At 72.0% G+C, this 54,529-nt stretch carries 64 protein-coding genes and 4 tRNA genes (1 of these 68 cut by a window edge); 36 read left to right on the top strand and 32 right to left on the bottom strand.

Features of this window, described 5'->3' with window-relative positions; translation table 11 throughout:
* The 8 genes from KU893_RS19335 to KU893_RS19300 form a co-directional block, all read left to right on the top strand.
* A protein-coding gene (locus KU893_RS19335; protein ID WP_246592905.1) for a DUF1697 domain-containing protein crosses the window boundary here: on the top strand, positions 1 to 293 show its 3' portion. It extends 250 nt beyond the left edge of the window; only the last 293 of its 543 coding nucleotides appear in the window; its start codon lies beyond the left edge, outside the window; it ends in the stop codon at positions 291 to 293.
* A 31-nt stretch (positions 294 to 324) separates the two neighbouring features.
* On the top strand, positions 325 to 633 hold the full coding sequence (gene clpS / locus KU893_RS19330; RefSeq protein WP_372449729.1) for an ATP-dependent Clp protease adapter ClpS: 309 nt from the start codon (positions 325 to 327) through the stop codon (positions 631 to 633).
* Positions 634 to 639: 6 nt separating this feature from the next.
* On the top strand, positions 640 to 1,224 hold the full coding sequence (locus KU893_RS19325) for a DUF2017 domain-containing protein (RefSeq protein WP_218236019.1): 585 nt from the start codon (positions 640 to 642) through the stop codon (positions 1,222 to 1,224).
* 59 nt (positions 1,225 to 1,283) lie between these two features.
* The gene (locus tag KU893_RS19320; RefSeq protein WP_257441432.1) at positions 1,284 to 2,237 is read left to right on the top strand and encodes an acyl-CoA desaturase; all 954 of its coding nucleotides are present in this window, start codon (positions 1,284 to 1,286) and stop codon (positions 2,235 to 2,237) included.
* Between the two features lie 82 nt (positions 2,238 to 2,319).
* Entirely contained in the window at positions 2,320 to 2,763 is a 444-nt protein-coding gene (locus KU893_RS19315; RefSeq protein WP_218236018.1) for a M67 family metallopeptidase, read from the top strand.
* A 1-nt stretch (position 2,764) separates the two neighbouring features.
* Positions 2,765 to 3,043, top strand: coding sequence for a MoaD family protein (locus KU893_RS19310; RefSeq protein ID WP_218236017.1), 279 nt, complete (start codon positions 2,765 to 2,767; stop codon positions 3,041 to 3,043).
* Positions 3,044 to 3,059: 16 nt separating this feature from the next.
* Positions 3,060 to 4,034, top strand: a complete 975-nt coding sequence (locus tag KU893_RS19305; RefSeq protein WP_425575340.1) for a PLP-dependent cysteine synthase family protein — start codon at positions 3,060 to 3,062, stop codon at positions 4,032 to 4,034.
* A 30-nt stretch (positions 4,035 to 4,064) separates the two neighbouring features.
* The gene (locus KU893_RS19300) at positions 4,065 to 4,661 is read left to right on the top strand and encodes a DUF3152 domain-containing protein (RefSeq protein WP_218236015.1); all 597 of its coding nucleotides are present in this window, start codon (positions 4,065 to 4,067) and stop codon (positions 4,659 to 4,661) included.
* A 21-nt stretch (positions 4,662 to 4,682) separates the two neighbouring features.
* Here KU893_RS19300 and KU893_RS19295 read toward each other — a convergent pair whose 3' ends face one another.
* Positions 4,683 to 5,708, bottom strand: a complete 1,026-nt coding sequence (locus KU893_RS19295; RefSeq protein ID WP_218236014.1) for an alkaline phosphatase family protein — start codon at positions 5,706 to 5,708, stop codon at positions 4,683 to 4,685.
* A gap of 89 nt (positions 5,709 to 5,797) precedes the next feature.
* Between KU893_RS19295 and murI the strand changes: the two genes are divergently transcribed.
* Both murI and KU893_RS19285 read left to right on the top strand, forming a co-directional pair.
* Entirely contained in the window at positions 5,798 to 6,637 is an 840-nt protein-coding gene (gene murI, locus KU893_RS19290) for a glutamate racemase (RefSeq protein WP_257441431.1), read from the top strand.
* The gene (locus tag KU893_RS19285; protein ID WP_218236013.1) at positions 6,637 to 7,464 is read left to right on the top strand and encodes an MBL fold metallo-hydrolase; all 828 of its coding nucleotides are present in this window, start codon (positions 6,637 to 6,639) and stop codon (positions 7,462 to 7,464) included. The genes murI and KU893_RS19285 overlap by 1 nt, the downstream gene beginning before the upstream one ends.
* 209 nt (positions 7,465 to 7,673) lie before the next feature.
* Here KU893_RS19285 and KU893_RS19280 read toward each other — a convergent pair whose 3' ends face one another.
* The 3 genes from KU893_RS19280 to KU893_RS19270 form a co-directional block, all read right to left on the bottom strand.
* Entirely contained in the window at positions 7,674 to 8,744 is a 1,071-nt protein-coding gene (locus KU893_RS19280) for an IS110 family RNA-guided transposase (protein ID WP_218236012.1), read from the bottom strand.
* 361 nt (positions 8,745 to 9,105) lie between these two features.
* Positions 9,106 to 9,465, bottom strand: coding sequence for a DUF5130 family protein (locus KU893_RS19275; RefSeq protein WP_218236011.1), 360 nt, complete (start codon positions 9,463 to 9,465; stop codon positions 9,106 to 9,108).
* A 9-nt stretch (positions 9,466 to 9,474) separates the two neighbouring features.
* Complete coding sequence (locus tag KU893_RS19270) at positions 9,475 to 9,855, bottom strand: hypothetical protein (protein WP_218236010.1); 381 nt, start codon at positions 9,853 to 9,855, stop codon at positions 9,475 to 9,477.
* An 83-nt stretch (positions 9,856 to 9,938) separates the two neighbouring features.
* Here KU893_RS19270 and KU893_RS19265 point away from each other — a divergent pair, with 83 nt between their 5' ends.
* The 5 genes from KU893_RS19265 to KU893_RS19245 all read left to right on the top strand — a co-directional run bounded on the left by KU893_RS19265 (position 9,939) and on the right by KU893_RS19245 (position 13,535).
* Complete coding sequence (locus KU893_RS19265; protein WP_218236009.1) at positions 9,939 to 10,940, top strand: mechanosensitive ion channel family protein; 1,002 nt, start codon at positions 9,939 to 9,941, stop codon at positions 10,938 to 10,940.
* A gap of 7 nt (positions 10,941 to 10,947) precedes the next feature.
* Complete coding sequence (locus KU893_RS19260; RefSeq protein WP_218236008.1) at positions 10,948 to 11,340, top strand: globin; 393 nt, start codon at positions 10,948 to 10,950, stop codon at positions 11,338 to 11,340.
* 92 nt (positions 11,341 to 11,432) lie between these two features.
* Complete coding sequence (locus tag KU893_RS19255) at positions 11,433 to 12,098, top strand: hypothetical protein (RefSeq protein ID WP_218236007.1); 666 nt, start codon at positions 11,433 to 11,435, stop codon at positions 12,096 to 12,098.
* Between the two features lie 90 nt (positions 12,099 to 12,188).
* Positions 12,189 to 12,737, top strand: a complete 549-nt coding sequence (locus KU893_RS19250) for an RNA polymerase sigma factor (protein ID WP_218236006.1) — start codon at positions 12,189 to 12,191, stop codon at positions 12,735 to 12,737.
* A gap of 21 nt (positions 12,738 to 12,758) precedes the next feature.
* Positions 12,759 to 13,535, top strand: a complete 777-nt coding sequence (locus tag KU893_RS19245; RefSeq protein ID WP_218236005.1) for an enoyl-CoA hydratase/isomerase family protein — start codon at positions 12,759 to 12,761, stop codon at positions 13,533 to 13,535.
* Here the strand turns inward: KU893_RS19245 and KU893_RS19240 are convergent.
* Positions 13,519 to 14,469: an acyl-CoA thioesterase gene (locus KU893_RS19240; RefSeq protein WP_257441549.1), complete on the bottom strand. Its 951-nt coding sequence runs from the start codon at positions 14,467 to 14,469 to the stop codon at positions 13,519 to 13,521. The genes KU893_RS19245 and KU893_RS19240 overlap by 17 nt on opposite strands.
* 101 nt (positions 14,470 to 14,570) lie before the next feature.
* Here KU893_RS19240 and KU893_RS19235 point away from each other — a divergent pair, with 101 nt between their 5' ends.
* The 3 genes from KU893_RS19235 to KU893_RS19225 are packed head-to-tail and all read left to right on the top strand — an operon-like array spanning position 14,571 to position 16,925.
* Positions 14,571 to 15,785, top strand: a complete 1,215-nt coding sequence (locus KU893_RS19235; RefSeq protein ID WP_218236004.1) for an acetyl-CoA C-acetyltransferase — start codon at positions 14,571 to 14,573, stop codon at positions 15,783 to 15,785.
* A 41-nt stretch (positions 15,786 to 15,826) separates the two neighbouring features.
* Entirely contained in the window at positions 15,827 to 16,396 is a 570-nt protein-coding gene (locus KU893_RS19230) for a GNAT family N-acetyltransferase (RefSeq protein WP_218236003.1), read from the top strand.
* Between the two features lie 4 nt (positions 16,397 to 16,400).
* A complete protein-coding gene (locus KU893_RS19225) occupies positions 16,401 to 16,925 on the top strand; it encodes a MarR family winged helix-turn-helix transcriptional regulator (RefSeq protein ID WP_257441548.1) in 525 nt (174 codons plus the stop codon).
* Positions 16,926 to 17,269: 344 nt separating this feature from the next.
* Here the strand turns inward: KU893_RS19225 and ettA are convergent, their stop codons facing one another.
* The 5 genes from ettA to KU893_RS19200 form a co-directional block, all read right to left on the bottom strand.
* Positions 17,270 to 18,952, bottom strand: coding sequence for an energy-dependent translational throttle protein EttA (gene ettA / locus KU893_RS19220; RefSeq protein WP_218236002.1), 1,683 nt, complete (start codon positions 18,950 to 18,952; stop codon positions 17,270 to 17,272).
* Positions 18,953 to 18,961: 9 nt separating this feature from the next.
* Positions 18,962 to 19,369, bottom strand: a complete 408-nt coding sequence (locus KU893_RS19215; RefSeq protein WP_218236001.1) for a single-stranded DNA-binding protein — start codon at positions 19,367 to 19,369, stop codon at positions 18,962 to 18,964.
* Between the two features lie 263 nt (positions 19,370 to 19,632).
* Positions 19,633 to 21,228 carry a GTPase gene (locus KU893_RS19210; RefSeq protein WP_257441547.1) on the bottom strand — a complete coding sequence of 532 codons (1,596 nt, stop codon included), beginning with the start codon at positions 21,226 to 21,228 and terminating at the stop codon, positions 19,633 to 19,635.
* The gene (locus tag KU893_RS19205; RefSeq protein ID WP_218236000.1) at positions 21,225 to 22,964 is read right to left on the bottom strand and encodes a dynamin family protein; all 1,740 of its coding nucleotides are present in this window, start codon (positions 22,962 to 22,964) and stop codon (positions 21,225 to 21,227) included. Before KU893_RS19205 ends, KU893_RS19210 begins: the two co-directional genes overlap by 4 nt.
* Positions 22,961 to 24,082, bottom strand: coding sequence for a PrsW family intramembrane metalloprotease (locus KU893_RS19200; RefSeq protein WP_218235999.1), 1,122 nt, complete (start codon positions 24,080 to 24,082; stop codon positions 22,961 to 22,963). Before KU893_RS19200 ends, KU893_RS19205 begins: the two co-directional genes overlap by 4 nt.
* Positions 24,083 to 24,154: 72 nt before the next feature.
* Between KU893_RS19200 and KU893_RS19195 the strand changes: the two genes are divergently transcribed.
* From KU893_RS19195 to KU893_RS19185, 3 genes are all read left to right on the top strand, one after another.
* On the top strand, positions 24,155 to 25,585 hold the full coding sequence (locus KU893_RS19195; RefSeq protein WP_257441546.1) for an aminopeptidase P family protein: 1,431 nt from the start codon (positions 24,155 to 24,157) through the stop codon (positions 25,583 to 25,585).
* A 54-nt stretch (positions 25,586 to 25,639) separates the two neighbouring features.
* Positions 25,640 to 26,080 carry a universal stress protein gene (locus KU893_RS19190; RefSeq protein ID WP_218235998.1) on the top strand — a complete coding sequence of 147 codons (441 nt, stop codon included), beginning with the start codon at positions 25,640 to 25,642 and terminating at the stop codon, positions 26,078 to 26,080.
* Between the two features lie 109 nt (positions 26,081 to 26,189).
* Positions 26,190 to 27,530 (top strand): NAD-dependent malic enzyme, encoded by a 1,341-nt coding sequence (locus KU893_RS19185; RefSeq protein ID WP_218236035.1) that lies wholly within the window; start codon positions 26,190 to 26,192, stop codon positions 27,528 to 27,530.
* A gap of 14 nt (positions 27,531 to 27,544) precedes the next feature.
* On the opposite strand, the gene KU893_RS19180 is transcribed toward KU893_RS19185, so the two are convergent.
* Both KU893_RS19180 and KU893_RS19175 read right to left on the bottom strand, forming a co-directional pair.
* A complete protein-coding gene (locus KU893_RS19180) occupies positions 27,545 to 27,685 on the bottom strand; it encodes a hypothetical protein (RefSeq protein ID WP_218235997.1) in 141 nt (46 codons plus the stop codon).
* Positions 27,682 to 28,155: a DUF4396 domain-containing protein gene (locus KU893_RS19175; protein WP_218235996.1), complete on the bottom strand. Its 474-nt coding sequence runs from the start codon at positions 28,153 to 28,155 to the stop codon at positions 27,682 to 27,684. The genes KU893_RS19180 and KU893_RS19175 overlap by 4 nt, the downstream gene beginning before the upstream one ends.
* Positions 28,156 to 28,260: 105 nt before the next feature.
* Between KU893_RS19175 and KU893_RS19170 the strand changes: the two genes are divergently transcribed.
* Positions 28,261 to 28,337, top strand: a tRNA-Arg gene (locus KU893_RS19170).
* A gap of 140 nt (positions 28,338 to 28,477) precedes the next feature.
* Positions 28,478 to 29,137 (top strand): hypothetical protein, encoded by a 660-nt coding sequence (locus KU893_RS19165; RefSeq protein ID WP_218235995.1) that lies wholly within the window; start codon positions 28,478 to 28,480, stop codon positions 29,135 to 29,137.
* A 61-nt stretch (positions 29,138 to 29,198) separates the two neighbouring features.
* Here the strand turns inward: KU893_RS19165 and KU893_RS19160 are convergent, their stop codons facing one another.
* The 3 genes from KU893_RS19160 to KU893_RS19150 are packed head-to-tail and all read right to left on the bottom strand — an operon-like array spanning position 29,199 to position 31,499.
* A complete protein-coding gene (locus tag KU893_RS19160) occupies positions 29,199 to 30,224 on the bottom strand; it encodes an adenosine deaminase (protein ID WP_257441545.1) in 1,026 nt (341 codons plus the stop codon).
* A 31-nt stretch (positions 30,225 to 30,255) separates the two neighbouring features.
* A complete protein-coding gene (locus KU893_RS19155) occupies positions 30,256 to 30,987 on the bottom strand; it encodes a DsbA family protein (protein WP_218235994.1) in 732 nt (243 codons plus the stop codon).
* Entirely contained in the window at positions 30,987 to 31,499 is a 513-nt protein-coding gene (locus tag KU893_RS19150; protein ID WP_218235993.1) for a MauE/DoxX family redox-associated membrane protein, read from the bottom strand. Before KU893_RS19150 ends, KU893_RS19155 begins: the two co-directional genes overlap by 1 nt.
* 79 nt (positions 31,500 to 31,578) lie before the next feature.
* On the opposite strand from KU893_RS19150, the gene orn reads away from it, so the two are divergent.
* The 3 genes from orn (at position 31,579) to KU893_RS19135 (ending at position 33,404) form a co-directional block, all read left to right on the top strand.
* Positions 31,579 to 32,214 carry an oligoribonuclease gene (orn, locus tag KU893_RS19145; RefSeq protein ID WP_218235992.1) on the top strand — a complete coding sequence of 212 codons (636 nt, stop codon included), beginning with the start codon at positions 31,579 to 31,581 and terminating at the stop codon, positions 32,212 to 32,214.
* 49 nt (positions 32,215 to 32,263) lie between these two features.
* Positions 32,264 to 32,339: transfer RNA gene (locus KU893_RS19140), tRNA-His, on the top strand.
* 204 nt (positions 32,340 to 32,543) lie between these two features.
* Entirely contained in the window at positions 32,544 to 33,404 is an 861-nt protein-coding gene (locus tag KU893_RS19135) for a bifunctional helix-turn-helix transcriptional regulator/GNAT family N-acetyltransferase (protein ID WP_218235991.1), read from the top strand.
* A 9-nt stretch (positions 33,405 to 33,413) separates the two neighbouring features.
* On the opposite strand, the gene KU893_RS19130 is transcribed toward KU893_RS19135, so the two are convergent.
* Positions 33,414 to 34,367 (bottom strand): pirin family protein, encoded by a 954-nt coding sequence (locus KU893_RS19130; protein ID WP_218235990.1) that lies wholly within the window; start codon positions 34,365 to 34,367, stop codon positions 33,414 to 33,416.
* Positions 34,368 to 34,456: 89 nt separating this feature from the next.
* Here KU893_RS19130 and KU893_RS19125 point away from each other — a divergent pair, with 89 nt between their 5' ends.
* The 3 genes from KU893_RS19125 to KU893_RS19115 all read left to right on the top strand — a co-directional run bounded on the left by KU893_RS19125 (position 34,457) and on the right by KU893_RS19115 (position 37,831).
* Entirely contained in the window at positions 34,457 to 36,037 is a 1,581-nt protein-coding gene (locus tag KU893_RS19125; protein WP_218235989.1) for a phytoene desaturase family protein, read from the top strand.
* Positions 36,038 to 36,269: 232 nt separating this feature from the next.
* A tRNA-Lys gene (locus KU893_RS19120) sits at positions 36,270 to 36,342 on the top strand.
* A gap of 73 nt (positions 36,343 to 36,415) precedes the next feature.
* Positions 36,416 to 37,831 carry a serine/threonine-protein kinase gene (locus tag KU893_RS19115; RefSeq protein WP_218235988.1) on the top strand — a complete coding sequence of 472 codons (1,416 nt, stop codon included), beginning with the start codon at positions 36,416 to 36,418 and terminating at the stop codon, positions 37,829 to 37,831.
* A gap of 18 nt (positions 37,832 to 37,849) precedes the next feature.
* On the opposite strand, the gene KU893_RS19110 is transcribed toward KU893_RS19115, so the two are convergent.
* Positions 37,850 to 38,695, bottom strand: a complete 846-nt coding sequence (locus tag KU893_RS19110) for a glycerophosphodiester phosphodiesterase (RefSeq protein ID WP_218235987.1) — start codon at positions 38,693 to 38,695, stop codon at positions 37,850 to 37,852.
* A 174-nt stretch (positions 38,696 to 38,869) separates the two neighbouring features.
* Between KU893_RS19110 and KU893_RS19105 the strand changes: the two genes are divergently transcribed.
* A complete protein-coding gene (locus KU893_RS19105; protein WP_218235986.1) occupies positions 38,870 to 39,577 on the top strand; it encodes a GAF and ANTAR domain-containing protein in 708 nt (235 codons plus the stop codon).
* Between the two features lie 28 nt (positions 39,578 to 39,605).
* Here KU893_RS19105 and KU893_RS19100 read toward each other — a convergent pair whose 3' ends face one another.
* Positions 39,606 to 39,767 (bottom strand): hypothetical protein, encoded by a 162-nt coding sequence (locus tag KU893_RS19100; protein ID WP_218235985.1) that lies wholly within the window; start codon positions 39,765 to 39,767, stop codon positions 39,606 to 39,608.
* 178 nt (positions 39,768 to 39,945) lie between these two features.
* Between KU893_RS19100 and KU893_RS19095 the strand changes: the two genes are divergently transcribed.
* Positions 39,946 to 40,371: an SRPBCC domain-containing protein gene (locus KU893_RS19095; protein ID WP_218235984.1), complete on the top strand. Its 426-nt coding sequence runs from the start codon at positions 39,946 to 39,948 to the stop codon at positions 40,369 to 40,371.
* On the opposite strand, the gene KU893_RS19090 is transcribed toward KU893_RS19095, so the two are convergent.
* The 9 genes from KU893_RS19090 to KU893_RS19050 form a co-directional block, all read right to left on the bottom strand.
* Positions 40,346 to 41,398 carry a helix-turn-helix transcriptional regulator gene (locus tag KU893_RS19090; RefSeq protein ID WP_218235983.1) on the bottom strand — a complete coding sequence of 351 codons (1,053 nt, stop codon included), beginning with the start codon at positions 41,396 to 41,398 and terminating at the stop codon, positions 40,346 to 40,348. The genes KU893_RS19095 and KU893_RS19090 overlap by 26 nt on opposite strands.
* Positions 41,395 to 42,321, bottom strand: coding sequence for a WYL domain-containing protein (locus KU893_RS19085; RefSeq protein WP_218235982.1), 927 nt, complete (start codon positions 42,319 to 42,321; stop codon positions 41,395 to 41,397). Before KU893_RS19085 ends, KU893_RS19090 begins: the two co-directional genes overlap by 4 nt.
* A gap of 37 nt (positions 42,322 to 42,358) precedes the next feature.
* On the bottom strand, positions 42,359 to 43,138 hold the full coding sequence (locus tag KU893_RS19080) for a crotonase/enoyl-CoA hydratase family protein (protein ID WP_218235981.1): 780 nt from the start codon (positions 43,136 to 43,138) through the stop codon (positions 42,359 to 42,361).
* A 97-nt stretch (positions 43,139 to 43,235) separates the two neighbouring features.
* Complete coding sequence (locus KU893_RS19075; protein ID WP_425575266.1) at positions 43,236 to 43,559, bottom strand: GroES family chaperonin; 324 nt, start codon at positions 43,557 to 43,559, stop codon at positions 43,236 to 43,238.
* 25 nt (positions 43,560 to 43,584) lie between these two features.
* The gene (locus tag KU893_RS19070; RefSeq protein ID WP_218235980.1) at positions 43,585 to 43,833 is read right to left on the bottom strand and encodes a DUF3618 domain-containing protein; all 249 of its coding nucleotides are present in this window, start codon (positions 43,831 to 43,833) and stop codon (positions 43,585 to 43,587) included.
* Entirely contained in the window at positions 43,830 to 44,600 is a 771-nt protein-coding gene (locus KU893_RS19065) for an energy-coupling factor ABC transporter ATP-binding protein (RefSeq protein ID WP_218235979.1), read from the bottom strand. The genes KU893_RS19070 and KU893_RS19065 overlap by 4 nt, the downstream gene beginning before the upstream one ends.
* Complete coding sequence (gene cbiQ, locus KU893_RS19060; RefSeq protein ID WP_218235978.1) at positions 44,597 to 45,286, bottom strand: cobalt ECF transporter T component CbiQ; 690 nt, start codon at positions 45,284 to 45,286, stop codon at positions 44,597 to 44,599. The genes KU893_RS19065 and cbiQ overlap by 4 nt, the downstream gene beginning before the upstream one ends.
* Positions 45,287 to 45,289: 3 nt before the next feature.
* Complete coding sequence (locus KU893_RS19055) at positions 45,290 to 45,598, bottom strand: PDGLE domain-containing protein (RefSeq protein ID WP_218235977.1); 309 nt, start codon at positions 45,596 to 45,598, stop codon at positions 45,290 to 45,292.
* Entirely contained in the window at positions 45,595 to 46,281 is a 687-nt protein-coding gene (locus KU893_RS19050) for an energy-coupling factor ABC transporter permease (protein ID WP_218235976.1), read from the bottom strand. Before KU893_RS19050 ends, KU893_RS19055 begins: the two co-directional genes overlap by 4 nt.
* 121 nt (positions 46,282 to 46,402) lie before the next feature.
* Here KU893_RS19050 and bcp point away from each other — a divergent pair, with 121 nt between their 5' ends.
* From bcp to KU893_RS19035, 3 genes are all read left to right on the top strand, one after another.
* The gene (gene bcp, locus KU893_RS19045; protein ID WP_218235975.1) at positions 46,403 to 46,885 is read left to right on the top strand and encodes a thioredoxin-dependent thiol peroxidase; all 483 of its coding nucleotides are present in this window, start codon (positions 46,403 to 46,405) and stop codon (positions 46,883 to 46,885) included.
* Positions 46,886 to 46,956: 71 nt separating this feature from the next.
* Positions 46,957 to 48,171, top strand: a complete 1,215-nt coding sequence (locus KU893_RS19040) for a hypothetical protein (RefSeq protein ID WP_218235974.1) — start codon at positions 46,957 to 46,959, stop codon at positions 48,169 to 48,171.
* A gap of 50 nt (positions 48,172 to 48,221) precedes the next feature.
* Positions 48,222 to 48,303, top strand: a tRNA-Leu gene (locus KU893_RS19035).
* A 4-nt stretch (positions 48,304 to 48,307) separates the two neighbouring features.
* Here KU893_RS19035 and rdgB read toward each other — a convergent pair.
* From rdgB to KU893_RS19010, 5 genes are all read right to left on the bottom strand, one after another.
* A complete protein-coding gene (gene rdgB / locus KU893_RS19030) occupies positions 48,308 to 48,913 on the bottom strand; it encodes an RdgB/HAM1 family non-canonical purine NTP pyrophosphatase (RefSeq protein ID WP_257441543.1) in 606 nt (201 codons plus the stop codon).
* A 31-nt stretch (positions 48,914 to 48,944) separates the two neighbouring features.
* The gene (gene rph / locus KU893_RS19025; RefSeq protein WP_218235973.1) at positions 48,945 to 49,658 is read right to left on the bottom strand and encodes a ribonuclease PH; all 714 of its coding nucleotides are present in this window, start codon (positions 49,656 to 49,658) and stop codon (positions 48,945 to 48,947) included.
* A 20-nt stretch (positions 49,659 to 49,678) separates the two neighbouring features.
* Positions 49,679 to 50,437, bottom strand: a complete 759-nt coding sequence (locus tag KU893_RS19020) for an SGNH/GDSL hydrolase family protein (protein WP_218235972.1) — start codon at positions 50,435 to 50,437, stop codon at positions 49,679 to 49,681.
* 95 nt (positions 50,438 to 50,532) lie between these two features.
* Positions 50,533 to 51,330 carry an ABC-2 transporter permease gene (locus KU893_RS19015; RefSeq protein ID WP_218235971.1) on the bottom strand — a complete coding sequence of 266 codons (798 nt, stop codon included), beginning with the start codon at positions 51,328 to 51,330 and terminating at the stop codon, positions 50,533 to 50,535.
* Complete coding sequence (locus tag KU893_RS19010; RefSeq protein WP_218235970.1) at positions 51,327 to 52,265, bottom strand: ABC transporter ATP-binding protein; 939 nt, start codon at positions 52,263 to 52,265, stop codon at positions 51,327 to 51,329. Before KU893_RS19010 ends, KU893_RS19015 begins: the two co-directional genes overlap by 4 nt.
* Before the next feature lie 129 nt (positions 52,266 to 52,394).
* On the opposite strand from KU893_RS19010, the gene KU893_RS19005 reads away from it, so the two are divergent.
* Together KU893_RS19005 and KU893_RS19000 are read left to right on the top strand one after the other, a co-directional pair.
* Positions 52,395 to 53,600 (top strand): histidine kinase, encoded by a 1,206-nt coding sequence (locus KU893_RS19005; protein WP_218235969.1) that lies wholly within the window; start codon positions 52,395 to 52,397, stop codon positions 53,598 to 53,600.
* The gene (locus tag KU893_RS19000) at positions 53,597 to 54,253 is read left to right on the top strand and encodes a response regulator (RefSeq protein WP_257441541.1); all 657 of its coding nucleotides are present in this window, start codon (positions 53,597 to 53,599) and stop codon (positions 54,251 to 54,253) included. The genes KU893_RS19005 and KU893_RS19000 overlap by 4 nt, the downstream gene beginning before the upstream one ends.
* The last annotated feature ends 276 nt before the right edge of the window (positions 54,254 to 54,529 follow it).

Genomic DNA, 54,529 nt, shown 5'->3' with positions numbered 1-54,529 from the left:
GTGCCATCGCCGCCGACGCCCGCGAGCTGACCGCGTCCCCCCCGGACCGGGAGCGGCACTACGTCTACCTGCTCAAGGACGAGCCCGACCCGGCCCGGGTCGTCGAGCTCGAGGCGCGCAGCGACGAGGCCAACGCGGCCGTCGTACGACGCCGGGCGGTCCACGTGCTCCTCGGACCCGGCTACCAGGCCGGTGGGGTGGACCCGTTCACGTGCGAGAAGGCGCTGCAGGTCGTCGCCACCAACCGCAACTTCAACGTGGTCACGACGCTGGCCGACAAGTGGTGCTCGTGAGCGCGCCGATGCGCTGTGACACCATGGAGCCGTGACGACCGCGAGCCCGGAGAAGGTCGATCCGGGAGTCCAGCAGGACCTCACCCCGGACGCGATCATGCTCACCGACACCCCCTGGGTGACGGTGGTGTGGAACGACCCCGTGAACCTGATGTCCTACGTCACCTTCGTCTTCCAGAAGCACTTCGGCTACGGCAAGAAGAAGGCCGAGAAGCTGATGATGGAGGTCCACGAGGACGGGCGGTCGGTCGTCAGCAGCGGGACGCGCGAGGAGATGGAGCGCGACGTCCAGGCGATGCACGAGTACGGCCTGTGGGCGACGCTGTCGAAGGCCGAATGAGCTGACGTGACCTCTGGATTCGTCCGGCACCGCCGGAGCAAGCGCGCCATCGCGACCTTCTCGGTCTTCGAGGCCGACCTGCTGCGCTCGCTGGCCGCCCAGCTCGTGGAGCTGCTGCACAACGAGTCGGCCGTGGCCGCCACCGAGCGCGACCCGCTCGAGGCGCTGCTCGACTTCTCCGGCCCGACGACCGAGCCCGAGGACCCGGTGCTGCGCCGGCTGTTCCCCAACGCCTACCGCGGCGACGACGAGGCGGCCGGTGAGTTCCGGCGCTACACCGAGGGTGCGCTGCGCGACGGCAAGGCCCGGGCCGCCGCCTCGGTCATCGACGTCCTCGAGGAGGCCGGCCTGCCGCCGGAGCCGACCGATGAGGACATCACCATCGACGTCGAGCTCGACCCGGAGACCGCCCTGGTCTGGATGCGTTCGCTGACCGACCTGCGGCTGGCCCTCGGCACCCGCCTCGAGGTCGAGGAGGGCGACGAGGACTACTGGTACTCGCTGCCCGACGAGGACCCCCGCGCCCAGGCCCACCACATCTACGAGTGGCTCGGCTTCCTGCAGGAGACGCTGGTCGCCGCGGTGCGCTGAGCTCGGCGGCACTGGACGCCCGGAGCGTCGGTACCGGATCGCGACGTAGGCTTGGCCGCGTGACCGCGATCGACGAGCGTCCGCAGCCGCCCGCCCCTCTCAAGGTCACCATGTCCGGTGACACCCAGGGATTCTGGGAACGGTTCGCGCTCGGCCTGTTCATCGCCGTCCCGTTCGTCGCCTTCGCGGCCGCCGTTCCCGTCGCCTGGGGCGGCTGGCTCGGCTGGAGCGACGTCGCGATCACCTTCGTGATGTATGGCCTGACCCTGCACGGGATCACGGTCGGCTTCCACCGGCTGTTCACGCACAAGTCGTTCAAGCCCAACCGGGTCGTCAAGATCACCCTCGCGATCCTCGGCTCGATGGCGGTCGAGGGTCCGGTGATCCGCTGGGTCGCCGACCACCGCAAGCACCACAAGTATTCCGACAAGGACGGCGACCCGCACTCCCCGTGGCGCTACGGCAACAGCCTGGGCGGACTGACCAAGGGCTTCGTGTGGGCGCACGTCGGCTGGCTCTTCGACCCCGAGCAGACGCCGATCGAGAAGTACGCCCCCGACCTCGCCAAGGACCGCGACCTGGTCCGGATCTCGCGGTTGTTCTGGCTGTGGGTGCTGACCTCGATCTTCCTCCCGCCGGTGCTGGGGGCGCTCCTCACCTGGTCCTGGCAGGGCGCGCTGACGGCGTTCTTCTGGGGCACCGTGGTCCGGATCGGCCTGATCCACCACGTCACCTGGTCGATCAACTCGATCTGCCACACGCTCGGCGAGCGGCCCTTCGCCTCCCGCGACTTCTCCGGCAACGTGTGGTGGCTCGCCATCCCGTCCGGCGGCGAGTCGTGGCACAACCTCCACCACGCCGACCCCACCTCCGCCCGCCACGGCGTGAAGCGCTTCCAGTTCGACACCTCCGCGCGCGTGATCTGGGTCCTGGAGAAGCTGGGCTGGGTCCGTAACGTGCGCTGGCCGACCCCGGAGCGGATCCGGGCCAAGTCGGTCTCCCCGGCCGGCTGAGCCCGGAGCCCGCCGGCGCGGCCCCGTCCCGAGCCTCGGCCCGATTCCGGGCGGGCCCGCGCGAAGCCATACCCTTGAGCGCGTGTTGCGGATCGAGCAGGCGACGTACGACGCCATCGTGGAGCACGCCAAGCGGGACCACCCCGTGGAGGCGTGCGGGATGGTCGCGGGCCCGGTCGGCAGCGACCGGCCCACGCGTCTGATCGAGATGGTCAACGCCGCCGGCAGCCCGACCTTCTACGAGTACGACTCGACGGACCTGCTCCACCTCTACCGGGAGATGGACGACCGCGACGAGGAGCCGGTGGTCATCTACCACTCGCACTCCGCGACCGAGGCGTACCCGAGCGTGACCGACATCAACCTGGCCAGCGAGCCCGGCGCGCACTACGTGCTGGTGAGCACGCGGGAGCACGGGAATAACCCCGGCCCCGTGGAGTTCAGGTCCTACAGAATCGTCGACGGCGTCGTGACCGAGGAAGAGGTCACCGTCGCCGCCAGTGACACCCCAGAGGAGAACAGCTGACATGGCCATCGAGGTCCGGATCCCGACCATCCTGCGCACCTACACCGGTGGCGAGAAGGCGGTCAACGCCGACGGCGCCACGCTGAGCGCGCTGATCGACTCCCTCGAGGCCAACCACCCCGGCATCAAGGACCGCCTCATCGAGGGTGCCGACCTGCGCCGGTTCGTGAACATCTACATCAACGACGAGGATGTCCGGTTCATCGGCAGCCTCGAGGCCGCGCTCTCCGACGGCGACCAGGTCGTCATCCTGCCGGCGGTCGCCGGCGGCGCTCGCTGAGCGCGCCGTAGCGATGGTGCGCTACGACAGTCTGCTGGCCTCCGTCGGCAACACGCCGTTGGTGGGGCTGCCGCGACTGTCGGCGCCGTTCAACACCCCCGGTGCACCCGACGGTCAGCAGGTGCGGCTCTGGGCCAAGCTCGAGGACCGCAACCCGACCGGCTCGATCAAGGACCGCCCGGCCCTGAAGATGATCGAGGAGGCCGAGAAGGACGGGACCCTGCGTCCCGGCTGCACGATCCTCGAGCCGACGTCCGGCAACACCGGCATCTCGATCGCGATGGCAGCCAAGCTCAAGGGCTACCGCACCGTGTTCGTGATGCCGGAGAACACCTCCGAGGAGCGACGCCAGCTGCTGCGGATGTGGGGCGCCGAGATCGTCTCCTCACCCGCGGCCGGCGGCTCCAACGAGGCCGTGCGGGTGGCGAAGCAGATCGCGGCCGAGCACCCCGACTGGGTGATGCTCTACCAGTACGGCAACATCGCGAACGCCCTCGCCCACGAGGAGGGCACCGGCCCGGAGCTGCTCGCCGACCTGCCGTCGATCACCCACTTCGTCGCGGGGCTCGGCACCACCGGCACGCTGATGGGCGTCTCCCGGTTCTTCCGCCGCGCCCGGCCGGAGGTGAAGATCGTCGCCGCGGAGCCGCGCTACGGCGAGCTCGTCTACGGCCTGCGCAACCTCGACGAGGGCTTCGTCCCCGAGCTGTACGACGCCGAGCTGATCGACAGCCGCTTCTCGGTCGGCCCGCGCGACGCCGTACGCCGGGTGCGGGAGCTGCTCGAGCTCGAGGGCATCTTCGCCGGCATCTCGACCGGCGCGATCCTGCACGCCGCGCTCGGCCAGGCCGCCAAGGCGGTCAAGGCGGGGGAGTCGGCCGACATCGCCTTCGTGGTGGCCGACGGCGGGTGGAAATACCTCTCCACCGGCGCCTACGAGGGCACCGTCGACGAGGCCGAGGACAGGCTCGAGGGCCAGCTCTGGGCCTGACCCCACGCGGGCGCCGGGCATGATGGCCCGGTGAGGATCCTCCTGGGCGTGTTGCTGGCCCTGTCCACCTGGCTGGTCGCGCCCGTCGGCGAGGCGCACGCCGACGACGCCACCGCGGCGCGCGTCGAGCAGCAGGCCAAGCCCCGCACCATCCGCTACTCCGTGCGCGTGCGCGGCTCGGTCAGCCGCCGGACCGTGCGTGAGTTCCGGGTCCTTGCTCAAGAGACCTACGACGACCCGCGCGGCTGGTCCGGCAAGGGCCCGGGCCTGCGCTTCGAGCAGGTGAAGCGGGGTGGCGCCTTCACCCTGTGGCTGTCGCGGGCACGCCTGGTGCCGTCGTTCTCGAGCGCGTGCAGCGCCCAGTGGTCGTGCCGGGTCGGGCGCAACGTCATCATCAACCTCGACCGCTGGCGCGGTGCCTCACCGGCGTGGCGCAAGGCCAAGCTGCCGCTGCGCGACTACCGGCACCTGGTGGTCAACCACGAGACCGGCCACTGGCTCGGCTACGGGCACGCGTCGTGCTCGCGGCGCGGAGCCCTCGCCCCCGTGATGATGCAGCAGTCGAAGGGCACCGGCGGGTGCCGCTTCAACCCCTGGCCGACGCCGGCCGAGCTGCGCCGGCACTGAGCCGGGGGCCGAACCCGGGGCTCACTTCCAGGCGAGGTCCTGGCCGAGGTCCCACAGGCTGTCGGGGACCGGCCCGACGCCGAGGATGTCGAGGCTGACGTTGGCGACCTCGCCGTTGCGGATCGGCTGCGGGGAGGCGCCGAACGAGGGGCGGGTGCGGCCGGGGTTGGCGCGGTCCGGGTTCAGCGCGTAGAGGTCGGTGTGGGGGACGCCCGCGCCCCAGAAGGCGAACGCGACCCGGTAGTCCTCGCGGCTGGTCTTGATCGCGTGGTTCTTCGTGCCGGGGATGCCGCCGTGGTCGGAGGTGAGCACGATGACCGTGTTGTTGCGCAGCGACGGCGTCGACTCCACCTGCGTCATGATCGAGCCGACCAGCTTGTCGACCTGGCCGACCGCACGCAGGTAGCGGGCCGACATCCAGCCGGCGTCGTGCCCGACCTGGTCCGGCTTGCCGAGGTGGACGAACGAGAAGGACGCCGGGTCGGTCGCGAGGTCGGTGCGCAGCGCCTTCACGACGGCGCCGTTCTTCTCGACCTCGATGACGTTCTTGTCGACGGCCTTGGGCCAGGAGTTCTCGAACAGCCAGAACTTCGACTTGGTGGCGTAGACGGCGGTGGTGCCGCCGGCCTCGTGGACCTGGGTGAACACCGAGTCGACCTCGTGGCCCGCCGCCTGCTGCACCGTCGTGGTCACGGTGTCGTCGTTCCAGGTCACACCGTGCCCACCCTTGCCGGCCCGGATCCGGCGTCCGGTCACCATGCTGGTGTGGTTGGGCAGCGTGACCGTCATCTCGAGCTGGGTGCGGGCGTTGACCGTGCCCGCACCCTCGTCCTTGATCAGGCGGTGCAGGTTCGGCGTGCCGGTGCGGCCGAGCTTGGTCAGCGCCCGCGGGTTCAGCCCGTCGACGGAGATCGCGATCACGTGCTTGCCGTTGACCGTCTCGCGTGCCGGGCCGGGACGCTCGGCCGTGGCGGTACCGGGGGCGGCGAGGAAGGCGGCCGCGAGCGCGGCGGCGAGGACGACGGCAGGACGGCGCAGGTGGCTCACCCGGGGGAGCCTACGTCGCGACCGGCGGACGACGTGATCTCGGTCCCGGAATGCCGACTGCGGGCACCCCGACGCCGTAGTCTGACCGGGTGCGGCAGGTGAACCATCCCGATGGCGGTGTCGGCGTCGACCTCGATGCGCCGATCGGGATCTTCGACTCGGGCTTCGGCGGCCTCACCGTCGCCCGGTCCGTGATCGACCAGCTGCCGCACGAGTCGATCACCTACGTCGGCGACACCGCCCGCCAGCCCTACGGCCCCAAGCCGATCGGCGAGGTGCGCGAGTACGCCCTCGAGTGCCTCGACCACCTCGTCGACCAGGGCGTGAAGGCCCTCGTCATCGCCTGCAACTCCGCCTCGGCCGCGATGCTCCGCGACGCCCGCGAGCGCTACGACGTCCCGGTGGTCGAGGTGATCTACCCGGCCACCCGGCGCGCGGTCGCCGCGACCCGCAACGGCCGGATCGGCGTCATCTCCACGCGCGCCACCGCCGAGTCGATGGCCTACGACGACGCGTTCGCCGCGGCCCCCCAGATCACCCTCACCACGCGGGCCTGCCCGCGCTTCGTCGACTTCGTGGAGGCGGGGGTGACCGGTGGCGACGAGCTCATCGCCGTCGCCCACGACTACCTCGACCCGCTGACCGAGCTCGGCATCGACACCCTGATCCTCGGCTGCACCCACTACCCGCTGCTGACCGGCGTCATCTCCTACGTGATGGGCGACGACGTCACGCTGGTCAGCAGTGCGGAGGAGTGCGCCAAGGACGTCTACCGGATGCTGGCCGACTCCGGCCTCATGCGCCCGGCCGGCGAGCCGTCGTACACGTTCACCACGACCGGCTCCCCGGCGGAGTTCGAGACGATCGGGCGACGGTTCCTCGGACCCGAGCTCGTCGCAGCAGGCCAGTTCGCAGGGGGTGTGCATTGATGGTTGACGAGAGCGGTGCCGACGTAGCGCCGGCGACGACGGCGCTGCGCGTGCCGCCGACGCCCAACACCGTCAAGGTGACGGTCGTCGGCTGCTCCGGCTCCTACCCGGGCCCCGACTCGCCCGCGAGCTGCTACCTCGTCCAGGCGACCGACTCGCTGCGCACCTGGAGCCTGGTGCTCGACATGGGCAACGGCGCGCTCGGCGCCCTGCAGCGCTACGTCGACCCGCTGCAGGTCGACGCCGTGTTCATCAGCCACCTGCACGCGGACCACTGCGTCGACATGACCAGCTACTACGTGCTGCGCAAGTACCACCCCACCGGCACCCAGCCGAAGATCCCGGTCTGGGGCCCCAAGGGCACCGCCAAGCGGCTCGCCAAGGCCTACGACCTGCCCCGCAAGCCCGGCATGCGGGAGGAGTTCTCCTTCCGGGTCTACCGCGACCCGATCGAGATCGGCCCGTTCCGCGTCGAGCCCTACGAGGTCGACCACCCGGTGCCGGCGTACGGTCTGCGGGTCTCGGCGTTCGGGAAGGTGCTCGCCTACAGCGGTGACACCGGACCCACCGGGACCCTGATGGACATCGCCGCCGACGCCGACCTGTTCTTGTGCGAGGCGTCCTTCCGCTCCTGCGACGACAACCCGCCCAACCTCCACCTCACCGGCACCGAGGCCGGCGACGTCGCCACCAAGGCCGGCGCCAAGCGGCTCGTGGTCACCCACGTCCCGCCGTGGCACGACGCCGCGACGATGCTCGCCGAGGCCGAGGCGGCGTACGACGGGCCGACGGAGCTGGCTGTCCAGGGCACGGTCTACGAGCTGTAGCCGTCCGGACGTCCAGGAGGTTCGCAGCACCCCCGGTCGTCGAGGAGGTTGCGCAGCAACCGTCTCGAGACGTCTGGCCGCGCTTCCGGGAAGGTGCCGGTCGACTCGCAGGCTCACCTGCGGGCGGCCTGGCGTCGTGACGCGCCACGACCTCGCTTGCTTCGCTGCGCAAGCTCACCTGCGGGCGGCCTGGACGCTCCTATGGTTGGTCAAGCGGTCCGGGGTGGGTTTTCGAGGAGTCGGTAGAGGTCGCGGGCGATGTAGCGCTTGAGGCAGCGGCGGGCTTCGCGGGTGGTCTTGCCTTGGCTGGTGCGTCGTTCGATGTAGCCGCGTGTGCGGTCGTCGTAGCGGGCCCGTGAGAGGGCGATGGTGTGCAGGGCGCGGTTGAGCTGGCGGTCTCCGTAGCGGTTGAGTCGCCATCGGGTGGTGGTTTGCCCGCTGTTGGCGGGGATGGGGGCGACACCGGCGAGCATCGCGAACGCTGCTTCTGAGTGGACCCGGCCGGGGTGGGACCAGGCGCACAGCACGATGGCGGCGGTGATGGGCCCGACGCCGGGTTGGGCGAGCAGGTCGGGGCGCCAGTCCCGCACGATCTGTGCGATTGCCTTCTCGTGGACCTCGGCTTCGTCGGTGAGGTCCTTGATCCGGCGGGCCAGTGACCGCAGCGCGGTCACGGTGATGGTGGTCTCGATGTCCCACGACGCCTGGACCCGCAGGCTGGCGGCGATCCGGACCAGGCCCATGCCGTTGGCGCCCCGGAAGCGTGCGCGGAGGGGTTCGGGGGTGATCATGATCAGGCTGAACAGCTGACGGCGGGCATCCGCGGCGGCTTGGACCGCGGAACGGCGTACTGCGACCAACACCGCCAGGGCTTGGCGGTCGTGACCGGCGCGGGGAGTGCCGAGCCGGGGGCGGGCGAGTGCTTCGCGTGCGGCTCGGACCGCGTCGAGGGGGTCGGACTTCGCGCCGTTGCGGCGCTTGGCGCGTACCGGTCGGTCGAGCTCGATGACGACCTCTTCGAGCGTGCTCAGGTGGCGAGTCAGGCCGGCGCCGTGGCTGCCGGTGCCCTCGATGGCCCACATTCGTAGCACCGCGTGGGCATCGGCGAACTCGACCAGCTCGGCGTAGCCCTCGGCGGTCGCCTCGACCGTGATCTGCTCGAGGACCGCGCCGGTGCGGGCATCGACCACGGCCGCGGCGTGGGTCGCCACGTGGGTGTCGACCCCGATCACCACATCGATGGCCTCGCGTAGATCGGTGAGGTCAGTCAGACTGGACATCTGCATCTCTCCTTGCCGGAAGTGGATGTGGAATCCGGTCCGGGATGGAGACTCGGCAGGACTGTGATGAGACACGACAGGCGCCGTTCACGCCGGTCGGTCAAGCTCCTGATCAGGCCAGTCGCTCCAACCCGGGCCGGGGCCGGCAACCACGAGCGGACAAGTCCACTTCAAGGCACGAAGCCAGTCTCGAGATGAGTCACACCCGCGGTCACCGCCCCACAGCCCATCACTGATCAGGCTGCAAAGGAATCCTCACAGTCTCGAGACGCGTCACGACCTCGCTTGCTTCGCGGCGCGAGCTCGCCTCCTCGACCTTCGGCCGCTGACCGCGGGTTCGCAAGCTCACCCGCGGGCGGCCTCAGTCCTGGGCGAGCTCGGCCAGCAGCTCGATGCCGCGGGTGAGACCGCCGGCGAGGTCCCCGGCCGAGAACCGGGCCGTCATCGCGGCGGCGGCCTGCTGGGCCTCGTCGTCGGTGATCCGCTCCCGGACGTGGCCACCGGTGACGATCTCGACGACCCGACGGTCCGGGTCGACCATGATCAAGATGCTGCGCGCCGGCAGCACGAGGGTGTTGTGCAGGCTGGTCGCGAAGTCGCGCGGCTCACCGCTCGCGGCGCCGACGAAGACCGAGATCTCGGCTCGAGACACCTGCTCCGCGTTGCGGATCGTGACGTCGAGGGCGGCACGCTCGGCCGCGGTCAGGGCGTTGGTCCTCATGTCCGCGGACTACCAGCTGCCGCCGGCGCCGCCGGCCTTGGAGTCGTCGGAGTCGGGAGCCGCGAGCTCACCGGCCGCCTTGCGCGGGCCGCCGAGCCACTGGTTCTCCGGCTCGAGGGCGTCGGGGCTGAGGTCCTCGCCGCGGGCCAGCGCCGGGGCGACGAAGAGCAGCGTGATGACGACGAAGACGAGCAGCGGGATGCCACCGAGGTAAAGGAAGGCGTGCAGCACGTCGACGTCGGGCTCGACCTCCCAGCTGGCCGACCCACTACCCGGGCGCGGCTCGGGGGTGTCCGCAGACGCGGAACCCGCTCCGGCGACGACGAGCAGGGCGCTCACCCCGAGCAGGGAGAACACGGCGAGCAGGCGGCGTACGGCAGTGCTGGTCACGAGGCGCATGCTATCGGCTCCGGTTCCCGAGTGGGGTAGCGGTGTCCGCGCCGAGCCTCAGGCGGCTTTGGGACACTGGGCGGATGCCAGTCCTCCCCCTGCTGATCGCCGCCCCGACCAGCCCGTGCGCCGACGGCGAGACGGTCTGCGACCTGACCTGGGACGTGACCGGGAACCGCACGCTCGCGGCCCTGTCCGACGTGGTCATCGGCAAGCCGCTGGCGATCATCGGCCTGGTCCTGCTGGGCCTGGTGATCCGGTGGCTGCTGCAACGGGTGGTCGACCGGGTCGCCCGGCGCGCGGAGCGAGGTGTGCTCCCCGAACGGGTCGAGAGCGCGGTGACCGCTCGCCGCAAGCAGCGGGCCGCGACGATGGCGGGCGTCCTCAAGAGCTTCATCACGTTCGTCGTCGTGGCGATCATCGGCACGATGGTGCTCAGCGAGGTCGGCGTCGACATCGCCCCGATCATCGCCAGCGCCGGGATCATCGGCATCGCGCTCGGCTTCGGCGCCCAGTCCCTGGTCAGGGACTTCCTCGCCGGGATCTTCATCTTCATCGAGGACCAGTACGGCGTCGGCGACGTCGTCGACGTCGGCGACGCCAACGGCACGGTCGAGGCGGTCACGCTGCGGATGACCCGGCTGCGCGACCTTGAGGGCACGGTCTGGTACGTCCCCAACGGGGAGATCCTGCGGGTCGGCAACAAGAGCCAGAACTGGTCGCGCGCCGTCGTCGACGTCCGGGTCGGGTACGACGAGGACCTGGCCCGCGTGCAGCGGATCCTGCGCGACGTCGCCCACGACCTGTGGGAGGACGACGAGTTCAGCCACGTCGTCATCGAGGAGCCGGAGGTGACCGGCGTGGAGCTGATGGAGCCCGACTCGGTGACCATCCGGGTGCTGGTGAAGACAGCGCCGCTCGAGCAGTGGGGAGTCGCACGGGCGCTGCGACAGCGGATCAAGGCGCGCTTCGACCACGAGGGCATCGAGATCCCCTACGCCCAGCGCGTGGTGTGGCACCGCGAGGACCGGCGCGCGCAGCAGGACCGGACCTCTCCGGCCGGCGCCTCCGCCGACGAGGGATGATGACGACGTGACCACCGGGAGCGACGAGACCAGCTTCTACGACGAAATCGGCGGGTTCGAGACCTTCCGCAAGATCGTCGCGACCTTCTACCAGGGCGTCGCCGCCGACGAGGTGCTGCGCCCGATGTACCCCGAGGCGGACCTCGGGCCGGCCGAGGAGCGCTTCCTGCTCTTCCTCGTCCAGTACTGGGGCGGGCCGACGACGTACTCCGAGAACCGCGGCCACCCGCGGCTGCGGATGCGGCACGCGCCGTTCGCCGTCGACACCGAGGCGCGGGACCGCTGGCTGGGCCACTTCCGGGCCGGGCTCGACAGCGTGGACCTGACGCCGGAGCAGGACGCGCGGTTCTGGGAGTACGTCACCCACGCGGCCACGTTCATGGTGAACACCCCCGGCTGAAAAATTTCCCGACGCATGTAACACCCGCCGGCGGTGGCGACATGTTCCGGTTGAGAGCACTCTCGCCCGTCCCCCGCACAGCAGAGCAGGCCATGACCCACGAACGCGCCACCGAGCGGCTCCGCGTCGACGTACCGACGCTCGAGCCCGACCCGGCGTTCCTCGGCATGCTCACCCACCTGAGCGCGACGTCGCAGGCGACTCTCCCCCGATCGACTCGGTCGGCCGGTTTCCGCGTGGCGCTCGCAACCGGCTCCGTAGCCGTCGTCGCGACCGCCACCTGGGCAGCGGGCGTTCCCACCAACGGGGGTGTCCCACACACTCCCGCTGACAGCCCGACCCGGATCGGACCGTCCGGCACACCGAGTCCCGGAGACGTCGGAACCCCACACTCCGACGTAACCACCACGCCCGGCAGCCCCCTGTCCCCGGGGCTGCCGGGCAACTCCACGTCCCCCTCGTCCGAGCACGCCTCCGACCCGGACCGCGCCGTCGGGGGGAAGGGCCGCGGCCAGGGCAAGGGCCACGCCAAGGGCAAGGGCAAGGCGAACGGCAAGGGCAAGGCGTCCCCGGGCAAGGCCAAAGGGCACCAGAAGGACAAGGCCCAGGGCAAGGCCACCGGCCACGACCGGCAGCCCCGGGAGGACGCACCACCGGCCGACCCGCTGGGAGACCTCCTCGACGGCATCTTGAAGAACCCGGCCGGCGGGGCCGAGAACGGCAACCGGTACGACGACCAGCAACGTCCGGCGCACTGACCGCGAGGAAATGTCCCGCTTCAGGCTCGCAGACGGGACAATGGGACGCGTGGTCCGGGGCAAGGTCCGGAGCACGCCAGAACAACAGGGGTGGGGACACGTCCGGTGCGGGCCGACGACGAGCTCGTCACTGCAGCGAAGCGCGGTGACGCCGCAGCGTGGCGCGAGCTCTATCGCGACCACGCGGGTCGGCTTTTGCTGTGGCTCGAGGCCCGCTCCTCCCCCGGCGGCGAGGCAGCCGACGACATCGCTGCCGCCACCTGGCTGGTCGCGGCGGAACGGATCGCCGACTTCCACGGCAACGGCTCGGACTTCGGCGGCTGGCTGTTCGGCATCGCCCGCAAGCACGCGGCCAACGCGGGTCGCCGTACCGCCACCCGGGTGAAGGGCTTCGACACCTTGGCCGCGGACGCCGAGCGGACCGCCGCGAGCCCGGAGACCGGGATCCTCGCCGACGAGTGGGTGCGCCGGGCGCTGGACGCGCTGCCGCCCCGAGAGCGCGACGTGATCGCCTGCACCGAGGTGCTCGACCTGGACGTGGCCTCGACCGCCGCCGCGCTCGGCATGACGGCGGTGGCCGTCCGTGTCGCCCGGCACCGCGGGCTCAAGCGGCTGCGCAGCCACCTGTCCGCAGGCTAGAACAGGTTCTACTCTTCTCCCATGACGCTGCTCGTGTCCGACGACCACCGGGTCCGCACCCTGACGCTCGACCGCCCCGAGGCGCTCAACGCCTTCAACGAGGAGCTGTACGACGCCACGGCCGACGCACTCCTCGCCGCAGCCGAGGACCCCACCGTGGCGGTGGTGCTGCTGACCGGGGCCGGCCGAGCGTTCAGCGCCGGCACCGACCTGCTCGAGATGCACCAGCTCGCCACGAACCCGGACTTCCCGCGCGGCAAGCACGGGTTCATCGGCCTGGTCGACGCGCTGGTCGACTTCCCCAAGCCGCTCGTCGTCGCGGTCAACGGGCTCGGGCTCGGCATCGGCGCCACCATCCTCGGGTTCGCGGACCTGGGCTTCATGGCCGAGGACGCCCGGCTCAAGTGCCCCTTCACGGCGCTCGGCGTCGCGCCGGAGGCCGCGTCGTCGTACCTCTTCCCGGCGCTGGTGGGCCGCCAGCACGCCGCCTGGGCGCTGCTGTCCTCGGAGTGGATCAGCGCCGCAGAGGCGCGCGAGATGGGCCTGGTCAGGCAGGTCTGCGCCCCCGACCAGCTGCTCGCCACCGCACGCCGGCACGCCGAGGTCCTCGCCGCGAAGCCGATCTCGTCACTGGTCGCCGTCAAGCGCACCATGACCGAGCCGCACCGCGAGGCGATCCGCGCCGCCCGGGACCGGGAGAACGCCGCCTTCGCCGAGCTGATGGGCGGCCCGGCCAACCTGGAGGCGCTGGCCGCCTTCGCCGAGGGCCGGCAGCCCGACTTCACCCAGCTGCCGTGACCATGTCGCCGAGCGCGTCGACGAGCGCCTCACGGAAGCCGTCGACGGGCGTCACCGACCGTTGCGTCTCGGTGTCGAAGAAGACGAGCACCACCTTCGACCGGGCCAGCACCGCACCCTCTGCCGAGCGGTCGGTGCCGTCGGTGATCTCAGACTCGACGGTCAGCGACTTCGTCCCGATCTGGGAGACCACCGTCCAGCAGTCGTAGGACTGGGGCCGCAGCACGATCGGGGCGACGTACTCGACGTCGGCCTGGGCGATCACGCTCGCCATCCGCGGGAAGCCCTTGAGCGCGTGCCGTAGCCGGCCGAGCGAGGCGATCCGGGACTCCTGGAAGAACTCGAAGTACTTCACGTTGTTGACGTGGCGGTAGATGTCGAGGTCGGAGAAGCGCACCTGCACGGGATAGTGCGCGGCGCGGTCGCGGGGCACGTCGACGAGGACCGGGCGCGAGCGGACGTCGCCGAGCTCCGCGTACGGCGCCAGCGCGTTGCGCTCCTGGTCCTCGAGGCGACGCGGCTCGCCGGTCGCGACCACGAACGGGGCCAGCACGGTCCGGGCGCGCAGGTAGACGGTGCGAGTCCCGTCGGGCTGCTCCTCGAAGACCTCGTGGTCGAGCGTGAAGCTCGCCGTGCGGATCTCGCTGACCCACGACTCGATCGAGACCGCCTGGAACCGGAAGCGCAGCGGGGCGCGGAAGGTGACCTCGTGCCGACGCACGACGTAGGCGTCGTTGTGATGGTGCTCGACGCCCGCGGCGGTCCGGCAGGCGTGCAGCAGTGCGCCGCGCGCCTCTTGGAGGTAGTCGACGTACTTCACGTTGTTGACGTGGTTCAGCTGGTCGATGTCACCCCAGCGCAGGGGGCAGTCGTAGCGGTGCCGCACCCCGACATGCTTCCAGACCCCGCCGAGGGGCGGCGCGAGGCTCCGCACGCCGGGACGGCACTGTGGCGTCCGCCACCACCAGAACAGGTTGCAGTCCGCGGCGACTACGCTGGGCTGGTTCTGCCTCTCACCTGCACCGAGGAGTCTTCATGCCCGAGGCCGTGATCGTTTCCGCCGCCCGTACGCCCATCGGGCGTGCCAACAAGGGCTCGCTCAAGGACTTCCGTCCCGACGACCTGACCGCGTTCATCGCCCAGGCGGCGCTCGACAAGATCCCCGCACTGGACCCGAAGGACGTCGACGACTTCTACCTCGGCGTGGGCCTGCCCGGCGGCGAGGCCGGCAACAACATGGCCCGCGTGGTCACCACGCTGATGGGCACCGAGATCCCCGGCGCCACGACCACGCGCTACTGCGCGTCGTCGGTGCAGACGTCCCGGATGGCCTTCCACGCCATCAAGGCGGGCGAGGGTGACGTGTTCATCTCCGCCGGCGTCGAGACCGTGTCCCGCTTCCAGTTCGGCACCTCCGACCACATCCCCAACACCAAGAACCCGCTCTTCGCCGACGCGCAGCAGCGCACCGAGGAGTACGCCCAGGGCGGCAAGGTGTGGCACGACCCCCGCGAGGACGGTCTGCTCCCCGACATCTACATCGCGATGGGCCAGACGGCCGAGAACGTCGCGAGCATCCGCGGCCTCAAGCGCGAGGACCTCGACCACTTCGGCGTCCGCTCGCAGAACCTCGCCGAGAAGGCCATCGCCGACGGCTTCTGGGAGCGCGAGATCACCCCCGTGACCCTCGCCGACGGCACGGTCGTCAGCAAGGACGACGGCCCGCGCGCCGGCGTCACCTATGAGGCGCTCTCCGGCCTCCAGCCGGTGTTCCGCCCCGACGGCGTGGTCACCGCCGGCAACTGCTGCGCGCTCAACGACGGTGCCGCCGCGGTGGTCATCATGTCCGACACCAAGGCCGCCGAGCTGGGCCTGACCCCGCTCGCCCGGATCGTGGCCACCGGCGTCTCCGGGCTCTCCCCCGAGATCATGGGCATGGGCCCGGTCGAGGCGACCCGCAACGCCCTCAAGCACGCCGGCATGACCATCGACGACATCGACCTCGCCGAGATCAACGAGGCCTTCGCCGCCCAGGTCCTGCCGTCGGCCGAGGACCTCGGCATCCCGATCGAGAAGCTCAACGTCAACGGCGGCGCCATCGCCGTCGGTCACCCCTTCGGCATGACCGGCGCCCGCCTGCAGAACACGCTGATCAACTCCCTGCAGTGGCACGACAAGTCCACCGGTCTGATCACCATGTGCGTCGGTGGCGGCCAGGGCATGGCGATGATCCTGGAGCGCCTCAGCTGACCTGAGCGCTCACTGTCCCCGGCGGGCCGTACCTTCGTGCCATGAGCATCGAGGTACGGCCCGCCGTCGTCTTCGAGGACGTGGCGGCCCTGGTCGGGCCCAAGCGGCCCGAGTCCACCGTGTGCTGGTGCCTGAGCTATCGGATCCCCTCACGGCTCAACAACGAGCTGCGCGGGCAGGAGCGCGGGGCCTACGTCGCCCGGTTGCTCGAGGACGGGCCGCTCGGGGTGCTCGCCTACGACGGCGAGGAGCCCGTCGGCTGGGCGGCCGTCGCGCCACGTTCGGCCACGACCTTCGCCCGCAACCGCAAGATCCCCCACGTCGACGACCTGCCCGTCTGGTCGCTGTGGTGCATCCGGGTCCGCCCCGGGCACCGCGGCCAGGGCATCTCCCACGCCCTCATCGAGGGAGCGGTGGCCTTCGCGCGCGAGCGCGGCGCCCCCGCGCTCGAGGCCTATCCCCTCGACAACGGCGGCGTGAAGGTGGACCAGACCATGGCCTACCCCGGGCTGCGCGCCAACTTCGAGGCAGCAGGGTTCCACCACGCCGCCGACACGACATCGGTGTTGAGCGGACACCCGCGGATCCTGATGCGACGGGACCTAGACTGACGCAGTGAGCGACGCGGTGACCGAGAAGAGTGCTGCGGCCGTGGCGACCGGCCGCGAGCCGCGCTGGCTCGACCCGGAACAGCAGCGCACCTGGCGCTCCTTCCTGCTCGGCACGACGCTCCTGCTCGACCGCATCGACGAGGACCTGCGCCGTGAGCACGGCCTGTCCGCGGTCGAGTACGAGATCCTGGTCCGCCTCTCCGAGGCCGGCGGCACGCTGCGGATGGCCCAGCTCGCCGCGGCACTGGCCCACAGCCGCAGCCGGGTCACCCACACCGTCAAGCGGATGGAGAACGCCGGCCTCGTCGTACGGGAGGAGTCGCCCGAGGACGGCCGCGGCGTCGACTGCCGGCTCACCGACGCCGGTCAGGACACGCTGCGCAGGGCCGCCCCCGACCATGTCGAGACGGTGCGTCAGTCGCTGGTCGACCTGGTCGACCACGCGGACCTGATGGCACTGGGCCGCGTGATGGACGCGGTCTGCGACCAGCTCATCTGCGCACACCCCGAGCGCGAGTTCCGGCGGTAGGACCCGTCAGGGGCCGGAACGACCGGAGCGCAGGAGCCGAGCCTTCCGGCGAGCCGACCGGCTTGCCGCCACGCGCAGCCGCTCCCTACGGGACCCGACCGCGCGCGCGGCAGCGCGGCGCGAGGCACGAGCGACGGGCTCGCGCCCCCTCCCCTCACCCGTCGGACGTCGCGGGAAGCGACGGCGACGGAGCGCAGGGAGCGACGAAGGAGCGACCGGAGCGCAGGAGCCGAGCCTTCCGGCGAGCCGACCGGCTTGCCGCCACGCGCAGCCGATCCCTACGGGACCCGACCGCGCGCGGCAGCGCGGCGCGAGGCACGAGCGACGGGCTCGCGCCGTCCAGCTCAGTCTCGGGTGAGGCGGCGGTGCGTGACCCGGTGGGGACGCGCTGCGTCGACACCGAGGCGCTCGATCTTGTTCTCCTCGTAGGAGGCGAAGTTGCCCTCGAACCAGAACCACTCACCCTCGTTCTCCTCGGTGCCCTCCCAGGCGAGGATGTGGGTGGCGACCCGGTCGAGGAACCAGCGGTCGTGGGACGTCACGACGGCACAGCCCGGGAAGTCGAGCAGGGCGTCCTCGAGCGAGGACAGGGTCTCGACGTCGAGGTCGTTGGTGGGCTCGTCGAGGAGCAGCATGTTGCCGCCCTGCTTGAGGGTGAGCGCCAGGTTGAGGCGGTTGCGCTCACCACCGGAGAGCACGCCGGCCTTCTTCTGCTGGTCCGGGCCCTTGAAGCCGAAGGAGGCGACGTAGGCGCGGCTGTTCATCTCGAAGTTGGCGACCTTGATGAAGTCCAGACCGTCGGAGACGACCTCCCAGACGTTCTTGTTGGGGTCGATGCCGCCACGGCTCTGGTCGACGTAGGAGATCTTCACCGTCTGGCCGACGTTGAGCTTGCCGGAGTCGGGCTCCTCACCGCCGGTGATCATCCGGAACAGCGTGGTCTTGCCGACGCCGTTGGGGCCGACGACACCGACGATGCCGGCCCGGGGCAGCGTGAACGAGATGTCGTTCCACAAGATCCGTCCCTCGAAGCCCTTGGTGAGGTGCTCGGCCTCGAGGACCACGTCACCGAGTCGCGGACCCGGCGGGATGTTGATGTCGGCGGCGTCGATCTTGCGGGCCTTGTCGGCCTCGGCGGCCAGTTCCTCGTAGCGGGCCAGACGCGACTTCGACTTGGTCTGGCGGGCCTTGGCGTTGGAGCGGACCCACTCCAGCTCCTTCTCGAGCATCTTGGCGCGCTTGGCGTCCTTGGCGCCCTCGACCTTGAGGCGCTCCTTCTTGGTCTCGAGGTACGTCGAGTAGTTGCCCTCGTAGCCGTGGATCGAGCCACGGTCGACCTCGGCGATCCACTGCGCGACGTTGTCGAGGAAGTACCGGTCGTGGGTGACGGCCAAGACCGCGCCCGGGTAGCTCTTGAGGTGACCCTCGAGCCACTGGACCGACTCCGCGTCGAGGTGGTTGGTGGGCTCGTCGAGGAGCAGCAGGTCGGGCTGCTGGAGCAGCAGCTTGCACAGCGCGACGCGGCGACGCTCACCACCGGACAGGTTGTCGACGAGCGCGTCGGACGGCGGGCAGCGCAGCGCGTCCATGGCCTGCTCGAGGCGGCTGTCGAGGTCCCAGGCGTTCATGTTGTCGAGCTCGGTCTGCAGCTCACCGGTCTCGATCATGAGCGCGTCCTGGTCGGCGTCGGGGTCGCCCATCTCCATGTAGGCGTCCTCGAGCCGCTTCATCTTCGCCTTGGTTTCGGCGACGGCCTCCTCGACGTTCTCGAGCACCGTCTTCCCCTCGGTCAGCGGCGGCTCCTGCTGGAGCATGCCGACCGTCGCGTCGGGGTCGCGCACGATGTCGCCGTTGTTGGGCTGGTCGAGGCCGGCCATCAGCTTGAGCAGCGACGACTTGCCCATGCCGTTGGGGCCGACGACGCCGATCTTCGCGCCGTGCAGGAACGACAGCGTGACGTTGTCGAGGACCACCTTGTCGCCGTGGGCCTTGCGAACGTTGCGAAGGGAGAGGACGTATTCAGCCACGGCCCAAATCTACGCAGCAGCGACCTCACCGTCGCGCTCGGGGTCGCTGCCCGGGCCGGAGGCGGCCTTGAGGAAGGTCGCCGTCCCCCGCGTGAGGTCGTGACCGATGGTGACCGCCTCGATCTCGAGCGCCACGACCTCCACCCCGCTCTTGTTGACGTAGGTCCGGTGGTCGAGCCGGCCGTGCACGACCACGGGGTCGCCCTGACGCAGCGATGGCTGGCCGTTGCTGGCGAGGCGGCGCCACGCGCTGACGCCGTACCACTGCGTCTCGCTGTCGACCCAGGCCCCGCTCGTACGGTTGAAGTGGCGCGGGGTGCAGCCCAGCCGGAAGTGGAGGACGGGCACGCCCGCGACCTCCCGCAGCATCGGCGTCGTGCCGATCCAGCCCTGCACGGTGACCATCGTCTGGTTCATCGGACGTCCCTTCGTCGGTGCCGGCCGCGGGAGCGACCGGTCGACGAGGAGTCCACGCCATCGGTCCGACGCGAGGCCGTGGCGCCGCGGGAGGCTGTGGACACCGGCGGTGGAGAACTGCCGCTGTGGACAAGCGACGGCGCTTCGGGGGGGCTCTGTGGCACAAGCGACTGGGTCTCGCGACGCGTCGCGGCCTCGCTTGCTTCGCTGCGCGAGTCCGCCGACGCTCCTCGACCTTCGGCCGCTGACCGCGCCTTCGTTCCTCAGGCGCGGGCGGCCTCCACGCCTCGCCGGAAGGCGGCGTAGGACGCCAGCTCGGCGCCGATCGGGCCGACGACGTTGGTCTCGAGGACCTGGTGGACCACGCCGCGCAGGCGCTCGTCGGCCTGCTCGGCGCGCTGGCGGGCCAGCCCGCGGACCAGCATCCGACCGACGAGCGCGAGCAGCAGCCCGAGCACGAGACCACCGACTCCGAGCACCGCCGGGAGCGGGAGACCCGCGACCTCGGGGAGGTCGCCGGTCGTGCCCCGGACGGCGGCGACGCCCCACCAGGCGAGCCCGCCGACCGTGGCGAGCAGGAGCAGCCAGTGCAGCACCCGGACCAGGGTCACCCAGGCGGGCAGCCGGCGGCCGAGGTCGACGCCCTGCAGGCCCGTCTCGAGCTGGTCGCCGGTGGCGGCCAGGCGGGCGGTGACGGCGTCACGCACCTTCGGCGCCCAGGCGGGACCGATGCCGTCGGAGGCCTCGTCGGCCAACGCGCGGATGGTGGTGTCGACGGTGGCCCGGTCGAGCGGGGCGACCGTGGGCTCACCGCCCGGGGTCTCGTCGTCACCGCGGCCCAGCAGCGCGAACGGCGGCCAGGTGACCGCGCCGCGCGCCTGTTCGCCGACGGTGCGCTCGATGCCCTCGACGACCGCGGAGACACCGGCCGCGTCGGCGACCCGGTCCTCGGCCTCCTCGACCCGTCGGCCGGGGAGCTCGCGGGCGGGCGTCGTACCACCGGCCTGCTCGAGGCGGGCCGCGGCGGCCGTGATGTCGGCCTCGACACGCAAGGTGGTGCTGCGCTTGTCGTTGACGCGCCGCAGGATCTCGGCACGGAGCTCGGCCATGCCGATGCCCTCGCGCGCCGAGATCGGCAGCACCTGGACGTCGGGCAGGCCGTCCTCGGCGAGCAGCCGCTTCACGTCGTCGACCATCGCCTGGCGGCGCTCCACCGGCACGGTGTCGATGTGGTTGAGCGCGACCAGCATGACGTCCTGGTGGGTGCCCATCGGCTTGAAGTAGCGGTCGTGCACCGCGGCGTCGGCGTACTTCTGCGGGTCGAGGATCCAGACCATCAGGTCGGCGACGGCGATCAGCCGGTCGACCTCGAGGTGGTGGGCCACCTCGGTGGAGTCGTGGTCGGGCAGGTCGAGCAGGACGACGCCGTCGAGCTCGGACTCCGAAGGGGTGTCGAGCATCGAGTCGCGCATGGTCTGGTGGCGCGGCGGGACGCCGAGCCACTCGAGCAGCTCACCGGCGCCCTGGCTCCCCCAGACCACCGCGGTGGCCCACGAGGTCGTGGGGCGGCGGATGCCCACCGAGGACAGCTCGAGGCCGGTCAGGGCGTTGTAGGTCGAGGACTTGCCGGATCCGGTCGCGCCCGCGATGGCGACGACGGTGTGACGGGCCGAGAGGCGCAGTCGGCCGGTGGACTTCTCGACCGCCGCCGCGATGTCGTCGAGCAGGGCGTCGGCCACCCGGCCGCGGGCCGCCTCGACGGCGGCGCCGAGACCTTCGACGCGTGTCGCGATCGGTGTCCCGCGGGTCGCCAGGTCGCCCGGGATGCTGTCGGTTCCTTCGGTCAGCGGTGACGTCACAGGTGTCCACCCGTCCCCTTCTTCGCCGCGGCGAACCGCAGGTCGTCCACTCGTCGCGCGGCCTGCCGGAGCTGGTCGGGCGCGTCCGGCTTGAGCTCCCACTTCGCAGCGGGTGCGAGGTACCGGGCGCGCTCGCCGCTCATCAGCGTGGTGAGCCGGCGGACCAGGCTGCCGCGGGCCTGGTCGACCACGCGGGCGGTGCCGGCGTCGCCGAGCGTGCTCTCCAGCAGGGTCTGGCCCAGCCGGACCGACTCGGCCGCCGCGCCGTGCGCGTCGGGGCCGGCCAGCGCCACGACACCGAGGGTGGCCGCGAGGCCGCGCGCGCCCAGGGCGAGGAACCGCGCGCTGTGGCGCGCATCGCCTGCCTCGTGCTTGACCAGCTCCTGGAGCTCGTCGTGCCAGGCCCGGATCTCCTGCTCGGACTGCGAGCGCAGCCCTCGCCCGGCCCGGGCGAGGTCGTCGGTCGTGGACTTCAGCAGCGCCTCGCCGTAGGACCGCTCGCGCCAGGCGGCGGCGGCGGTCGCGGCCGCCCGCTCGGCGTGGTCGGCGACGAGGGCCTCGAGGGCCATCTCGATCGCGACACCGACGCGCTCGGCCTGCTGTGGCTTGCCCTTGATCGCGTTGACCAGGCGCTCCCGCACGAAACCGACCTTCGCCTCGAGGGTGCGGGTCAGCTCGCCGCTGCCGACGAACTCCTGCCAGCGGGCGAGCAGGTCGCCGCGCAGGAGCGTGCCGTCACCGCCCGCGGAGAGCAGCGCCGCCTGCGCCTCGTCGTAGACCCGGTCGGCGAGGGTGAGCAGCTCGGCCATGGCCTCGACCTGGAGGGAGACGGCGTCGGCGATCGGGAACGCCTTGCGGGTCACGGTGCGCACCGCACCGGCGACGGTCTGGCTGACGACGTCGCGCTTGGCCGCGGCGTCGGAGGCCAGCGCCGCGAGCCAGCCGTTGATCTCGGTGCCGTACGACGCCGGCAGCAGCCCGTCCTCGCTGACCTCGCCCTGCGGTACGGCGAACAGCGGGCTGTCCTTCAGCCCGCGGGCCGCCATCATCCGGGCGAGGTGGACCGAGACGGTCGCGACGTCGTCGGCCGGCGTCCGGCTGAGGACCAGGGCGACGGCGGTGTTGCGCTCCACGGCGTTCTTCAGGTGGTCCCACGGGACCTGGTCGGAGTAGCGCGCCGCGGAGGTGACGAACAGCCACAGGTCCGCGGCGGCGAGGAGCTGCGCGGCCAGCTCGCGGTTGCGCTCGTCGACGGAGTCGACGTCGGGGGCGTCGAGGATCGCGAGGCCCCGCGGCACGGCGGTGCTGGGCACCAGCTGGATCGCGAACTGGTCGTTGGTGGCCTGGCTGACCCGCGCCAGCTCCGGCAGCAGCCGGTCGGCACCGAACCAGCGTCCGTCGTCGGGGTGGTGGACCAGGACGGGCGATCGGGTGGTGGGCCGTAGCAGGCCGGGGGTGGTGACCCGGCTGCCGACGAGCGTGTTGACGAGGGTGGACTTGCCGGCACCGGTCGAGCCGCCCACCACGACGAGCAGCGGCGCGTCGATCTCGGTGAGCCGCGGGATGATGTAGTCCTCGAGCTGCTCGATGACGTGCTCGCGTCCGACGCGCAGCGCGTCGACGCCGGGCAGGTCGAGCGGCAGCGGCGCGTTGAGGAGGGATCCGTGCAGGCGGACCACCTCGGTGAGCATCCTGCTCCCGAGGAAGGTGTCGCTGAGATCGGCGCCGAGGGTCATCGCTGGGGTACCACCTGTCCGGGGAATGCGATCCTTGGTCGGGCCGTCTGGATCCGACCGAGGAAGTCCTGTCCGCGCACCTGCCAGTCGGCCGGCGCGGTGCCCCGCAACAGCCGGTGGTGCAAGAAGCCGAGCTCGATCGCGGCCTGCTGGTAGTCGCGCATGGCCTGCTCGGCCACGGCCCCGCCCGCCTGCCGGGCGTGGCGTCGGGCGTGGCGGCGGGCCCGCAGGTCGACCACCCACCCGATGTCGGTGGCCGGCAGCAGCCCGCGCTGGGCGGCGTCCGTGAGCGCCACCCGCAGCACGTGGGCCTCGGTCTCGCGGGCCCACCACGCCAGCGCGATCATGCCGACGAAGGCGGGCGCCATGATCACGACGTAGACGACCGCGAAGCCGCCGAAGCCGAACACGGTCGATCCGTTCCACGTGGCATGGGCGAGGACGGCGAGCAGGTAGCCGCCGACCGGGGCCAGCCAGCGCACCGCGGGGCGCCGCGACGCGACGGCGAGCCCGATGCCGATGCCGGTGAACGCGGTGAACAGCGGGTGCGCGAACGGGCTGAAGATGCACCGGACCACGAAGGTGCCGGTGACCGCCTCGAAACCGCCGGGCCCCATCCCGTCGGTGCCGTTCCAGGCGGAGGCCAGGTAGAGGATGTTCTCGGTGAAGGCGAAGCCGACGCCGACCATGCCGGCGTACACGATCCCGTCGAGGATGCCGTCGACCTCCGCGCGGCGCCACCACAGCAGCAGCACGAGGAAGAGACCCTTGCTGGCCTCCTCGGTCACGGGCGCGACGACCGCCAGCGAGGACGTGTCGCCGACGCCGACGAACAGTCCGCCGAGGCCCTGGACGACGATGGCGGCCATGGTCGCCACGAAGGCGCCCCAGGCGAGTCCGGCGGCGAGCAGCGCGCGGGGCTCGGGCTCGTAGCGATCGAGCCACAGGTACGCCGCCAGGACGGGCCCGACGGGCAGTGCCGCGAGGGCGGTCGCGAGCAGGGTGATGCCCGGGGCACCTGACAGCGCGAGCACCAGCAGGGTGAGCAGCGCGCCGAGCACCACCGCCACGGTCACGACGACCGTGAAGGCAAGGCTGTTGCGGCGGGCGGCGGACATGGGGGAACCCTATCCGGAGCGGCCGCTGCGCCCCCGATCGCGGTTGGGGTGAGCGAGCGTACATTGAGTGGTGTGAGTGCGGAGACCCCCAAGGACACCCCCCAGAACGCCCCCAAGACCGAGCAGCACGACCCGGCCGTCCCGGATGCCTACGCCGCCTTCATGCGGACCGGCTGGGACGACCGCGACGACGACGTCGCCCGGCACCCGGTCGCCGACCTGGCCGCCGTACGCCGTGCCCGCTTGGCCGAGGCCTTCCCTGGTGAGCGCCTGGTCCTCCCCGGCGGTGGCTACAAGGTGCGGGCCTACGACACCGACTACCGCTTCCGGGCCGACACCGCGCACGCCTACTACTCCGGCAACCACACCTCCGACGCCGTGCTGGTCGTCGAGCCCGACGGCACGTCGGTGCTCTACGCCCGGCCTCGCTCCGGCCGTGACACCGACGAGTTCTTCCGCGACCGGCAGTACGGCGCCCTGTGGGCCGGCAAGCGACCCTCGGCCGGCGAGCTGGAGGCCGCGCTCGGCGTCACCGTCAAGCACGTCGACCAGCTCGAGGCCGACCTGGCGAAGGGGGCGAAGACCCGCGTGCACCGCGGAGTCTCGGCGGCGGTCGACGGCCTGGTCGCCGGCGACGACGCCCGCGACGCCGAGCTGGCGCGGGTGGCCTCCGAGATGCGCCTGGTCAAGGACTCCTGGGAGGTCGCCGAGCTGCAGGCCGCCGTCGACGCCACCACGCTGGGCTTCGAGGACTGCGTGCGCGAGTGGGACCGCGTGGTCGAGCACGGCGAGCGGTGGCTCGAGGGCACCTTCTTCCGCCGCGCGCGCACGATGGGCAACGACCTCGGCTACGACTCGATCGTCGCCGGCGGCCCGCACGCCACGACCCTGCACTGGATCGAGAACTCCGGACCGATCGTCCCCGGCCAGCTGGTGCTGTGCGACATGGGCGTCGAGGGCGCCAACCTCTACACCGCCGACGTCACCCGGACCCTCCCGGTGACCGGCACCTTCTCGCCGCTGCAGCGCGACCTCTACACCCTGGTCCTGCGCGCGCAGGAGGCCGCGATGGCGGCGCTGCGCCCCGGGGAGCGCTTCCTCGCCGGTCACGACGCCGCGATGCAGGTGCTCGCCCACGGGCTCGACGACCTCGGCCTGCTGCCCGTCAGCGTCGACGAGGCCCTCTCCCCCGACTCGCGGGTCTACGCCCGCTGGACCCTCCACGGCGTGAGCCACATGCTCGGCATGGACGTCCACGACTGCGGCCAGGCCGCTCCCGAGGCCTACCGCGAGGCGGAGCTGGTCGAGGGCATGGTGCTCACGGTCGAGCCGGGGCTCTACTTCCAGGCCGACGACCTGCTGGTCCCCGAGGAGCTGCGCGGCATCGGCATCCGGATCGAGGACGACGTCGTGGTCACGGCCGACGGCATCGAGAACCTGTCCGCCGCGCTCCCCCGCACGCCGGACGCCATCGAGGAGTGGATGGCCACGTTGCGCGGCTGATGTGATGTCGGTCACGCTAGGTTGCTCTCCTCAGGACGCGAACAGGAGAGAGCGATGGCGGACAAGACGATCGTGACCGGGGTGGACGGCAGCGAGACCGCGAGCACGGCCGCCGAGCGGGCGGCCGTGCTCGCCCGCGCACTGGGTGCGCGGCTGCACGTGGTGTCCGCCTACGGGAAGCTCGAGCAGGAGACCGTGAAGATCGGCAGCGACACGATGTTCCTCAGCTCGGAGAAGGATGCCGAGGACGTCGCCGCGAAGGTCGCCGCGGCGCTGCGTGCGGCACACCCGGACGTCGAGATCACCAGCGGTGCGGCCGAGGGCAAGCCCGGCGAGGCGCTGGTCGCCACCGCCGAGGCGCTCGGGGCCGAGCTGATCGTGGTCGGCAACAAGCGCGTCCAGGGCATCGCCGGGCGGGTGCTCGGCAGCATCGCGCGCGACGTCGCGGTGCATGCCTCGTGCGACGTCTACATCGCGCACACGCATCAGAAGTAGCGCACCGGCCGACCCCGGGGGGGCCTGCGACTTCCAAGTAACCCCCGGACGGGACGAGACTGGGTCCGTGCCCTCCAAGACCGCCACTGCCTCGTCGTACTCCATCACGATGCGCCTGCACACCACCGTCGACCACGGTGTCGTGGGCGAGGTCGCCACAGCGATCGCCGATGCCGGCGGGATGGTGACCGCGATCGACGTCGCGGACTCCAGCGCGCACCGGCTCACCGTCGACGTCACCTGCTCGGCCGCCGACGCCGAGCACGCCGCCGAGCTCCAGGCCGCGGTCGCCGCGGTCAAGGGCGTCGAGGTCCACAAGGTCTCCGACCGGACCTTCCTCATCCACCTCGGCGGCAAGATCGAGGTCACCTCGAAGGTGCCGCTCAAGACCCGTGACGACATGTCGCTGGCCTACACCCCGGGGGTGGGCCGGGTGTCGATGGCGATCTACGAGAACCCCGAGGACGTCCGCCGCCTGACCATCAAGGGCAATGCCGTCGCGGTCGTCACCGACGGCTCGGCCGTGCTCGGACTCGGCAACCTCGGGCCCGGCGCCGCGCTGCCGGTGATGGAGGGCAAGGCCGCGCTGTTCAAGCGGTTCGGCGAGATCGACGCCTGGCCGATCTGCCTCGACACCCAGGACACCGACGAGATCGTGCGCGCGGTCGAGCTGATCGCACCCGGCTTCGGCGGCATCAACCTCGAGGACATCGCGGCTCCGCGCTGCTTCGAGATCGAGGCTCGCCTGCGCGAGCGGCTCGACATCCCCGTCTTCCACGACGACCAGCACGGCACCGCCATCGTCGTCCTGGCCGCGCTCACCAACGCCCTGCGCGTGGTGAAGAAGGAGATCGGCACCGCGCGGGTGGTCGTCTCCGGCGGCGGCGCGGCCGGCACCGCCATCGTCAAGCTGCTGATCGCGGCCGGCGTCCAGGACGTGGTGGTCGTCGACCGGGCCGGCGCGCTGGTCGCGGGCGACCCCACCCTCTCGCAGGCCCACCAGGAGCTGGCCGGGCTGACGAACCGCGCGAAGCGGGCCGGTGGCCTGCAGGACGTGCTCGTCGGCGCCGACGTGTTCATCGGCGTCAGCGCCCCCGGCGTCCTCAAGCCCGAGTGGATCCAGACCATGGCCACCGACCCGGTCGTGTTCGCCCTGGCGAACCCCGACCCCGAGGTCGACCCGGCCGCGGCCGCCCGCTTCGCGGCCGTCGTGGCCTCGGGCCGCTCGGACTTCCCCAACCAGATCAACAACGTGCTCGCATTCCCCGGCGTCTTCCGGGGCCTTCTCGACGCCCGGGCCTCGGAGGTGACGATGGAGATGATGCTGCGCGCCGCGGCGGCCATCGCCCACGTCGTCCGCGACGAGGAGCTGAACGCGTCCTTCATCATGCCCTCGGTGTTCCACCCCGAGGTGCACCACGCGGTCGCGGCCGCGATCGCCGGGCACTGAGGCCCGGCGACCCCTCAGCGCACCCGCACGACGGCGGGTCGGTCCACCCCGTGGGCCGGCCCGCCGTCGTCCTTCTCCAGCTCGGCGGCGGTGGAGACCACCAGGCCACCCAGCAGGAAGCCGACCACGCCGGCGGCGAGGGTGTTGACGTTCATGCGTGGTGCTCCGATCCGTGAGCGTGGTGGTCGGCGTGCGCGCCGTGGTGGAGGGCGTGGCCCCTGCCCCGGTCGATGAGGTACCGGTTGACCGGGAACGCGGCCAGGAAGGCCGCCGACAGGGCGACGATCATGCCGAGCCAGAACACCGGGTCGACGAGGCCGGCGTCCATGGCGCCGGGGATCGCCGCCATCACCGCGTTGTCGACGATCTCCATCACGATGATCGAGACCGTGTCGGCAGCCAGGACCAGCTTGAGCGCCGTGCCGAGGCTCATGCCCGCGCCCACCAGCGGCAGCGACGACAGCGCGTAGCCGAACCCGAACGCCAGCCCGATGGCCAGCGCCATGGTCTGCACGTTGGACAGGCCGAGCGCCGTACCGATCATCAGGCCGGCGATCTCGCCGATCGCGCAGCCGGTCAGGCAGTGCAGCGTCGCGCTGGCGGCGACAGTGTTGCGCGGATTCATCGGACGTCCTCCTCGAGTGGTGTCACGAGACGAAATTATACCCCCCTGGGGTATCTGGCAACCGGCGCGCGACGATCCCCCCTGCGGGCGATACCCTGACCCCGGGCCTCCGTAGCTCAACTGGATAGAGCCGCCGGTTTCTACCCGGCTGGTTGCGGGTTCGACTCCTGCCGGGGGCGCCACCCACCCAGTTGGGTGGGTGTGGGTTACCCCTGGCTCCCCCTCACCCACCCAACTCCCGTGCTCGATGGCGCGCGCGGGCACTGCCGCCCGCCCGGGTTGCACAGCGCGTAGCCCGTCGCGGCCCGGGTACCGCCCGGAGATGCCGACCTCCGTGATCACCACCGCAGCCGACCTCGCCGGACGCGCGCTGGCGAGGATGACGCGCGGCGTCGCCGCGCTCCGCTCACCGGCCGCGAAGCCGCTCCACCCCGACGGCGAGATGTACGCCGGCCGCCTGGTCCGGCCCGGATCGGACGAGTCCGTCGGGGTGCCGTGGATCGACGAGGCCGGCGAGGACGCGGTGAGCGTGCGGCTGTCCCGGGCGATCGGGCTGCCGGGACCGCTTCCCGACGTCCAGGGCCTCGCCCTGCGGTTGCGCCCGGGGCCGGCCGGGCCCAGCGACCTGCTGCTCGCCAGCACCGGCTGGGACCCGGTCACCCGTCACCTCCTGGTGCCCGCGTGGAACACGCGCCGGCCGCTGACCTCGCTGCTCCCCTACCGCAGCCCGGCCGGCCCCCTGCTGGTCGGCGCGCGACCGGTCGACGTCCGCGGCTACGAGCTGTGCTGGGCGCTCGTCGGCCGGGAATGGCACCACCTGGGCGACCTCACGCTGGACGGCGCGCTGCCGGCCGGGGAAGAGATCTCGTTCGACCCGGTGCTCAACCCGCTGCCGGGCCTCGAGCAGTACCCCTGGGTCGAGCGGTTGCGCGAGCAGTCCTACGCCACCGCCCGCCGGCTGCGGCGCGCCTCCCGCGGCTGACCCGGCCCCCGCCGTACAAAGGTGGCGGCCCCGCGGGAGGTATGAGCCCCGTGGGGCTCGTTCATGCTCCGGCGGCGTACGACGCGATCTCGGCGCGGATCCGTTCCTTCACCTCGTCCGGGGCGAACGAGGCGTCCACGCCGGTGCGAGCCATCTCGGCCAGGCCGGACTCGTCGAGCCCGAGCAGGTCGGCGGCGATCTCGTACTCGCGGTTGAGGGTCGTGCCGAACATCGGCGGGTCGTCGGAGTTGATGGTGACGACCACGCCGGCCTCCACGAACTGCGGCAGCGGGTGCTCGGCGAGCGAGGCGACCGCACGGGTGGCGACGTTGGACGACGGGCACACCTCGAGCGGGATCCGGTGCTCGGCGAGGTGCGCGAGCAGCGCCGGGTCCTGCGCGGCCGACGTCCCGTGCCCGATCCGCTCGGCGCCGAGGTCGCGCAGCGAGGTCCAGATGGTCTCCGGGCCGGTGGTCTCCCCGGCGTGCGGGACCGAGCGCAGGCCCGCCGCGCGGGCGGCGGCGAAGTGGGGGACGAACCAGTCGCGGGGAACCCCGATCTCCGGCCCGCCGAGCCCGAAGCCCACCAGCCCCTCGGGTCGGTGGTCGAGCGCGAACCCCAGGGTCGCGTCGGCTGCCGGGACGCCGGCCTCCCCCGGGACGTCGTAGATCCAGCGCAGCACCAGGCCGAAGTCGCGCTCGGCGGCGGTCCTCGCGTCCTCGATCGCCTCGGTGTAGGCCTCGATCGGCATGCCGCGGTCGGGCTCGTCCGGCAGCACCGAGGTGTACGGCGTGCAGGTGAGCTCGGCGTACCGGACGGACTGCCCCTCGTGGAGCTCGCGGGCGATCTCGTAGGTGAGGTACCGGACGTCCTCGGGCGTGCGGACCAGGTCGACGACCGCGAGGTAGACCTCGATGAAGTGGGCGAAGTCGCGGAAGGCGAAGAAGTCGCGCAGCAGGGCCGGGTCGGACGGGACCGTGCCCGGGTGGCGCTCGGCCAGCTCGGCGACGATCCGCGGGGACGCGGAGCCGACGTGGTGGACGTGGAGCTCGGCCTTCGGCAGGCCGGCGACGAAGCTGCTCAGCACGGGACGAGCCTGCCAGCCGGCGGGGCGCCGGTCACTCGAGCTCGGCCATCAGGTTGTCGGCCATGTCCTGGATGGTGCGCCCGTCCTGGAAGACCTTGCCGTCGAGCAGGATCGTCGGGGTGCTCTTGACGCCGCTGTCGGCGGCCTCCTGGGTGGCCTTGTCGACCCAGGCCTGCTGCGCGAGGCCCTCGATGTCGGCACGCACGTCGCCCTCGGTGGCCCCGGCCTCGACGGCGAGCTTCACGAGGTCGTCATCGGTCATCGAGCCGGGGTCCTGCTCGGAGGGCTGGTTCTCGTAGAGCAGGTCGTGGAACTTCTTGGCCACGTCCGGACCGGACTTCTCCAGCACCACCGCGAAGGCGTTCGTGGCACGGATCGGGTAGTCGGCGATGCTGCTCAGCAGGTCGAACGGGCGGTACTCCACGAACACCTTGCCGTCGGCGGCGAGCCGCGCGAGGTCCTTGCGCGTGGCGCGCTCGAGCTGGCCGCAGTAGGGGCACAGGAAGTCCTCGTAGATCACCACCGAGTGCGGGGCGTCCGACTCGCCGATGGTCACGCCGTACTCGCTCGAACCGGCGCCGGCGGCCTTGACGTCCTCCTTGTTGAGCAGGCTGACACCGATCGAACCGCCGACGATGAGCACCATCACGCCGAGCACGCCGGCGATGGTCAGGATCCGGCGACGGGCCTCCCGCTTGTTCTGGGCGGCCCGCATCTCGGCGGCCTTCTGCGCCCGCGCACTGGCCTTCGAGTTCGACGACATCAGGTCATGGCTCCTTCGGTGGCAGCCCGCTCGGCGGGCCGGGTTGCGAACAGCAGGGAATCCAGGGACAGCCGGGTCCGCCGCAGGGACGCGACGAGCAGGGACGCGGCCAGCAGGGCGGTGTCACGGGCGATCTCCCAGGGGTACGCCGACGCGGCGCCCGCCTTGGTCCCGCCGCCGCCGAAGCAGCCGCAGTCGATCTCGATCCCGCGCGCCCACACCGAGGAGATGCCGACGATGAACGCCGCGAACAGCACCGCCGACATCACGGCCGCGCCGCGGGTGAAGACGCCCAGCACCAGCGCCAGGCCGACGACCAGCTCGGTCGCGGGCAGCGCGATGCCGACGACCTCGGCGACCGAGGAGGGCAGCAGCTGGTAGGCGCGCACCGCGTTGATGCTCGCGTCGGGCTGGGTGATCTTCAGCCCGCCGGCGACGATCCAGACGATGCCGGTCACCAGCCGGGCGGCCAGGCCGACCCAGGCGAGCAGCGGTCGTCCGGTCTCCCTCATGCCCGCGAGGTTAGCCGGGTCCGCTGAGCGCCACCTGAGAACACCCCGACATCGGGCGTACGGCGTAGTGTCCTCCCTCGTGAACGAACGACTCGTGTGGATCGACTGCGAGATGACCGGGCTCGACCTCGGGGCCGACGCGCTCATCGAGGTCGCGGCGCTGGTAACGGACTTCGACCTCAACGTGCTCGGCGAGGGCGTCGACGTCATCATCAAGCCGCCGGCGGAGGCGCTGGACCAGATGATCGAGTTCGTCCGCAACATGCACGAGACCTCGGGCCTGCTCGCCGAGCTCGAGAACGGCGTGACCCTGCGCGAGGCCGAGGAGCAGGTGATGACCTACCTGCGTGAGCAGTGCGGTCCCGACAGCCGCCCGCCGCTCGCCGGCAACTCGGTCGCGACCGACCGCGGCTTCGTGGCGCGCGACATGGCCGAGCTGGACGCGTTCTTGCACTACCGGATCGTCGACGTCTCCTCGGTCAAGGAGCTGTCGAAGCGCTGGTTCCCGCGCGCCTACTTCAACGCGCCGGTCAAGCGCGGCAACCACCGCGCCCTGGCCGACATCCAGGAGAGCATCGAGGAGCTGCGCTACTACCGCGACACCGTGTTCGTGCCCCTCCCGGGCCCGGACTCCGGAGCCGCGAAGGAGGCCGCCGCGCGGCACGGCGGCTCGCTCACCGGCCTGGGGTCCCCGGATTCGGATACCGATTCCTGATTCGGGACCGCTTGCCTCTACACTCGTCCACGGCTCGCAAGAGTCGATGGTGGGTATAGCTCAGCTGGTAGAGCGCTGCGTTGTGGTCGCAGATGTCGCGGGTTCGAGTCCCGTTACTCACCCCAACCGATCTCAGCCGGACCCCACAGGGTCCGGCTGAGGCGCTTTTCACCGCCCCTGGACGCGGCGAGGAACGAGCGGCGTCCCGGACCAGGCGGAGAGATCGAGTAGCGCCGCGACCGAGGGACGAGGTCGCGACGCGGATCGACACGCCCGCGCCCGGGGCTCAGCCTCTCGACGGACTCGGATTCTCTGACTAAGGTCAGAGAATGATCGTCGAGGTGCTGCGCGGCTTCAACCGGACCTACACCCAGCGCATCGGCGCGCTCGACGACTCCTTCCTCGGCACCGGTCGACCGCTTGCCGTGTCGCGCCTGCTCCTCGAGATCGGCCGCGCGGAGGGGGCGAGCGTGCGCGAGCTGCGCGACCGGCTCGACCTCGACTCAGGGCACCTGTCGCGGATGCTGCGCCGCCTGGAGGGCGAGGGCCTCGTCGCGACCGAGCCGGACGCGGCCGACCGTCGGCGCCGGGTGGCGCGGCTGACACCCGCCGGCGCGGCGGCGTACGACGACCTCGAGCGCCGCTCCGAGGAGCGAGCCGTCGCGCTGGTCGAGCCCCTCACCCCGCGCCAGCAGGAGCGACTGGCCGAGGCCTTGCGCACCGCCGACCTGCTGGTCCGCGCGGCGACGGTCCGGCTCACCGAGGTGCGCAGCGACCACCCGATGGCCCGGGAGGCGACGCGGCGCTACGTCGCCGAGCTGGCCGCCCGCTTCCCCGACGGCTTCGACCCGGGCGGCCCCGACGCGCCCGAGGCCGGATCGACCTTCGTCGTCGCGACCTCGGACGGCGAGCCGGTCGCCTACGGCGGGATCCGCCCGGTGCTGGACGACGAGACGGCCGAGATCAAGCGGATGTGGGTGGACGCCGAGTGGCGCGGGGCGGGCCTGGGCGCCCGGATGCTGCGCCATCTCGAGACGCTCGCCGCCGCGCAGGGCCATCGCCGGGTCGTGCTCGACACCAACCGCGCTCTGCACGAGGCAATCGCGATGTACGAGCGCGCCGGCTACGAGCGGGTCGAGCGCTACAACGACAACCCGTACGCCGAGGCCTTCTTCGCCAAGACGCTGTGACCGCGCCGGTCAGCCGCCGATGGGCAGCCCGAAGCGTCCCTTCTGGAAGTCCTCGTAGGCGGCCATCACCTCGGACTTGGTGTTCATCACGAACGGCCCGGCCCATGCGATCGGCTCACGGATGGGCCGGCCGCCGACGACGATGACATCGAGCTTCGGCGACCGGCTCTCCTGCCGGCCGTCGGCGGTGATGGTCAGGTAGTCACCGGCGCCGAGAACGGCGGTCTGGCCGGTGCGCAGCGCGCTCGGCTCGGTGGCACCGACGGCGCCGGAGCCGTTGAGGACGTAGACGAGCGCGTTGTAGTCCACCTGCCAGGGCAGGTCGAGCCGCGCGCCGGGCTCCACGGTGGCGTGGACCAGTGTCATCGGGCTGTAGGTCGAGCCCGGGCCGGCGTGCCCGTCGACCTCGCCCGCGATCACGCGGACCAGCGCGCCGGCGTCGTCGCTGGCGAGCAGGGCGACCTCGCCGGAGCGGATGTCCTGGTAGCGCGGGTCGTTCATCTTGTCGGCCTTGGGCAGGTTGACCCACAGCTGGATGCCGTGGAACAGGCCGCCCGCCTGGACCAGCCATTCCGGCGGCGTCTCGATGTGCAGCAGCCCGCTGCCGGCGGTCATCCACTGGGTGTCACCGTTGGTGATGCTGCCGCCACCGCCGTGGCTGTCCTGGTGGTCGAAGACCCCGTCGATGATGTAGGTGACGGTCTCGAAGCCGCGGTGCGGGTGCCACGGCGTGCCCTTGGGCTCGCCGGGCGCGTACTCCACCTCGCCCATCTGGTCCATCATGATGAAGGGGTCGAGGTGCGCCATGTCGATGCCGGCGAACGCGCGCCGCACCGGGAAGCCCTCCCCCTCGTAGCCCTGCGGCGCGGTGCTCACCTGCCACACCGGGCGGGGCTGGTCCCCGAGTCCGGGCGCGCTGAGGCGCGGCAGGACGGTCAGGTCGTCGACGGTGATGGCGGGCATCGCATCCACCTCCAGGTGGCTTGTCGGATTGGTTGCCATGTCAACCATAACGCACGGCGGAACATTCCGGCACCCCTAGAGTGCGGCCCATGACCCGGGGGAAGTACGACGTCGTCGTCGTGGGCGCCGGCCACAACGGCCTGACCGCTGCGGCCTACCTGGCCCGCGCCGGGTTCTCGGTGCTGGTCCTCGAGCGGCTCGGCCACGTCGGCGGGGCGGCGATCTCGGCGCAGGCCTTCCCGGGCTTCCCGACCCGGCTGTCCCGCTACTCCTACCTGGTCTCGCTGCTGCCCGACCAGGTCGTCGCCGACCTCGACCTCGGCCTCGACCTCGTGAGCCGGCCCACGGCGTCGTACTCCCCGACGGTGCGCGACGGGCGCGCGACCGGACTGCTCGTCGAACGGACGGAGGGCGACGCGACGCGGGCGTCGTTCCGCGAGCTGACCGGCAGCGACGACGAGTACGACGCCTGGCGGGCGTTCTACGACGGCGTGGCCGAGCTGGCGCAGGCCGTCGCCCCGACCCTGACGCAGCCGCTCGGCACCGCTGCCGCGATCCGCGCGCAGGTCGACCCGCAGGTCTGGCGCGATGTCGTCGAGCAGCCGATCGGCGTGGCGATCGGGCGCCGGTTCCGCGACGACCTGGTGCGCGGCGTCGTCGGCACCGACGCCCTGATCGGGACCTTCGCGTCCCTGCACGACCGCTCGCTGGCGCAGAACCGCTGCTTCCTCTACCACCTGATCGGCAACGGGACCGGCGAGTGGCGGGTGCCGGTCGGCGGGATGGGCGCGGTGACCGACGCCCTCGCGAAGGCCGCCGTCGACGCGGGCGCCGAGATCGTCACCGGCGCCGGGGTGAGCGCGATCCGGCCCCAGGACGGCGGGGCCGCGCCGGTGGAGGTGCGGTGGCACGACGGCTCCTCGGAGCACGCGGTCGAGGCGTCGTACGTCCTGGCGAACGTGGCGCCGTGGGTGCTGCGGATCCTGCTCGGCGACGACGAGGACCCCACCACCAAGCCGGAGGGCGCCCAGCTGAAGGTGAACCTCCTGCTGTCACGGCTTCCCCGCCTGCGCTCCGGCATCGATCCGGAGGTCGCGTTCGCGGGCACCTTGCACCTCGCCGAGACCGCCGCGGACCTCGAGGTCGCCTGGGCGGCCGCACAGCGCGGCGAGCTGCCCGACCCACTGCCCGGCGAGGTCTACTGCCACTCGCTGACCGACCCCTCGATCCTCGGGGACGTGCCGCCGGGCACCCACACCCTGACCTACTTCGGTCTGCACACGCCCGCGCGCCTGTTCGCGAAGGACCCCGAGGGCCGGCGCGCCGAGGCACTGCGACTGGCGATCGCCTCGCTCGACGCGGTGCTCGAGGAGCCGATCGACGAGGTCGTGCTGCGCAACCCCGACGGCTCCCCCTGCATCGAGGCGAAGATCCCGCAGGACATCGAGGCCGACCTCGCGATGCCGGGTGGGCACATCTTCCACGGCGACCTCGAGTGGCCCTGGGCGCCCGCCCACGCCCGGCTCGAGACGCCGGGCGAGCGGTGGGGCGTGCAGACCGAGCACCCCGCCGTCCTCCTGTGCGGGTCGGGCGCCCGTCGCGGCGGCGCGGTCTCCGGCCTCGGCGGCCAGAACGCCGCCCAGGCCGTGCTCGAGTCCGTCGCCGGCTGAGGCTTCGTCGACCTGCCCCTTCCTCACCGGTGACCTGCCGCGTCCTCACCGTTGAGTCGACCGGGTTCCACGAGACCTCCACCGCAGCGAGCTCCCGCTCCCCGAACGCGACCCGACCATCCTCGCGGGTGGCTGCGCCGCCTGAGTGCTGCGAGCGGGCGGCCGTCTGCCGTCCCGATTTCGTGTGCCGAGAAGTACGCTGGTAATGTTCCATCTCGCGTTGAGACGCGGAGCGCCATTAGCTCAATTGGCAGAGCAGCTGACTCTTAATCAGCGGGTTCGGGGTTCGAGTCCCTGATGGCGTACAGAACAGAGGCCCTCTCCTTCGGGAGGGGGCCTCTGGCCGTTTTCCGGCGAGGGCTCACTACGATTCCGGACGTGGAGACCACCCAGCGCGCCCTCCTGCTGCCCGGTGTCGAGCTGGTCGAGGAGATCGGCCGCGGCGGGTTCGCCAAGGTGTGGCGGGGACGGCAGCTGGCGGTCGGGCGCGACGTCGCCGTGAAGATCGACGACCGGGTCCTCGACGACGACGCCAACCGGCGGCGGTTCGTGCGCGAGGCCACGGCTGTCAGCCGGATCAGCGGGCACCCCCACGTGGTCTCGCTGATCGACGTCGGCGTGACCCGGGACAACCGGCCCTACCTCGTGATGGAGCTGTGCAGCAACGGCAGCCTGGCGTCGTACCTCGCGCGGCACGGGCCGCTCGGCGCCGACGAGGCGGTCGAGGTCGGGCTCGCCGTCACCAGCGCGCTGGCCGCCGCGCACGAGGCGGGGATCCTGCACCGCGACATCAAGCCCGGCAACATCCTCATCGACGCCTGGGGAACGCCACGGCTCTCCGACTTCGGCCTCGCCGCGCTCCCCCAGCCCGGACAGGACCCGTCGGTGACGCTCGAGGCGCTGACACCGGCGTACGCGTCGCCGGAGGCGTTCTCCTTCTCACCGCCGACCCCACAGTCCGACGTGTTCTCCATGGGCGCGACCCTGCACGCGATGATCAGCGGCGCCTCGCCCCGCCGCTCGGCCGACGGCGGTCCGGTGCCGATCGACCAGCTCCTCGCCAGCCTGCACGCCGAGCTCCCCGATCCCGGCGTGCCCGGCAGCGAGGCCCTGATGCGGGTCATCCGCTCCGCCACGGCGTACGACGCCACGCGGCGCTACCCCACCGCCCGCGAGCTGCACGACGCGCTGCGCGCGATCCGGCCTGCCGGGGCGTCGGTCGGTGGGGTGGTCGTCGGCGGTCCGGAGGCGAGCTTCACGCAGCTCCGCCCGCTGCCGGCCCCGGCTCCGCGTCCTGCTGCTGGGCGGCGCCGCTGGCCGTTCGCGGTGGCCGCTGCGCTGGTCGGCCTCGGACTCGGCGGGCTCGGCGGCTTCCTGCTCGCCCCGGACCCTGCTCCTGCCACGCCAGAGGACGCGCAGCCCCGCGCCGGGGCGACGGGGGCGGCGGCCGACCCGCTGGCCGGTGCCCCCGACCTCGGCGCCTGCTACAGCGGCGTGCAGCAGCTCGGCCAGGCGCTGAGCGCCACGAAGGGCAGCTGCGCCGACGACAACTGGTTCACCTTCGCGGTCGGCCAGCTCGACGACACGACCACCGACGTGACGACCGACGCCGTCGAGGCCGACGCCGCGGCGCAGAGCACCTGCACCGCCGAGACCCTGCGCGGCTACGACGCGGACACCGGCGGCACCCGACCGAAGGGCGAGTACGACGTGTTCGTGCTGCCGCCGAGCAGCACGGCCTTCCTGCAGGGCCAGCGCTGGTTCGCCTGCCTGGCGCGGCTGACGAGCTCCTAGTCGGCGGCGACAGGCGGGTCAGCGGTTCCGGGCCCAGCGCACCGAGCTCACGAACCGGTCGGTCACGTGCCCGTCGGCGCCGGCGCGAAGGGCCTTGTCGAAGTCGCCCCAGTCCTCGAACGTCGAGGAGCGTCCGAAGACGCGCATCCCGGCAGCGTGGTAGCGGTCCACCAGGCCGGCCGTCATGTCCTTCACGTCGACCGAAACCCCGGTACCGCCTCGCGCACGTGTGGTCCCCGGGGACGGGACGGGACGCGCGGGGCTCACGATCAGCACCCGGTCGACCCGCGGCAGCCGAGCCGCCATCGCCCGCAGCAGCCTGCCGTGGCGGGGGTACTGGGAGTTCAGCTCCATGAACCGGACGCGGTCCTCGTAGCCGACGGCCGCGATGGTCTCGGCCACGCGGTCGTACGCCCCCCTCCCCCAGCGGGGAGATTCCTTCAGCTCCAGCATCAAGGGCACGCCGAGCCTGCTCGCCAGGGCGACGTAGTCGGGCAGAGCCGGGACCTGGGAGCCGTCGCGAAGCCGGCAGTGGGCGTGGATCCACGACAACGTGCGCGTCGAGGCTCGACCGTGACAGGAGGTCGTCCTCGCGAGGCTGTCGTCGTGCAGCATCACGATCCGGCGGTCGGCCGTCGGCCGGAGGTCCACCTCGACCCGGTCCACGCCCCTCGACGCCGCGTAGCGCAGCGCGCCGTAGGAGTTCTCGGCGTGCCCCGATCCGTGCGCACCGCCGCGATGCGCGACGATCTCGTAGGAGCCGCCCGTGCGTGCTGTCGGCATCGCGGAGCCGGGCACGGCCCACACCACTCCCACCAGCACGACCACGGCGCCCACGACACCGATGTACCACCACCGCGACATGCATCCCTCCCCCTGCGGCTGCACCGCACAGCGCTCCTGGGGAGGACGGGCGCATGCCCGTGGTCCTTACGACGTCCGCCGGGCTCTCTCCGCGGCACGTCGGGCCGGCACCCCGGCTGGACCGCCGCGGACCGGGTATCGCAGGAGGAAGGAGAAAGGACGACAGGAGGGTCCATGCTCGAGGAGTGCGCCGACATCGCCGAGGCGCTCGCCGAAGCCGCCACGGCGATCAACAGTCCCCGCTCGCTCGACGACACGCTCGACGCGATCGTCCGTGCCGCCCAGGACACGGTGCCGGGCTTCGAACATGTCGGCATCACCGTCGCGCACGCCCAGGGCGAGGTGGAGACCCGCGCCGGCACCGGTGAGCTGGTCTGGGAGCTCGACCAGCTGCAGTACGAGCTCGGCGAGGGTCCGTGCTTCGAGGCGATGGCGGACGACGCCGTGCTCCTGTTGGAGGACGCCCGGACCGAGTCCCGCTGGCCGACGTACCTGACCAAGGCGCGCGAGCGGGGCCTGCGCTCCCAGATGGGCCTGCGCCTCTACGCCGAGGGCCGCACGCTCGGTGGGCTCAACTTCTACTCGACGCGCACCTACGGCGCCCACGCGGACGCCGTCCAGCTCGCCGAGCTCTTCGCGACCCACGCCGCGATCGCGCTCGGCAAGGCCCGGCAGGCACACCAGCTCAACGAGTCGGTGGCCTCGCGGCAGGCGATCGGCACGGCTGTGGGGATCATCATGGAGCGCTACCGGATCACCGAGCAGCGAGCCTTCCAGTTCCTGGTCCGCGCGAGCAGCACCAGCAACGTGAAGCTGCGGGTGATCGCCCAGGATGTCGTCGACAGCACGAACGAGCAGATGACGGCGCCCGGCGCGCCCTGAGGCGGCTCGCCGTACCCGGCACGGGCACTCAGGCGGGCGACGGCTGGACGAGGTCGGCCATCACCCAGCGGGTGTCGACCCGACCGTCGACCTCCAAGGTGACCAGCGCGCGCATGCGCGTGCCGTCCCACTTCAGCAGCAGAGCGGGGTGGACAAGGTCGTCGATGATGACGTGGACAGACTCGGACAAGGCGGGTCCTTCGGCGATCGGGATCGGTCGATCCCCCTCGCAACCCGCGTCCTGAGCTGCGCCCCCAGTCTAGGGGCTCCCGCCAAGGCTCCCGCCGCTGGACATGCTCCGGACGCCCCGGCCCCCGCATCGCACAGCCGGGGCGGCTCGCCCGGACGTGACGGGGTACCGCCGGGACATGACCCAGCACAGCGCAAGGGCAGAGGTGAAGATCTCCGCCGCACCCGGCCAGGTCTGGCGGGCCCTGACCGAGCCCGACCAGATCCGGGCCTACCTCTTCGGCGCGCAGGTCGACACCTCCTGGGAGCCGGGATCCCCCATCACCTGGCGGGGCGAGTACGACGGCCGTCCGTTCGAGGACAAGGGCGAGGTGCTCGAGGTCGAACCCGGGCGGCGTCTGGTGATGACCCACTTCAGCCCGCTCACGGGCAAGCCCGACAGACCCGAGAACTACCACCGCGTCACCTGGTCGGTCCGCGACGACGGCGACCGCACCGAGGTCAGCGTGGAGCAGTCGCTCACCGAGGGCGAGCAGGAGGGTCCGTCGAGGGAGAACTGGACCACCGTGCTCCGTCAGCTCAAGGAGCACGTCGAGCGCGGCTGACCGCTCCCGAGGTGTGATGGACCAGCAGCTCCTCGGCGAGCACCACGCCGGCGCTGTCGAGGGCGGGCGGATCCAGCACGGTCGCCGTCGGGCCCGCCGTGACGAGGAGCCGTCCGACCCGGTCCTCGACGGGCGGGAGCAGCTCGAGGTCGACGACCACGTCCCGCTCGTCGTCCTCGACGAAGGTGACCTGCTCGGCGTAGAAGTCCGCCACCCAGCGCGACTCCTGCGGCAGGAGGACCCGGACCCGAGTGGTGGCGCGCTGGCGGGCGAGCAGCTCCGCGACGTCGTCGGGTACGACGAAGGCACGGTCGAGCACCTCGGCCGAGCGGATGTTGGAGAGCAGATAGGTGCGGATCCGGCCCTGGTCGTCGACCGGGCCGGCGTCGACCTCCCAGCCTCGTCGGGTCTGCACCAGCCGGTACGGCTCGATCTCGCGCTCGGTGACGCCGGGCTCCCATGCGCGGGAGTAGACGATCCTGACCACCCGCTGCTCGTCCTGCGCCTGGCGCAGCTGCGGGAGCAGCCGGTTCCGGGCCGCGCCCCGCGACGACGAGCCGGCTCCCTCACCGGCGCCGGACATCTCGGAGACGGCCTCGGAGGCTGCCTCGCCGAACAGGGTGTGGGCGAGTACGTCGAGGGCCTCGGCGAGCTCGGTGTTGTCGGGCTCGATCTCGAGCAGCGCCTGCGCGGCGGCGTGGACGCGAGCGAGCTCGCCGGCGTCGACGTACTCCACGCCGAGGTCGATCGGGCTCTCCGAGACCAGTCGGACGAGGTCGGCCGTCCCGGGGTCCTCGGTGACGCCGTCGGGGCCGAGGAACTCCAGCACCTCGGGCCGCGAGAGGCCCCAGACACCGCCCACGTCGGCGGTGTAGAAGGCCAGCAGGTCCTCGCGGAGCTCGGCGACGGTGGTGTCGAACTCAGCGGCCAGGTCCTGCAGCGCGCGGCCGTCGGGGCTGGCGGCGAGGCGGGCGAAGACCTCGGGGAGGCGGGCGATCCGGCTGACGTACTTCGGGACGTTGCTCATGCTCCGGCCTCCTCGCCGCGCGCGGTCTCCAAGAAGGCGACCAGGTCCGCCTGGGCCTCCGGCGGCCCCACGACCCGGACCCGGTCGCCGATCTCGACCAGCCGGGCGTGCAGCGCCGCCTTGTGGGTCACCCGGTAGCGCAGCAGCACGTCGGCACCGTCGGGCTCGACGGCGAGCGGCTCCCCGAGCCAGCGGCGTACGTCGGGCTCGAAGTCGGCCGCTGTCCGCAGGGTCACCTCGACGGGCGGGTCGATCTCCCAAGACATCGGGTGCAGCGCGGCGTGCCGGGTGGGCGGCAGCGGCCGGGCGCTCCGGGGGGCGTCGATGTCGACGTCGAGCATCCGGGAGACCACGAAGGTCTTCAGCCGCCGGTCGGGGTCGGGGTCCTCGACGCCGCGCAGGTACCACACGCCGTTCTCGGTGCGGACCGACTCGGGGTGCACGACCCGCTCGACGCCCTTGTAGTCGAAGCGCAGCAGCCGCTGGTCGCGCACCGCGTCGACCACCAGCCGCAGCGCCGCAGGGACGGAGAGCTGGATCGTCGCGCCGGTGGTCTCCCCCGCCTCCGCCGCGGGCGCCAGCCCGAGCCGCTGCACCAGGTCGCCGTTGTCGGCAAGCAGCATCGCGCGCCGCAGTGCGGCCTGCTGGCCGAGCGAGAGCCGCACCCGGAGCCGGTTGTCGACGGTCCTCATCCGGTAGACCGCGCCCTGCCCGGCGGGCGCGATGTTCTCGATCCGCCAGCCCTGGTGCTCGAGGTGCCGGATGTCGCGCTTGAGCTGGTCGTGGCCCGGCGTGTCCGGGAAGCCGGCCACCGCGTTGAGCTTCTCGGCGCTGACCCCCAGCTCGGGGTGCGCCTGCAGCATGGCGGCGATCCGAACCAGCCGCTCCATCGGTCCGCGCTGGTCCCGTCCCGGGTTCGCCACCGCCGTCCTCCTGTCTCGTGCCGCCGTGCGCGATGTGTCAGCCGGCGAAGCTGCCGTGCCGGCCCGCTCCGCCGGCGAAGCGCGTCGCCCCCGCGAGGGTATCGGCGTCGAGGGAGCGCAGCCCGTGCTCCCACTCCACAGCCAGGGCGTCGTCGAGGTCCAGCCCGTGCTGCCCGTACGACGACAGGCGGTCCTCGCGCAGACAGGTCTGCGGGAAGCCGGCGATCTGGGTGGCCAGCGCCACCGCCTCCTCCAGCGCCGCGCCGGGGGCGGAGACCCGGTTGGCCAGGCCCATCCGGTGCGCCTCCTCGGCGCCCACCTCGCGCCCGGTGAGGATCAGGTCGAGCGCGTGGGAGTGGCCGATGAGACGGGGCAGCCGGATGGTCCCGCCGTCGATGAGCGGGACGCCCCAGCGCCTGCAGAAGACACCGAAGGCGGCGGCGGGGTCGGCGACCCGCAGGTCGCACCACAGCGCGAGCTCGAGGCCGCCGGCGACGGCGTACCCGTCGACGGCGGCGATCACCGGCTTCGACAGCAGCATCCGGGTCGGGCCCATGCCGGCGGGACCGGCGTCCGGGCCGTCGCCGGGAGCGCCGACGTCGACCCGCCCCTCGGCGACCGCCTTGAGGTCGGCGCCGGCGCAGAACACTCCGCCGGCGCCGTGCAGGACGGCGACCGCGGCGCTCTCGTCGGCGTCGAACGCCGTGAACGCCTCGGTCAGCAGCCGCGCGTGCTCGGCGTCGACGGCGTTGCGCACCTCGGGCCGGGACAGCGTGACGACGGTGACGGGACCGCGCTTCTCCACCTCGACGGACATGGTCCGAGCCTAGAGGCCACGTCTCACGCCGCAGACCGGCCGATGGCGCACCCGGAGAGCCGACCAGGGGCGACGCCTTCGCGCCGACCCGAGGGCGTCACAGGTACAGACCGGCCGCCTCGTCGCCGAGCCGGTCGGCGGCGACCGCGTGGATGTCGCGCTCGCGCATGACGACGTACACCTCGCCGGAGACCTCGACCTCGGCCTTGTCCTCGGGGTCGTAGAGCACGCGGTCGCCGGCCACCACGGAGCGGCAGTGGGGGCCGACCGCGACCACGCGGGACCAGGCCAGGCGACGCGCACCCATCGCGGCGGTCGCCGGGATGACGATGCCGCCGGACGAGCGGCGCTCACCGGCCTCGCTGTCGGCCTCGCACAGGATGCGGTCGTGCAGCATCTTGATGGGGGTCTTGTCGGACACGGGCGCGTTCAACCTCGGAGCAGGTTCAGTGGGTGATCTTGCGCAGCACGGCGAACAGCGCGATCACGCCGACGACCCCGCCGACCGTCTTGAGGATGTTGTCGGTGCGCGGCTCCCCAGTCGCGGCGTCGACGTAGTACGCCTTCAGCTGCGCGACCTCGCGGCTCACGATGGTCTTGGGGTGCGAGCGGTACAGCAGCTGGTCGATCGTGCCCGCGAGGCGCTCACGGGCCTCCTCGATCTCGCGCTCGATGTCAGAGGGAGTCTCACTCACCCGGGCAGGCTATCAATGCCGATGTTCCTGGGGTCGAACCCCCACGGGAGTTCCAGTCGGTGGGCATGCATGAGGGCCTCGTCGGTCAGCACGTCGTACGTCGTCCCGTCGGCCACCACCCGGCCGTCGCTGAGCACCACCGACCGCGGGCACAGCTCCAGCGCGTAGGGCAGGTCGTGGGTGACCATCAGCAGGGTCACCTCGAGGCTGCGCAGGATGTCGGCGAGCTCGCGGCGCGACGCGGGGTCGAGGTTCGAGCTGGGCTCGTCGAGGACCAGGATCTCCGGCTCCATGGCCAGCACGGTCGCCACCGCGACCCGCCGGCGCTGACCGAAGGAGAGGTGGTGGGGCGGCCGGTCGGCGAAGTCGGCCATCCCGACCTGCTCGAGCGCGCCCATCACCCGCCGGTCGAGGGCGGCACCCTTGAGGCCGAGGTTGGCGGGGCCGAAGGCGACGTCGGCGCGCACCGAGCCCATGAAGAGCTGGTCGTCGGGGTCCTGGAAGACGATGCCGACCCGGCGGCGGATCTCGAGCAGGTTCTTCTTCGTCACCGGCAGGCCACTGACCGCGACGCTGCCCTCGCCGTGGCCGGTCTGACCGGACAGGATGCCGTTGAGGTGGAGCACCAGGGTGGTCTTGCCGGCGCCGTTGGGCCCGAGCAGCGCCACCCGCTCAGCCCGGTGGACGTGCAGGTCGACGCCGAAGAGCGCCTGGTGACCGTCGGGATAGGCGAAGGCAAGACGCTGGACGTCGAGGACCGGTGTCACTGCACGGCCTCCGGCAGCTTTCCGTCGTACCCCCGGGACAGCATGGCGAGATGCACCCGCTCTCCCCTCTCGTAGGACCTGACGAACAGCGCGCCGAGCGTACGCGCCAACGCGGGCCAGTGCCGAGGCGACCGGGGGTCGACGCCGCGCGAGCGCATCGCGGTGACCATCCGCCCGAGGTCGCTGGTGACCACGTCGAGGTAGCGGATCATGAAGCCCATGATCTGCACCAGCAGGTCGGGCATCCGCAGCCGCTGCAGGCCGCGCAACACGTCGGCGGGCTCGGTCGTGGCGGCAAGCGTCAGCGACGCGAGCACACCGAGGGTGCCTTTGGCGACCAGTCCCCACGCGCCCAGCAGCCCCGACTCCGAGAGCGACAGCTCCCACCCGCCGACGGGTACGACGACCCGCGGGCCCTCGGCGACCAGCGGCATGAGCGCGGCGAAGACGAGGAAGGGCACCTCGACGACCATCCGCGGCAGCAGGTAGCCCAGCGGCACCTGGGCCAGCAGCACGACGCCGAGCAGGACCGCGAGGTAGGCGCCGAAGACCGGGTACCACTCGCGCGGCGTGGCGACCACCGTCAGCACGAACCCGAGCAGGAGCAGGATCTTCAGGTGCGCGGGCGCGCGGTGCACCACGGAGTGCCCGTGGAAGTGCAGCCGGTGGCCGTGCCCCGCGCCCACGGGTCAGTCCTGCTGCTCGGCCGGGGGGCGCCGGCGCAGCACCCAGAACAGGCCGCCGCCGAGGCCGAGGGTGAGCAGGACGCCGGCCACGCCCGCGATCCCCCCGCTCAGCCGGGCGTCGTCGACACCCTCGGTGCTGTAGTCGGCGAACGGGCTGCCGGTGTCGACCGGCTCCTTCGCCGAGTCGAGGAAGCCGGTCCGGTGGGCGACGTACTCCAGGCCGTCGGGGTGGCTGCTGGCGTAGTAGCTGCCGACCCCCGCGACGAGGAGGGCGACGAACAGACCGATGACGAGGAAGCGACGGTTCTTCACGCGACGACCTCCCCGGCGAGCAGCGGGCGCCGGCCGGCGAGCCCGCGTGCGCCGTGGACCAGGTCGGGCCGGGAGGCGACGACGGCGCTGACCACCAGCCCGGTGATCACCGCCTCGCCGAGGCCGATGACGAGGTGCCAGCCGACCATGGCGGCGAACACCTTGCCCGTGGCGATGTCGGCGGTGCCGCCGATCGCGAACAGCACGCTGAACACGGTCGCCGCCGCGGGGACGGAGACGAACGCGCCGAGCGCCGCGGCGAGGGGCACCGAGCCGAGCTTGCGGGGCAGCACGGCGAGGGCGAGCCGGAAGGCGCCGTACCCGACGAACACGCCGACCAGGCCCATGAGGGTGATGTTGGTGCCGAGCGCGGTCAGGCCGCCGTCGGCCATGAACAGGCTCTGCACGAGGAGGACGACGCTGATGCACAGCGCGCCGGTCCACGGCCCGACCAGGACCGCGGCGAGCGCGCCCCCCAGGAGGTGACCGCTGGTCCCGGCTCCGACCGGGAAGTTGATCATCTGGCCGGCGAACACGAAGGCGGCCACGAGGCCCGCCATCGGCGCAGTCCGGTCGTCGAGCTCCGCGCGCGCCTTGCGCAGCGCGACGCCCACGCCGGCGGCGGCGACGACGCCGGTCGCGACCGACGTCGGCGCGTCGAGGAAGCCGTCGGGGACGTGCATGGGGGGCACCTGCCTCGATCCGGTGTTCGGATACCCGACACCGGGGTAGTTAGATGGTCACGAGCACGACCCACCTTATTGCATGTAGTTTGCAACAGCGCCACCGCGTCAGGAGAAACCGATGAGCGACCAGGCCAGGCTGTCCGCGGGCGATCCCGCGCCGGACTTCTCCCTCGCGTCGGACGACGGCACCGAGGTGGACCTCTACGACCTGCTCGAGCAGGGCCGGAAGGTCATCGTGTACTTCTACCCCGCCGCGATGACGCCGGGCTGCACCAAGCAGGCCTGCGACTTCACCGACTCCCTCGACGCGCTCCAGGGCGCGGGCTACACCGTCGTCGGCATCTCGAAGGACCCCACGACGAAGCTCGCGAAGTTCCGCGAGCGCGACAACCTGACGATCACGCTGCTCTCCGACCCCGAGCTGGCGGTCCACCGCACCTACGGCGCGTACGGCGAGAAGAAGCTCTACGGCAAGGTCGTCGAGGGCGTCATCCGCTCGACCTTCGTGGTCGGCACCGACGGCAAGGTCGAGCTCGCGCAGTACAACGTCAAGGCGACCGGCCACGTGGCCAAGCTCCGCCGCGACCTCGGTCTCGCCTAGTCCGTTCCGCTCCCCCGCTCCCCCGCCTGCCCACCCGAACCCGCCCGTACGTAACTGAAGGACACCGCCCGATGAAGCTCCACCAGTCGCTCGCCGAGCTCGCCCGCGACCACGGCACCACGCTGTTCCGCGACGCGACCGCGTTCCGCGGCTCCCTCGACGACTACCTCGACGAGGGCCAGGCGTCCGCGGGGACGATCAACCTGCTCACCGACGCGGTCCGGCTCGGCGCCCTCGACGGGCTGGTCACGATGCTCGACAGCGGCGCCAACCCGGCCGACGCCGTCGAGTCCGCCGGCCAGCGCCTGGCCCGCGACCGCGGCAGCGCCGACGTGCGCGGCTGCCAGTGGGCGATCGCGGTCCTCGGCTTCGCGCTGGGCAAGGTGCCCGAGTCGCTGGTCGAGGGGCTCGACCCTGATGCCGCCACGTCGACCCCGCCCGGCTTCGGCCCCGGCGGCACCGCGCCGAACCAGCCGCCGGTCACCTCCCCGGTCGCCTCGCCGGTCGCCTCGCCGTACCCGGCGCCCGCGCAGCAGCCGATCGTGTCGCCGCCGCACCAGCCCACCCCGCCGTCGTACGCCGCCCCGGGCCAGGCGTCCTGGGGGCAGCCGACACCGCCGAAGAAGAAGTCCAGCACCGGTTTCGTCGTCGCCGCGATCGCGGTCGCGCTCGTCGTCATCGTGGCCGGCATCATCGGCATCATCGCGATCGCCGGCAGCGACGACGAGAAGAAGGCCTCCGACCCGGCCTCGGAGACCACGAAGACCACCGACAGCACCGACTCGCCCACCGACGAGCCCACCGACGACGCGAGCGCCAGCGGCAACAACGCGACCGGCACGGGCTACGAGACCGAGCTGCCCGACGGCTGGGTCGACGGCACCGCGGACTTCACCGCGCAGAACCCGGGCCTGAGCACGCTCGACCGGGTGTTCATCTGGGGCGCGACGTTCAACACCGCTCGCGGCAACGTGATCGTGGAGACCCAGTCGGCCTACGGCTCGACCGACCCGAACGACCTCGCGGACGACTGGAAGACCGCGCTGACCGACGGCGACGAGACCGCGTACGCGACTGACATCGACGACACCACCATCGGCGGCGAGACGGCGCTCGGCGTCGACATCACCCGGACCAACGAGAACGGCATCGACGTCGCCCAGCGGTCCTACCTCGTGATCAGCGGCGACACGGCGTACTCGATCACCGTCTCGCTCAAGGACGGCGACGACGACGTGCTCACCCGCTTCGACGAGATCCTCGGCTCCTGGCAGTGGACGCAGTAGCGGCGGCCCGCGGGTCGGCGGAGCGGGCGTCCTAGACTCGTCCCGCTCACGCCGGAGTGGTGGAACTGGCAGACACGCGGCACTTAGGATGCCGTGCCTTCGGGTGTGCGGGTTCGAGTCCCGCCTTCGGCACCGATCAGGACGACGCGGACAGCAGCTGCGCCACCAGGGGCGCGACCTCGCGCAGGGCCTTCCCGCGGTGCGAGATCGCGTCCTTGTCCTCGCGGGACAGCTCGGCGGTGGTGACGCCCGGGCGGTCGGCGGCGACGAACAGGACGTCGTAGCCGAACCCGCCGGTGCCGCGGACCTCCCGGACGACGTGCCCGTCCATCCGGCCCTCGACGACGATCTCGCGGCCGTCGGGGTGGACGACGGCGACGGCGCACACGAAGTGGGCCGTACGACGCTCGTCGGGGACGTCGTGCAGCTGGGCGAGCAGCAGCTCGTTGTTGCGCTCGTCGCTCTTGGGCGGGCCCGACCACCGGGCCGAGAGCACACCGGGCATGCCGTTGAGGGCGTCGACGCACAGGCCGGAGTCGTCGGCGAGCGTCGGCAGACCGGTGGCGGCGACACCCGCGCGGGCCTTGAGCAGGGCGTTGCCCTCGAAGGTCGGCTGGTCCTCGACCGGCTCCTCGAACGGCGCGACGTCGTCGAGGCCGACCACCTCGACGGCCGTCATCTGCTCGGCCAGGATCCGGCGCATCTCCTCGAGCTTCTTGGCGTTGCGGGACGCGACGAGCACCTTGGTTTCGAGGCTCGCTGGCGCTCGCACCTCAACCACCGAGTTCCAGGGCCTCGCGCTGCAGCCGCGTGAGGTCGGCGCAGCCCTTCTCGGCCAGCGCGAGAAGCGCGTCGAGCTCGGCCCGGTCGAAGGCGACGCCCTCGGCGGTGCCCTGGACCTCGACGAACTTGCCGTCGCCGGTCATCACGACGTTCATGTCGGTCTCGGCGCGGACGTCCTCGACGTAGGGCAGGTCGAGGCGCGGCACGCCGTCGATGATGCCGACGCTGACGGCGGCCACCGACCCGGTGAGCGCGCTGGGCACCCGCAGCTTGGCGCAGGCGTCGGCCAGGGCGACGTACGCGCCGGTGATGGCGGCGGTACGGGTGCCGCCGTCGGCCTGGAGGACGTCGCAGTCGATCTGGATGGTGTTCTCGCCGAGCGCCTTGTCGTCGATGACGGCGCGCAGGGATCGGCCGATCAGCCGGCTGATCTCGTGGGTGCGGCCACCGATGCGACCCTTGACCGACTCGCGGTCCGAGCGGGTGTTGGTGGCGGCCGGGAGCATGGCGTACTCGGCGGTGACCCAGCCGAGCCCCGAGCCCTTGCGCCACCGCGGCACGCCCTCGGACGCGGACGCCGCGCAGAGCACGCGGGTCCGACCGAACTCCACCAGCACCGAGCCGGCGGGGTGGTCGAGCCAGTTGCGGGTGATCTTGATCGGGCGCAGCTCGTCGTCGGCGCGGCCGTCCTCACGGGTGCTCATGGGCCCAACCTACCGAGCGCTCAGCGGGCGACCGCGAGCGCCCGGCGGACCGCCCACGGCCCGAGGTCGCGGGCCCGGCGGCCGAACCAGGGCGCGCCCTCGGTGACCATCCACGCGACGTCGCGGCGCCAGCTCGGCGAACAGCCGCCGCCCCGCTCGAGGCTCGGCAGCGGGAAGTCGAATCCGGCCGCGTGCAGCCGCTCGCCCCAGGCGCGCGCCAGCGCCCGGTGGCCCAGCTCGGAGGGGTGGAAGCGGTCGATCGACCAGCAGGTCCGGTCCCGCACCTCGGGCATGAGGGCGAGGTCGAGCCGGAGGCCGCCGTACGTCGCGTGCAGGTCGTCGTAGACCTCGTTGACGAGCGCGATCCGCTCCGCCATCGGCCGCACGACGACCCGCGGCAGCCCGAGCAGCGCGGCGTGGTCGTGCCAGCGGACGGTCATCAGGGTGGCGCCTCCACCGACCAGCGCGCCGGCGACCTCGGCGAGGTCGGCATGCAGCCGCTCCGGGTCCCAGGTCGAGCGGAGCGTGTCGTTGACGCCGACCGGCAGCGAGGCGAGGTCGGGGCGGTGCGCGAGCGCCTCGGCGAGCTGCTGCTCGCGCACGCTCGCGGCGGTGGCCCCGGAGCGGGCCACGTTGCAGAACGAGACGTCGTACGACGCCTGCAACGCCTCGGCCAGCAGCCGGGCCCAGCCCCGCCACCCGCCACCCGGGAGCGGGTCACCGAGACCGACGGTGGTGCTGTCGCCGAGAGCGGCGAGGCGGAGGTATCCGTTGCCCACGCCACAGCACCGTGGCGGAGCCCGCTACGCGCAGGCTCCGCCACGGTGACGTGTCCGGCAACCTTCGATGAAGGGCCGGGGCTGTTCCGGGAGAGCTACTTGAACTCGATGCGCAGCAGCCGCAGCGTGCCGAGGACGAGAGGGACCACCAACCACAGGAAGCCGGCAGTGGCGAACTGGGCCCACTCCTCGCCGGAGGGCTGGAAGTCACCGGTGAGCAGCGGCGCTTGGGCGGTGTTGAACTCGATCCAAGGCGCGACCTTCTCGAAGCCGCTGCTGAGCGCGCTCAGGATGCCGGCGGCGATCGGGAGGATCAGGCTGTAGGCGAAGTACACGACGATGCCGGCCGGGGTGTTCATCAGCAGCATCGCGATGGCGAAGCCGACGAAGATGCCGATCAGGTTGGCGAGGACGAAGCCGTTGAACAGCAGGTTGCCGTCGACCGACCAGTCGGGCGCGCCGCCGGTCACCGCACCGATGCCGGTGAACACGACGGCCAGCAGCGCAGCCAGCACCATGACCACGGCAGCGAGGCTGATGCCGGCGAGGAACTTCGCGGCCACGACGCGCGAGCGTTGCGGCTCGAGTGTGAAGGTGACCAGACCGTTGCGCTGGGACTGCTCGCTGGTGACCAGCATGATGATCAGGATCGGCAGGAAGTAGCCGAGGACGCCGCCTGCGATCGGCAGCATGTCGTCGAGGTTCTTCGAGCCGTCGGGGGCGGCGAGGGTGTAGATCAGCAGAACCGCGCAGACAAGCCCGACGATCGAGGTCGCGAACCAGAAGCCCGCGCGGGTGTCGATCGCCTTGCGAAGCTCCACCCCGACCAGGCGGCTCAGCGGGGTGCGCGGGGTACCTGAGATGTCCAGGGTCGGGACGGCTGTGCTGCTCATGCGGGGATACCTCCGGGGGTCGGGGCGCCGAAGCCGGCGACGGCCTCGCGGGCGTCGGCCGAGGTCAGCTCGAGGAAGAGGTCCTCCAGGCCGGCACCGCCGGACCGGAGGTCGGTGAGGACGACACCGGCGGCCAGGGCGGCACGGCCGACCTGCTCGGGGCTCGCCTGCACCTTGAGGCCGGGGCCGGCGGGCTCGACGCCGTGGCCAGCGTGGGTCAGCGCCGCGCCGAGAGCGGTGTTGTCGAGCGAGGTGACCAGCGTGACCGGCGTGCCGTTGGCGCCGGCCAGCAGGGTCTCGCGGTCGCCCCGGGCGACGATCTTGCCGCGGCCGATGAGGATCATCTCGTCCGCGATCTGCTCGACCTCGTGCAGCAGGTGGCTGGACAGCAGGACGGTGCCGCCCCGGTCGGCGTACCCCTTGAGCAGGCCGCGCATCCAGCGGATGCCGGCCGGGTCCAGGCCGTTGGCCGGCTCGTCGAGGATGAGCACCGACGGGTCGCCGAGCAGCGCGTGGGCGATGCCGAGGCGCTGCTTCATGCCGAGCGAGTAGTTGCGCAGCCGGCGACCGGCCTCGTCGTCGGTGAGCCCGACCAGGGCGAGCATCTCGTCGACCCGGGTCTTCGGCAGACCCATGGTCTGCGCGGCGATCGCGAGGATCTCGCGGCCGCTGCGACCGACGTGCTGCGCCGACGCGTCGAGCAGGGTCCCGACGTGGCGGCCCGGGTTGGGGATGTCGTGGTAGCGCAGGCCACCGATCGTGACGTTGCCGCGGGTGGGGAGGCTCAGGCCGACCATGATCCGCATGGTGGTCGTCTTCCCCGCGCCGTTGGGGCCGAGGAAGCCGGTCACGCGGCCGGGCTGGCACGCAAAGCTGACGTCGTCCACGGCGGTGTACGCGCCGTAGGTCTTGGTGAGTCGATCAACGGTGATCATGGGGCCCAGCCTGCCCGACGCGGCCGACCCGCACACCGAACCGGCGTCGCGAGTCGCCCCGACCAAAGTAGGGGTCGCTCCGGCCCCGGGGCGCTGCCCGTCCCGATGGGGAGGCCCTAGCCTCGGAGCGTGGACACGCCGGAGGACTACCAGCCGCGCCTGCGTTGGTACAGCCAGGTCTGGCGCTACCTCCTGGCTCTCGCCATCGGACTGCTGGTGTGGACGCCGGTGATGAACGCCCAGCTCGACCGGAACCCGCTGCTGTTCTGGGGCGACCTCCTCGTGGGCCTGCTGGCCTTCGTGCTGGTCGCGTTCCGCCGCCGCTGGCCGTTCACGATCGCGGTGGTCACGATCCTGATGGCGCCCCTGAGCTCTCTGTCCGCCGGCCCGGCCGCCCTCGCCACCGTCTCCCTGGCGACCCGGCGCCGCTGGTGGCAGGTGATCACCGTCGGCGCGCTCAACGTGGTGTTCAGCCTGGTCTACTACGCCGTGCAGCCCAGCGACTCCGGCGACCCGTGGTGGGTGAACCTGGCCGTCACCGTCGCCGTGGTCCTGGCGATCACCGCGTGGGGCATGTTCATCGGCTCGCGCCGCGAGCTGGTGTGGACGTTGCGCCAGCGCGCCGAGACCGCCGAGGCCGAGCGCGACCTGCGCGCCGCGCAGGCCCGGTCCACCGAGCGTGCCCGGATCGCCCGGGAGATGCACGACGTGCTCGCCCACCGGATCTCCCAGATCTCGATGCACGCCGGCGCCCTCACCTTCCGCGAGGATCTGAGCGCCGACGAGATGCGCAGCAGCGTCGCGGTCATCCAGGCCAAGGCGCACGAGGCGCTGAGCGACCTGCGCGAGGTGCTCGGCGTGCTCCGCGACGTCGACGGCGCGCCCGGCACCGGTCCGCTGACCGGGCCGCAACCGACCTACTGCGACCTCGACGCCCTCGTCGCGGACGCCCGCCGCGCCGGCACCGCCGTCGAGTACGACGACGCGCTGTCCTCCGGCGAGGACCTGCCCGAGGCGGTGGGCCGCACCGTGTACCGGATCGTGCAGGAGGGCATCACCAACGCCGGCAAGCATGCACCGGCGGCGATGCTGCGGATCCGGGTCGGCGGCTCCCCTGCCGACGGCGTCGAGGTGGCGCTGCACAACGCGCTGGGGTTCGGCCCCACCCACACACCCGGCGCCGGCCTGGGGCTGGTCGGTCTCACCGAGCGGGCCGAGCTGCGCGGGGGCACGCTGACCCACGGCATCGAGCGCGCCACGACGACCGGCGCCCCGGACCAGTTCGTGCTGCGCGCATGGCTACCGTGGACCGCCGAGCAGGAGGCATCCTTGTGACCGACCAGATCCGCGTCCTCGTCGTCGACGACGACCCGCTGGTGCGCTCCGCGCTCACCCTGATGCTCGGCGGGCAGGCCGACATCGCGGTCGTCGGCGAGGCGCCCGACGGGCGCGCCGGCATCGCCCTGGCCCGCGAGCTGCGGCCCAACGTGGTCCTGATGGACATCCGGATGCCGGTCCTCGACGGCTTGGCCGCGACCCGGGTCCTGCACGCCGACCCGCAGCCGCCGCGGGTGATCGTGCTGACCACCTTCGACGCCGACGACTACGTCGTCGGGGCGTTGGCAGCCGGCGCCGACGGCTTCCTGCTCAAGGACACCGCTCCCCCGGAGATCGTCGCCGCCCTGCGGAAGGTCGCCGACGGCGACCCGATGCTCTCCCCGTCGGTCACCCGGACCCTGATCGAACGGGTCCGCACCGATTCCGGCGACAGCCGCGCCAGCGACGCCCAGCGCCGCCTGGACCGGCTGACCGAGCGCGAGCTCGAGGTCGCCGGCGCCGTCGGCCGCGGGCTGTCCAACGCCGAGATCGCCCGCGAGCTCCACCTGTCGGTCCCGACCGTGAAGGGCCACGTGTCGAAGCTGTTCGAGAAGCTGGAGACCACCAACCGGGTCCAGATCGCGCTGACCATCGAGGCCGCCCGCAGGTGAGCCTGCGAACCTGCGGTGAGCGGCCGAAGGTCGAGGAGCGCCGGCGAGCTCGCGCAGCGAAGCAAGCGAGGTCGTGGCGCGTCACGAGACTGTGAGGATTCCTTTGCAGCCTGATCAGTGATGGGCTGTGGGGCGGTGACCGCGGGTGTACTCATCTCGAGACTGGCTTCGTGCCTTGAAGTGGACTTGTCCGCTCGTGGTTGCCGGCCCCGGCCCGGGTTGGAGCGACTGGCCTGATCAGGAGCTTGACCGACCGGCGTGAACGGCGCCTGTCGT

Source organism: Nocardioides daeguensis (genome assembly GCF_019192965.1).
Classification (GTDB): Bacteria; Actinomycetota; Actinomycetes; order Propionibacteriales; family Nocardioidaceae; genus Nocardioides; species Nocardioides daeguensis.
Note: the sequence above shows the minus strand (reverse complement) of the source record. Positions and strands in the feature narration are given on the sequence as shown.

Coding starts and splice junctions, on each gene's coding strand:
- KU893_RS19310 (WP_218236017.1), top strand. CDS start 2,765: ATGGCCATCGAGGTCCGGATCCCGACCATCCTGCGCACCTACACCGGT.
- KU893_RS19285 (WP_218236013.1), top strand. CDS start 6,637: ATGGTTGACGAGAGCGGTGCCGACGTAGCGCCGGCGACGACGGCGCTG.
- KU893_RS19280 (WP_218236012.1), bottom strand. CDS start 8,744: ATGTCCAGTCTGACTGACCTCACCGATCTACGCGAGGCCATCGATGTG.
- KU893_RS19275 (WP_218236011.1), bottom strand. CDS start 9,465: ATGAGGACCAACGCCCTGACCGCGGCCGAGCGTGCCGCCCTCGACGTC.
- KU893_RS19265 (WP_218236009.1), top strand. CDS start 9,939: ATGCCAGTCCTCCCCCTGCTGATCGCCGCCCCGACCAGCCCGTGCGCC.
- KU893_RS19255 (WP_218236007.1), top strand. CDS start 11,433: ATGACCCACGAACGCGCCACCGAGCGGCTCCGCGTCGACGTACCGACG.
- KU893_RS19245 (WP_218236005.1), top strand. CDS start 12,759: ATGACGCTGCTCGTGTCCGACGACCACCGGGTCCGCACCCTGACGCTC.
- KU893_RS19235 (WP_218236004.1), top strand. CDS start 14,571: ATGCCCGAGGCCGTGATCGTTTCCGCCGCCCGTACGCCCATCGGGCGT.
- KU893_RS19230 (WP_218236003.1), top strand. CDS start 15,827: ATGAGCATCGAGGTACGGCCCGCCGTCGTCTTCGAGGACGTGGCGGCC.
- KU893_RS19215 (WP_218236001.1), bottom strand. CDS start 19,369: ATGAACCAGACGATGGTCACCGTGCAGGGCTGGATCGGCACGACGCCG.
- KU893_RS19205 (WP_218236000.1), bottom strand. CDS start 22,964: ATGACCCTCGGCGCCGATCTCAGCGACACCTTCCTCGGGAGCAGGATG.
- KU893_RS19200 (WP_218235999.1), bottom strand. CDS start 24,082: ATGTCCGCCGCCCGCCGCAACAGCCTTGCCTTCACGGTCGTCGTGACC.
- KU893_RS19190 (WP_218235998.1), top strand. CDS start 25,640: ATGGCGGACAAGACGATCGTGACCGGGGTGGACGGCAGCGAGACCGCG.
- KU893_RS19185 (WP_218236035.1), top strand. CDS start 26,190: ATGCGCCTGCACACCACCGTCGACCACGGTGTCGTGGGCGAGGTCGCC.
- KU893_RS19180 (WP_218235997.1), bottom strand. CDS start 27,685: ATGAACGTCAACACCCTCGCCGCCGGCGTGGTCGGCTTCCTGCTGGGT.
- KU893_RS19175 (WP_218235996.1), bottom strand. CDS start 28,155: ATGAATCCGCGCAACACTGTCGCCGCCAGCGCGACGCTGCACTGCCTG.
- KU893_RS19165 (WP_218235995.1), top strand. CDS start 28,478: ATGCCGACCTCCGTGATCACCACCGCAGCCGACCTCGCCGGACGCGCG.
- KU893_RS19155 (WP_218235994.1), bottom strand. CDS start 30,987: ATGTCGTCGAACTCGAAGGCCAGTGCGCGGGCGCAGAAGGCCGCCGAG.
- KU893_RS19150 (WP_218235993.1), bottom strand. CDS start 31,499: ATGAGGGAGACCGGACGACCGCTGCTCGCCTGGGTCGGCCTGGCCGCC.
- KU893_RS19135 (WP_218235991.1), top strand. CDS start 32,544: ATGATCGTCGAGGTGCTGCGCGGCTTCAACCGGACCTACACCCAGCGC.
- KU893_RS19130 (WP_218235990.1), bottom strand. CDS start 34,367: ATGCCCGCCATCACCGTCGACGACCTGACCGTCCTGCCGCGCCTCAGC.
- KU893_RS19125 (WP_218235989.1), top strand. CDS start 34,457: ATGACCCGGGGGAAGTACGACGTCGTCGTCGTGGGCGCCGGCCACAAC.
- KU893_RS19110 (WP_218235987.1), bottom strand. CDS start 38,695: ATGTCGCGGTGGTGGTACATCGGTGTCGTGGGCGCCGTGGTCGTGCTG.
- KU893_RS19105 (WP_218235986.1), top strand. CDS start 38,870: ATGCTCGAGGAGTGCGCCGACATCGCCGAGGCGCTCGCCGAAGCCGCC.
- KU893_RS19095 (WP_218235984.1), top strand. CDS start 39,946: ATGACCCAGCACAGCGCAAGGGCAGAGGTGAAGATCTCCGCCGCACCC.
- KU893_RS19090 (WP_218235983.1), bottom strand. CDS start 41,398: ATGAGCAACGTCCCGAAGTACGTCAGCCGGATCGCCCGCCTCCCCGAG.
- KU893_RS19080 (WP_218235981.1), bottom strand. CDS start 43,138: ATGTCCGTCGAGGTGGAGAAGCGCGGTCCCGTCACCGTCGTCACGCTG.
- KU893_RS19050 (WP_218235976.1), bottom strand. CDS start 46,281: ATGCACGTCCCCGACGGCTTCCTCGACGCGCCGACGTCGGTCGCGACC.
- bcp (WP_218235975.1), top strand. CDS start 46,403: ATGAGCGACCAGGCCAGGCTGTCCGCGGGCGATCCCGCGCCGGACTTC.
- KU893_RS19040 (WP_218235974.1), top strand. CDS start 46,957: ATGAAGCTCCACCAGTCGCTCGCCGAGCTCGCCCGCGACCACGGCACC.
- rph (WP_218235973.1), bottom strand. CDS start 49,658: ATGAGCACCCGTGAGGACGGCCGCGCCGACGACGAGCTGCGCCCGATC.
- KU893_RS19015 (WP_218235971.1), bottom strand. CDS start 51,330: ATGAGCAGCACAGCCGTCCCGACCCTGGACATCTCAGGTACCCCGCGC.
- KU893_RS19010 (WP_218235970.1), bottom strand. CDS start 52,265: ATGATCACCGTTGATCGACTCACCAAGACCTACGGCGCGTACACCGCC.